General features: G+C 68.4%; 49 protein-coding genes and 1 pseudogene (2 of these 50 running past the window's edge). 20 read left to right on the forward strand and 30 right to left on the reverse strand.

The genetic code is table 11. The annotated features are described in order from the left end of the window. Together AC0IX4_RS02740 and AC0IX4_RS02745 are read left to right on the forward strand one after the other, a co-directional pair. On the forward strand, positions 1-133 hold the 3' portion of the coding sequence (locus AC0IX4_RS02740; RefSeq protein ID WP_471827944.1) for a DUF1839 family protein. Its footprint begins 872 nt before the window's first position; only the last 133 of its 1,005 coding nucleotides appear in the window; the start codon falls outside the window, past its left edge; the stop codon is at positions 131-133. Further along, positions 130-2,547 (forward strand): glycosyl hydrolase 2 galactose-binding domain-containing protein, encoded by a 2,418-nt coding sequence (locus AC0IX4_RS02745; protein ID WP_471827945.1) that lies wholly within the window; start codon positions 130-132, stop codon positions 2,545-2,547. Before AC0IX4_RS02740 ends, AC0IX4_RS02745 begins: the two co-directional genes overlap by 4 nt. On the opposite strand, the gene AC0IX4_RS02750 is transcribed toward AC0IX4_RS02745, so the two are convergent. The 11 genes from AC0IX4_RS02750 to AC0IX4_RS02800 form a co-directional block, all read right to left on the reverse strand. After that, on the reverse strand, positions 2,533-3,477 hold the full coding sequence (locus AC0IX4_RS02750; protein WP_471827946.1) for an amino acid--[acyl-carrier-protein] ligase: 945 nt from the start codon (positions 3,475-3,477) through the stop codon (positions 2,533-2,535). The two genes, AC0IX4_RS02745 and AC0IX4_RS02750, sit on opposite strands and share 15 nt — an antisense overlap. 2 nt (positions 3,478-3,479) lie before the next feature. Next, on the reverse strand, positions 3,480-4,658 hold the full coding sequence (locus AC0IX4_RS02755; RefSeq protein WP_471827947.1) for an acyl-CoA dehydrogenase family protein: 1,179 nt from the start codon (positions 4,656-4,658) through the stop codon (positions 3,480-3,482). 5 nt (positions 4,659-4,663) lie between these two features. Next, entirely contained in the window at positions 4,664-4,918 is a 255-nt protein-coding gene (locus AC0IX4_RS02760) for an acyl carrier protein (protein WP_056071379.1), read from the reverse strand. Between the two features lie 156 nt (positions 4,919-5,074). Further along, positions 5,075-6,337 (reverse strand): YibE/F family protein, encoded by a 1,263-nt coding sequence (locus tag AC0IX4_RS02765; RefSeq protein ID WP_471827948.1) that lies wholly within the window; start codon positions 6,335-6,337, stop codon positions 5,075-5,077. Between the two features lie 369 nt (positions 6,338-6,706). After that, positions 6,707-7,705: an adenosine deaminase gene (gene add, locus AC0IX4_RS02770; protein ID WP_471827949.1), complete on the reverse strand. Its 999-nt coding sequence runs from the start codon at positions 7,703-7,705 to the stop codon at positions 6,707-6,709. Then, positions 7,702-8,961 (reverse strand): pyridoxal phosphate-dependent aminotransferase, encoded by a 1,260-nt coding sequence (locus AC0IX4_RS02775; protein ID WP_042575873.1) that lies wholly within the window; start codon positions 8,959-8,961, stop codon positions 7,702-7,704. The genes add and AC0IX4_RS02775 overlap by 4 nt, the downstream gene beginning before the upstream one ends. Before the next feature lie 66 nt (positions 8,962-9,027). After that, the gene (locus AC0IX4_RS02780) at positions 9,028-9,675 is read right to left on the reverse strand and encodes a hypothetical protein (protein WP_471827950.1); all 648 of its coding nucleotides are present in this window, start codon (positions 9,673-9,675) and stop codon (positions 9,028-9,030) included. Then, positions 9,672-10,259: a hypothetical protein gene (locus AC0IX4_RS02785; protein ID WP_471827951.1), complete on the reverse strand. Its 588-nt coding sequence runs from the start codon at positions 10,257-10,259 to the stop codon at positions 9,672-9,674. The genes AC0IX4_RS02780 and AC0IX4_RS02785 overlap by 4 nt, the downstream gene beginning before the upstream one ends. A gap of 28 nt (positions 10,260-10,287) precedes the next feature. Then, complete coding sequence (locus AC0IX4_RS02790; protein WP_042575870.1) at positions 10,288-10,560, reverse strand: DUF4235 domain-containing protein; 273 nt, start codon at positions 10,558-10,560, stop codon at positions 10,288-10,290. Continuing rightward, positions 10,557-10,928: a DUF3618 domain-containing protein gene (locus tag AC0IX4_RS02795; RefSeq protein WP_042575869.1), complete on the reverse strand. Its 372-nt coding sequence runs from the start codon at positions 10,926-10,928 to the stop codon at positions 10,557-10,559. The genes AC0IX4_RS02790 and AC0IX4_RS02795 overlap by 4 nt, the downstream gene beginning before the upstream one ends. Next, positions 10,925-11,371 (reverse strand): phage holin family protein, encoded by a 447-nt coding sequence (locus tag AC0IX4_RS02800; protein ID WP_042575868.1) that lies wholly within the window; start codon positions 11,369-11,371, stop codon positions 10,925-10,927. The genes AC0IX4_RS02795 and AC0IX4_RS02800 overlap by 4 nt, the downstream gene beginning before the upstream one ends. 155 nt (positions 11,372-11,526) lie before the next feature. On the opposite strand from AC0IX4_RS02800, the gene AC0IX4_RS02805 reads away from it, so the two are divergent. Both AC0IX4_RS02805 and pgfA read left to right on the forward strand, forming a co-directional pair. Continuing rightward, positions 11,527-11,697: a DUF2613 domain-containing protein gene (locus tag AC0IX4_RS02805; RefSeq protein ID WP_162245366.1), complete on the forward strand. Its 171-nt coding sequence runs from the start codon at positions 11,527-11,529 to the stop codon at positions 11,695-11,697. 5 nt (positions 11,698-11,702) lie between these two features. After that, a complete protein-coding gene (gene pgfA / locus AC0IX4_RS02810) occupies positions 11,703-12,722 on the forward strand; it encodes a cell envelope lipid trafficking protein PgfA (protein WP_197074808.1) in 1,020 nt (339 codons plus the stop codon). Here the strand turns inward: pgfA and galK are convergent. Genes galK through AC0IX4_RS02825 form a run of 3 tightly spaced genes read right to left on the reverse strand, consistent with a single transcriptional unit; the run spans position 12,637 to position 15,781 of the window. Beyond that, on the reverse strand, positions 12,637-13,845 hold the full coding sequence (galK, locus tag AC0IX4_RS02815; RefSeq protein ID WP_471827952.1) for a galactokinase: 1,209 nt from the start codon (positions 13,843-13,845) through the stop codon (positions 12,637-12,639). The two genes, pgfA and galK, sit on opposite strands and share 86 nt — an antisense overlap. Continuing rightward, entirely contained in the window at positions 13,842-14,996 is a 1,155-nt protein-coding gene (gene galT / locus AC0IX4_RS02820) for a galactose-1-phosphate uridylyltransferase (RefSeq protein ID WP_471827953.1), read from the reverse strand. Before galT ends, galK begins: the two co-directional genes overlap by 4 nt. Beyond that, on the reverse strand, positions 14,993-15,781 hold the full coding sequence (locus AC0IX4_RS02825) for a DeoR/GlpR family DNA-binding transcription regulator (RefSeq protein ID WP_082043212.1): 789 nt from the start codon (positions 15,779-15,781) through the stop codon (positions 14,993-14,995). Before AC0IX4_RS02825 ends, galT begins: the two co-directional genes overlap by 4 nt. 130 nt (positions 15,782-15,911) lie before the next feature. Here AC0IX4_RS02825 and AC0IX4_RS02830 point away from each other — a divergent pair, with 130 nt between their 5' ends. The 4 genes from AC0IX4_RS02830 (at position 15,912) to AC0IX4_RS02845 (ending at position 18,810) form a co-directional block, all read left to right on the forward strand. Continuing rightward, positions 15,912-16,598, forward strand: a complete 687-nt coding sequence (locus AC0IX4_RS02830; protein ID WP_471827954.1) for an SOS response-associated peptidase — start codon at positions 15,912-15,914, stop codon at positions 16,596-16,598. Positions 16,599-16,667: 69 nt separating this feature from the next. Continuing rightward, positions 16,668-17,297, forward strand: a complete 630-nt coding sequence (gene pnuC / locus AC0IX4_RS02835) for a nicotinamide riboside transporter PnuC (protein ID WP_471827955.1) — start codon at positions 16,668-16,670, stop codon at positions 17,295-17,297. Next, positions 17,294-18,346 carry an AAA family ATPase gene (locus AC0IX4_RS02840; RefSeq protein ID WP_235579510.1) on the forward strand — a complete coding sequence of 351 codons (1,053 nt, stop codon included), beginning with the start codon at positions 17,294-17,296 and terminating at the stop codon, positions 18,344-18,346. Before pnuC ends, AC0IX4_RS02840 begins: the two co-directional genes overlap by 4 nt. Next, positions 18,343-18,810 (forward strand): SRPBCC family protein, encoded by a 468-nt coding sequence (locus tag AC0IX4_RS02845; RefSeq protein WP_471827956.1) that lies wholly within the window; start codon positions 18,343-18,345, stop codon positions 18,808-18,810. The genes AC0IX4_RS02840 and AC0IX4_RS02845 overlap by 4 nt, the downstream gene beginning before the upstream one ends. A gap of 190 nt (positions 18,811-19,000) precedes the next feature. Here AC0IX4_RS02845 and AC0IX4_RS02850 read toward each other — a convergent pair whose 3' ends face one another. The 3 genes and pseudogenes from AC0IX4_RS02850 to AC0IX4_RS02860 all read right to left on the reverse strand — a co-directional run bounded on the left by AC0IX4_RS02850 (position 19,001) and on the right by AC0IX4_RS02860 (position 23,636). Beyond that, a complete protein-coding gene (locus AC0IX4_RS02850; protein WP_471828352.1) occupies positions 19,001-19,318 on the reverse strand; it encodes a hypothetical protein in 318 nt (105 codons plus the stop codon). Positions 19,319-19,819: 501 nt separating this feature from the next. Beyond that, positions 19,820-19,921 (reverse strand): annotated as a pseudogene (locus AC0IX4_RS02855) (hypothetical protein); the annotation flags it as partial. Positions 19,922-20,360: 439 nt separating this feature from the next. Next, positions 20,361-23,636: a (Fe-S)-binding protein gene (locus AC0IX4_RS02860; protein ID WP_471827957.1), complete on the reverse strand. Its 3,276-nt coding sequence runs from the start codon at positions 23,634-23,636 to the stop codon at positions 20,361-20,363. Positions 23,637-24,127: 491 nt separating this feature from the next. On the opposite strand from AC0IX4_RS02860, the gene AC0IX4_RS02865 reads away from it, so the two are divergent. After that, a complete protein-coding gene (locus AC0IX4_RS02865; RefSeq protein WP_042575859.1) occupies positions 24,128-24,808 on the forward strand; it encodes a DUF8020 domain-containing protein in 681 nt (226 codons plus the stop codon). A 64-nt stretch (positions 24,809-24,872) separates the two neighbouring features. Here the strand turns inward: AC0IX4_RS02865 and AC0IX4_RS02870 are convergent, their stop codons facing one another. The 6 genes from AC0IX4_RS02870 to AC0IX4_RS02895 form a co-directional block, all read right to left on the reverse strand. Beyond that, a complete protein-coding gene (locus AC0IX4_RS02870) occupies positions 24,873-25,181 on the reverse strand; it encodes a hypothetical protein (protein WP_056071343.1) in 309 nt (102 codons plus the stop codon). 440 nt (positions 25,182-25,621) lie between these two features. Beyond that, positions 25,622-26,950, reverse strand: a complete 1,329-nt coding sequence (locus AC0IX4_RS02875; protein ID WP_471827958.1) for a S1 family peptidase — start codon at positions 26,948-26,950, stop codon at positions 25,622-25,624. Between the two features lie 155 nt (positions 26,951-27,105). Next, positions 27,106-28,185, reverse strand: a complete 1,080-nt coding sequence (locus AC0IX4_RS02880) for a hypothetical protein (protein WP_471827959.1) — start codon at positions 28,183-28,185, stop codon at positions 27,106-27,108. Positions 28,186-28,295: 110 nt separating this feature from the next. Then, on the reverse strand, positions 28,296-29,306 hold the full coding sequence (locus AC0IX4_RS02885; protein ID WP_471827960.1) for a hypothetical protein: 1,011 nt from the start codon (positions 29,304-29,306) through the stop codon (positions 28,296-28,298). Further along, the gene (locus AC0IX4_RS02890; protein WP_471827961.1) at positions 29,303-31,243 is read right to left on the reverse strand and encodes a LuxR C-terminal-related transcriptional regulator; all 1,941 of its coding nucleotides are present in this window, start codon (positions 31,241-31,243) and stop codon (positions 29,303-29,305) included. Before AC0IX4_RS02890 ends, AC0IX4_RS02885 begins: the two co-directional genes overlap by 4 nt. After that, the gene (locus AC0IX4_RS02895) at positions 31,240-33,051 is read right to left on the reverse strand and encodes an Hsp70 family protein (protein WP_471827962.1); all 1,812 of its coding nucleotides are present in this window, start codon (positions 33,049-33,051) and stop codon (positions 31,240-31,242) included. Before AC0IX4_RS02895 ends, AC0IX4_RS02890 begins: the two co-directional genes overlap by 4 nt. A gap of 308 nt (positions 33,052-33,359) precedes the next feature. Here AC0IX4_RS02895 and AC0IX4_RS02900 point away from each other — a divergent pair, with 308 nt between their 5' ends. The 3 genes from AC0IX4_RS02900 (at position 33,360) to AC0IX4_RS02910 (ending at position 42,441) form a co-directional block, all read left to right on the forward strand. Next, positions 33,360-38,918, forward strand: a complete 5,559-nt coding sequence (locus AC0IX4_RS02900; RefSeq protein WP_471827963.1) for an IniB N-terminal domain-containing protein — start codon at positions 33,360-33,362, stop codon at positions 38,916-38,918. A gap of 161 nt (positions 38,919-39,079) precedes the next feature. Beyond that, positions 39,080-40,975 carry a dynamin family protein gene (locus AC0IX4_RS02905; protein WP_471827964.1) on the forward strand — a complete coding sequence of 632 codons (1,896 nt, stop codon included), beginning with the start codon at positions 39,080-39,082 and terminating at the stop codon, positions 40,973-40,975. Next, positions 40,972-42,441 (forward strand): dynamin family protein, encoded by a 1,470-nt coding sequence (locus AC0IX4_RS02910; RefSeq protein WP_042574297.1) that lies wholly within the window; start codon positions 40,972-40,974, stop codon positions 42,439-42,441. Before AC0IX4_RS02905 ends, AC0IX4_RS02910 begins: the two co-directional genes overlap by 4 nt. A gap of 3 nt (positions 42,442-42,444) precedes the next feature. Here the strand turns inward: AC0IX4_RS02910 and AC0IX4_RS02915 are convergent, their stop codons facing one another. Next, on the reverse strand, positions 42,445-43,002 hold the full coding sequence (locus AC0IX4_RS02915; RefSeq protein ID WP_156388270.1) for a hypothetical protein: 558 nt from the start codon (positions 43,000-43,002) through the stop codon (positions 42,445-42,447). Between the two features lie 286 nt (positions 43,003-43,288). On the opposite strand from AC0IX4_RS02915, the gene AC0IX4_RS02920 reads away from it, so the two are divergent. Next, a complete protein-coding gene (locus tag AC0IX4_RS02920) occupies positions 43,289-44,503 on the forward strand; it encodes a lipase family protein (protein WP_082043030.1) in 1,215 nt (404 codons plus the stop codon). Between the two features lie 24 nt (positions 44,504-44,527). On the opposite strand, the gene AC0IX4_RS02925 is transcribed toward AC0IX4_RS02920, so the two are convergent. Further along, positions 44,528-45,349, reverse strand: coding sequence for a hypothetical protein (locus AC0IX4_RS02925; RefSeq protein ID WP_471827965.1), 822 nt, complete (start codon positions 45,347-45,349; stop codon positions 44,528-44,530). Between the two features lie 150 nt (positions 45,350-45,499). On the opposite strand from AC0IX4_RS02925, the gene AC0IX4_RS02930 reads away from it, so the two are divergent. Next, positions 45,500-46,216 (forward strand): SDR family oxidoreductase, encoded by a 717-nt coding sequence (locus AC0IX4_RS02930; RefSeq protein ID WP_471827966.1) that lies wholly within the window; start codon positions 45,500-45,502, stop codon positions 46,214-46,216. 5 nt (positions 46,217-46,221) lie between these two features. Here the strand turns inward: AC0IX4_RS02930 and AC0IX4_RS02935 are convergent, their stop codons facing one another. Both AC0IX4_RS02935 and AC0IX4_RS02940 read right to left on the reverse strand, forming a co-directional pair. Beyond that, positions 46,222-47,352 (reverse strand): ABC transporter permease, encoded by a 1,131-nt coding sequence (locus AC0IX4_RS02935; RefSeq protein ID WP_471827967.1) that lies wholly within the window; start codon positions 47,350-47,352, stop codon positions 46,222-46,224. A gap of 1 nt (position 47,353) precedes the next feature. Continuing rightward, entirely contained in the window at positions 47,354-48,193 is an 840-nt protein-coding gene (locus tag AC0IX4_RS02940) for an ABC transporter ATP-binding protein (protein ID WP_471827968.1), read from the reverse strand. A gap of 301 nt (positions 48,194-48,494) precedes the next feature. On the opposite strand from AC0IX4_RS02940, the gene dnaK reads away from it, so the two are divergent. Genes dnaK through AC0IX4_RS02960 form a run of 4 tightly spaced genes read left to right on the forward strand, consistent with a single transcriptional unit; the run spans position 48,495 to position 52,598 of the window. Continuing rightward, the gene (gene dnaK, locus AC0IX4_RS02945; protein WP_042574304.1) at positions 48,495-50,339 is read left to right on the forward strand and encodes a molecular chaperone DnaK; all 1,845 of its coding nucleotides are present in this window, start codon (positions 48,495-48,497) and stop codon (positions 50,337-50,339) included. A gap of 44 nt (positions 50,340-50,383) precedes the next feature. Next, positions 50,384-50,950, forward strand: a complete 567-nt coding sequence (gene grpE, locus AC0IX4_RS02950) for a nucleotide exchange factor GrpE (protein ID WP_442970491.1) — start codon at positions 50,384-50,386, stop codon at positions 50,948-50,950. Positions 50,951-50,988: 38 nt separating this feature from the next. Continuing rightward, positions 50,989-52,173 (forward strand): molecular chaperone DnaJ, encoded by a 1,185-nt coding sequence (dnaJ, locus tag AC0IX4_RS02955; RefSeq protein WP_042574306.1) that lies wholly within the window; start codon positions 50,989-50,991, stop codon positions 52,171-52,173. Continuing rightward, positions 52,173-52,598, forward strand: coding sequence for a heat shock protein transcriptional repressor HspR (locus AC0IX4_RS02960; protein WP_042574307.1), 426 nt, complete (start codon positions 52,173-52,175; stop codon positions 52,596-52,598). Before dnaJ ends, AC0IX4_RS02960 begins: the two co-directional genes overlap by 1 nt. Positions 52,599-52,601: 3 nt before the next feature. On the opposite strand, the gene AC0IX4_RS02965 is transcribed toward AC0IX4_RS02960, so the two are convergent. The 3 genes from AC0IX4_RS02965 to AC0IX4_RS02975 form a co-directional block, all read right to left on the reverse strand. After that, positions 52,602-53,351, reverse strand: a complete 750-nt coding sequence (locus tag AC0IX4_RS02965) for an FAD-binding oxidoreductase (RefSeq protein ID WP_471827969.1) — start codon at positions 53,349-53,351, stop codon at positions 52,602-52,604. 19 nt (positions 53,352-53,370) lie between these two features. Next, a complete protein-coding gene (locus AC0IX4_RS02970) occupies positions 53,371-54,864 on the reverse strand; it encodes an alpha,alpha-trehalose-phosphate synthase (UDP-forming) (protein ID WP_082518152.1) in 1,494 nt (497 codons plus the stop codon). A 72-nt stretch (positions 54,865-54,936) separates the two neighbouring features. After that, a complete protein-coding gene (locus AC0IX4_RS02975; RefSeq protein WP_197074725.1) occupies positions 54,937-55,110 on the reverse strand; it encodes a hypothetical protein in 174 nt (57 codons plus the stop codon). A gap of 147 nt (positions 55,111-55,257) precedes the next feature. On the opposite strand from AC0IX4_RS02975, the gene AC0IX4_RS02980 reads away from it, so the two are divergent. Together AC0IX4_RS02980 and AC0IX4_RS02985 are read left to right on the forward strand one after the other, a co-directional pair. Then, the gene (locus tag AC0IX4_RS02980; RefSeq protein WP_042574310.1) at positions 55,258-56,070 is read left to right on the forward strand and encodes an alpha/beta fold hydrolase; all 813 of its coding nucleotides are present in this window, start codon (positions 55,258-55,260) and stop codon (positions 56,068-56,070) included. A gap of 21 nt (positions 56,071-56,091) precedes the next feature. Next, positions 56,092-57,671, forward strand: the 5' end (the start) of a protein-coding gene (locus AC0IX4_RS02985; RefSeq protein ID WP_471827970.1) for an amino acid adenylation domain-containing protein. It continues 14,437 nt past the right edge of the window; 1,580 of the gene's 16,017 nt are visible here — the first part of the coding sequence; its start codon is at positions 56,092-56,094; the stop codon falls past the right edge of the window.

The raw sequence follows: 57,671 nt of genomic DNA on the forward strand, positions 1-57,671 counted from the left end.
GTCGGGTGCCAAGTCGGTGCAGTTCCGCATGGCACGCGCCGCCCGCGGACGCGAGGTCGACGTCAGCGAGTCGGTCGCAGCGATGGCAACGGCCTGGCAGACGGGGATGGACAAGGTACGTTCGGCGCTGTGACCGAGCCCCTCGATCTGCTGGCCGATGCTCGCTGGAACCTTCGAGGGACCGCACCGGGTGCAGTCGAGGGTCCTGATCAGCTGATCGACAGCGGTGAGGCTCGTGACGCTCCGGTGCCCGGGACCGTCGCGGGAGCTCTCCGAGCGGCGGGTGTCTCGTACGACGACCTCGATGACCAGGACTGGTGGTTCGACACCGTCGTGACCGTGCCCGACGGCGTCGAGTCGGTCCGTCTGCGCCTCGACGGTCTGGCCACGGTGTCGGAGGTGTGGGTCGACGGCCGACTGTCGGCCACCAGCGAGTCGATGTTCGTGCCCTTGGGTGTCTCCGCGCAGGTGTCGGGCACGATGTCGATCGCTCTCTGCTTCCGCTCGCTGAATCGTGCACTGAAGAAGCGGCGCCCGCGCGGGCGCTGGCGATCGTCGATGGTGTCGGCGCAAGGCCTGCGGTGGGTACGCACCTCCATGCTGGGACGAGCGCCGGTGTTCACGGGTGCGCCGGCACCGGTCGGTCCGTGGCGGGCGGTGCGGTGCCTTCCCGCCGACGACACGGTGCTCGCTGTCCGTGGTTCCGTCGTCGACGACACGTGCGTCGTGCACGTCGTGGGTTCGGGACCGCCGAACGAACCGGTGCGGATCACGCTGGGCGACAGTCGTTTCGACGTCCTCTCCGACGCCGACGGCCGGATCGACCACACGATCGACGTCGGACGCAGGCAGCGATGGTGGCCGCACACCCACGGCACCCCGGTCCTGCACCCCGTCACGGCCACTGTCGGAACTCGCGTCATCGAATCGCTCGTCGGCTTCCGCTCCGGTGAACTGCGGGGCACCACGCTGCTTGTCAACGGCGTACCGATCTTCTGCCGCGGCGGATGCTGGGTTCCGCTCGACCCGGTCTCCCTGCAGAACGATCCGCAGCAGCTGCGCGACACCCTGCAATCCGTCGTCGACGCCGGCCTCAACATGGTCCGCATCACGGGAACGATGGTCTACGAGAGCGCCGAATTCTTCTCCCTCTGTGCGGAACTGGGCATCATGGTGTGGCAGGACGTCATGCTGGCCACCGTCGACCCACCCGAGGACGAGGACTTCCACGCGTCCGTCGTGGCCGAGGTCCGTTCCCTCCTGGACACCGCCGTGGGACCGTCGCTGATGGTGCTCAGTGGTGGCAGCGAGACGTACCAGCAGCCCACGATGCTGGGCCTCGGCGCGGACGAGTCGCGGATGCTTCTGCTCGACAGCGTGATTCCCGAGTCGATACGCGACCGTCCCGACATCGCCTACGTTCCGTCGACGCCGTCCGGCGGCGACCTGGCGACCCACGTCGGATCGGGCTTCGCCCACTACTTCGGTGTCGGTGGCTATCTCAGGCCGCTCTCCGACGTGCGAACGGCGCGAGTGCGGTTCGCGGGGGAGTGCCTGGCGTTCTCGGTACCGCCGGAGCGACGCGTCGTCGACACGGTGTTCGGATCCGCGCATCCCTCCGGACACGACCCGCGGTGGAAGGCGACGGTGCCGCGCGATCGCGGATCCTCCTGGGACTTCGAAGACGTCCGAGATCACTACGTGCGCAACCTGTTCGGGGTGGAGCCGTCGCTGGTACGGCGCGACGATCCCGAGCGGTATCTCGATCTGGGGCGGGCAGCTGTGTGCGAGGCGGTGACGCACACCATGGGCTACTGGAGGCGGCCGGATTCGGAGTGCGGGGGAGCGCTGGTGCTCACGCTGCGCGACCTCGAACCGGGCGCCGGCTGGGGTTTTACCGACAGCGACGGTGGGCCCAAGGCTCCCTGGTTCGCGCTGGCGCGCGCCGCTGCGCCGACCACGGTTCTGGTCAGCGACGAGGGCATGGACGGACTGCGGCTCGACGTCCTGCACGACGGTGCGGAACCGTTCTCCGGCACGCTCACCGTGAGGGCCTACTTACGCACGGGAGTCGTTGCCGCCGAGGGAAGCAGAGCGATCGAACTGGACGCCCACTCGGCGGTGGCGACCACCGCCGACGGTGTGGTCGGGCGGTTCACCGACATGACGCACGCCCACCGATTCGGTGCCCGCACGTTCGACAGCGTCGGTGTCGAGCTCGCGGGCGACGACGGCGTCGTCACCGAGACCGTGGTTCTGACGGAGAGCGGTCTGTTGCCGCTGCAGAACTCGGTGGGTCTGTCCGCAGTGGCAACAGCGAACGACGACGGGCTGTGGACGCTGACGGTGTCCTGTACCGACACCGCGCAGTACGTGTGCGTCGACGTCGACGGTTTCAGACCGTCGGACTCGTGGTTCCACCTGGCCCCTGGAACGTCTCGCGCCCTGACGTTGCTGCCGCACGCGACCGCCACGACCCCGAGGGGCCATGTGCGAGCGGTGAACAGCATCGCCAGGGCGACGGTGACCGTGTCAGGACAGGCGTAGAGCGCCCGGCCAGCGAGAGGTGTCGAGTCCGTGTGTGCGAAGCATGGCCAGAGCGATGCGCTCCATACCGAAACCGACACAGGCGCTGTGCGCTTCCGATCCGTCGGCGGTCTCGATGTCGAAGGTGTGTCCGAAGTGGTCGCGGTGGCAGTTGCACGACACCACCGCGGTGCCTTCGTCCAGATCACCGTAAAGGCGGACGACGAGTTCGGTCTTGAGGTTCTCGTTGCGCTGGTTCGCGGCGAGCATGCGGCCGGCGCGGCCGAAGAACGGATCGTTGGCGATGACGGGCGACGAGTCGAGACCCAGTTCGGTCAGGACCGTCTGTCCGCGCTCGATCCACGACTCACGGTGCTCGACGGCCTGGTCGGGAGTACCGACCTGGACGAACTCGTGCATGCGGAACGCCTGCATGCGTGCGGGATCCACGGCGGGCTCGTGGCGGAAGCAGTATCCGTAGACGTCGAGCATGGTGCCCTCGGCGGGCAGCGCACCCGTCAACATCGAGTAGGCGGGGTGGCACGCGGCGGAGACCAGCATGGTTCCTGCCGACTCGAGCCAGTGATCCCAGTCCTGACCCTCGGACCGCGCGGCGAGAAGCTCCGCGTGCGCCTTGTTGTCACCGGAGAAGGTGTTGATCGCACCGGTCAGATTGGGGAACGACGCGATGTAGTCCGTCTTCTCGAACGCATCGCGGGGGAACACGGGCGGAAAGCGGAAGCGCTGCAACTTGTTTCCGTGCGCAGCCCGGCCGGCAGCTTTGACCCGCTCGTCGATCAGGTCGATGATGTCCTCGAACTCACCGGAGCGGCCGTACAGGCCGTCGAGGGAGCTGGGGACCAGGAGTCCGGCAGCGACGAGCTGGTCGCGGAAATCCGACCGGGCCTGGTCGAGGTCGGACACGGTCTTGCGGTCGAGTGTGTCGGTCATGATCACAGCCCCTTGTAGACGAGAGACAGCTGAGCATTGTGGTTCAGGATCCGCTCGTTGCTCACCATGATCGCGGAGCCGTGCGAATCGCGGAGGTGGCGGCTCATGCGGAGCTCGCTGTCCTCGCGGTAGCCGGCGATGCCGCAGATGAGCAGCGCCCGAGCGACGATGTCGATCAGCAGATCGGACGCCGTGACCTTCACGTTGTTGATGGACAGCGCGAAGCCGATGGCACCGAGCGCGGCCGGGTCGTCACTGATGGCGTCGAACTTGGCGCCGGCGGTGAAGACGGTGTCGGACAGCTGCTGGTGCACGACGAGGAGCTCGGCGAGACGAGCGGCCGACGGCGGGGTGACGCCGGGTGTCTTGCGTGCCAGCTTCTGCACGGACTTGCGTGCCTTGCGCACGGCGGCGTCGGCGATACCGAGCCACGCGCCTCCCCACAGGACGTGGGCGGTCGGCAGCATCGTCTGTGCCGAGATGTCGCTGTAGGTGGCGGGGACGACCCACTCCGCGGAACCGGATGCACGAAGCATGAATCCGGGGCTGCAGGTGCCGCGGAAGCCCATCGTGTCCCAGGTGCCGGTCTTCTGCAGCGTGACGTCCTCACGGAGACACGCGACGAGTACCTGGTCGCTGGGGGCGCTCTCGGGAGAACGACGCGCGGTCGCGAGGACCACGTCGGCGTACTCGCCGTAGGAGATGACGGGAGCGTTCTTGGTCAGCGTGTAGCGGTCGCCCTCGTACTCGACGGCGCAGCTGCTCGAGCGGACGTCGCCGCCGATGTTGATCTCCGTCGTGGCGGAGGCGACCAGCGGCTGGTCCGTCACCATCGACGCGAGGAAGTCGCGGATGACCGGCGACTCGAGGCCGTGACGCGACAGCGACATGACCTGGGTGTGGTGCATCGCGAAGATCATGGCGGTGGACGCGCATTCACCACCGAGGGCGCGGGAGACCGTCGCCAACTCGGTGAGGGTCATACCGGCACCACCGAGGGACTTGGGCACCGACGCCGACAACAGTCCGGCGGCCCGCAGAGCCTGGACCGACTCTGCGGGGAAGCGGCCTTCGCGGTCGACCAGTTCGGCATTGCTGCGAACCACGGCGAGCACTTCGTCCAGGGGCATCAGGTCGAGACCGACCTGGGGAGCTGTCGAGGGAGCTTCGAGTGTCGTCATCGCGATCACGCCAGCTCTGCGACAGCGTTGGCGATGGCGGTGACGCTGGCGAAGGTCGTCTTCTGGAGCAGACGGTCGGGGAACTCGACGTCGAATTCGTCTTCGAGAGCGATCATGACGTTCACACTCGCGTGTGACGTGAGCCCCGCGTCGTACAGATCGGCGTCGTCGCTGACGCTCGTGATCTCGACGGGAAGCTTTCCGTACTTGCCGAGTACCTCACGGATACGGTCGACGTCCTCTGCGGCCAGAGTGTTCATTTTGTGTGTCCTCACATAGTCGTCGCGTTCTGCGAATATGCATCAAACAAACGCGCAGGTTCCCGAACCCTCCAAAACAATACATGAGAATGTTTTGTAGCACCACCGCATACCTCATGGTGACTCGCTGTGATGTTTCCCGAACGCGAATCCTGCTCAGCGGGCGGAGTGCCGACCCGACCGCTCGGTCGCTGTCGAACGGCCACGAGGAGGCCTGGCCAGCATCACGGCGATGGCCGTTGTGAGAGGTACCGACAGCGCGAGTGCCGTGCCGCCGACGCAGGAGCGCACGATCTCGATGGCCACCGCGTCCCCGGTGAGCACGTTGCTGATCGAGCGCCCCGCGACGCTGAACAGCAGAAGCAGCGGCAGAGCGCCGCCGGCGTAGGCGAGGACCAGGGTGTAGACGGTGCTGGCGATGTGGTCGCGTCCCACCCGCATCGCGGAGGTGAAGATCGACCGCCGGGACGCGCCCGGATCGAGCTCGGCGAGTTCGAACGCGGCGGACGCCTGGGTGATGGTGACGTCGTTCAGCACGCCCAGTGAGCCGATGATGAAGCCCGCCAACAGGAGCCCGGTGATGCTCACGTGGTCCAGATACGCCTGGACATCGGTGTTCTGTTCCTCCGACAGTCCGGTCACCTTGGTCAGCCGGATCGCGGCCTCGGACAGTCCGGCAGCCACGCCCATCGACACGACGGTGCCCAGCAGCGCCGAGCTGGTGCGCAGGTTCAGGCCGTGCGCGAGATAGAGGACGCCGTAGAGGATGACGGTGCCGCCCACGACGGCCACCAGGATGGCGGACTTGCCGTCGAGGATCGCGGGGAGCACGAACGTCACCAGGACACCGAGCGCGAGGCCGAGGCCCAGCAGCGCGCGGAGTCCTCGCCAGCGGGCGACGACGCAGATCACGACGGCGAAGATCGCCACGACCAGCAGCAGCGGTGTGGTCCGCGAGTAGTCGTCGAATCCGTAGATCGCGGTGCCGCTGTCGTCGGTGCCTCGCACCAGGCGGATCTCCTCGCCGACACGCAGGTCGGGGGTGCCCGGCCCGGGCGTCACCTCCAGCAGTGTCCTGGTGCCCTCGTTCACGCCGCTGTCGATGGAGACGATGCTGCGATTGCAGTCGAAGCCGGACACGGTCGGGGGAGTCGGCGATCCGGTGAAGACGCGTCCGTTCGAGGAGCTGCCGCACGGTCCGATGTCCTGGGAGACCACGGTGCCGTACTCCGTGGCGACGACGCCGCCGGCAGCGCTCTGGAACGGGGCGGGCACCTCGACGGTGCGGTCACTCGGCCACAGCAGCACCACGCCGATGGCGGCCGCGATACCGACGACGACGAGGATTCCGACGACCAGACGCGCAGCGACCTTGCCGATCGGTGCGGGAGCGGAACTGTGTCCGTGGCCGTGACTCACGTGGCAACCCTAGTTGCCGGGGCGAGGTGAGAGCGCCTCGCGCGGCTCGACGAAAGCGGGTGGCGGGGAAGCAGGGGGGGTGTCCCCCGCCACCGACCGAGCGGCCCACCGGGGGGGTGGGGGGCCGATCGGCGCTTTCGGAACCCCGAAGGGCTCATGTACGAACATACCCGCCCGGAGGCGCCGAGATGGTCACGGGGTTGCAAATAGAGTCCGAAAAGTTGTGTGCCGTCACACATCGTGGTGTATGACACTGCGGGTCACACTATCGGCGGGCCCCGAAATCACCGCGGCGCTCCCGCTGACGTTCCGGGTTCTCGTAGGCGTTGCAGCATCCGCGGGAACCGGAAACGTCCGCGGGAACCGGGCCTACTCCTCCACCGCGGCGATCTCCGCCCGCAGCTGCCGCTTCAATTCCGCGTCCGCATACGACGCGTCGACCCCCGCGAGGGCGAGCGATCGCAAGCCCTCGGTATCCACGCCCATCGAATGCGCAGCGAGGTACTCACCGGTCAGATCGGTGCCGAACATCGACGGGTCGTCACTGTTGAGGGTCACGACGAGGCCCGCGTCGATCATGGCCGGCAGCGGGTGCATATCTAGCGACTCGACCACTCGCGTGCGGATGTTGGAGGTGGGGGAGACGTCCAGCGGAATCCGGTGCTCGACCAGATGCGCCACCAACCTCTCGTCCTGCATCGCGGCGATGCCGTGGCCGATTCGCGCCGCACCCAGATCGTTCAGCGCAGACCACATGTGGTCCGGTCCGCCGGTCTCACCCGCGTGGGGCAACGACGTCAGGCCCGCGGACCGCGCCCGGGAGAAGACGTCGGCGAACTCGCCGCGGGGCACCTCGATGCCGCCGATGCCGAACCCGACGATCGACTCGGTCCGGTGGGCGAGCACCGCGTCGAGCGTCCGCTCCGCGGCATCGACGCCGAAGTCTCCGGGGAAGTCGGGGATCCACGCCGCGACGATGCCGCTGTCGGCCTCCGCGCGGCGGCGACCCTCCTCGATGCCCTCGAAGACCACGGCGGCGTCGACTCCGCGCATGAGGTGGCCGAACAGGCTGACGTGCATCTCGGTGTACCGGACGTTGTGCGCTGCGAGTGCCGTCAGGCTGTCGTACGCGAGGCGGGCGAAGTCCTCGGGATCACGCAGCACGCCGATCGACGTCAGATACACCTCGATGAAATGCGCGAAGTCCCGGAACTCGAACCACTCCCGCAGCGCGTCCTCGGTGCGGGGGATCGCCTCGACGTCGTGCTTGTCCGCCAACGCCTTCAGCGTGCTCGGCCACATGGATCCCTCGAGGTGAACGTGCAATTCAACCTTTGGCAACGCCTCGACGAACGCCCTGACGGTCACTGCCGGTACGACGACAGGAAGTTGCCGAACCGCTCGATCGCCGTACGGAGATCGCGGGCCCACGGCAGCGTGACGATGCGTAGATGGTCGTGGTCGGGCCAGTTGAAGCCCGTTCCCTGCACCACCAGGATCTTCTCCTGCAGCAGCAAGTCCTGGACCAGCTTCTCGTCGCTGTGGATCTCGTGGACCTCGGGGTCCAGTCGCGGGAACGCGTAGAGCGCCCCGCGCGGCTTCACGCAGCTGACACCGGGAATGGCGTTGAGCCCGTTCCACGCGACATCGCGCTGCTCGAGCAGGCGTCCGCCGGGGAGGATGAGGTCGTTGATGCTCTGGTGTCCGCCGAGTGCGACCTGAATGGCATGCTGCGCAGGCACATTCGGGCACAGGCGTGTCGACGCCAGCAGGTTGATGCCCTCGAGGAATCCGGCGGCGTGGTCCTTCGGTCCCGTGATGGCGAGCCATCCGGCGCGGTACCCGGCCACGCGGTAAGCCTTGGACAGGCCGTTGAAGGTCAGGCACAGCAGGTCGGGAGCCATCGTCGCCATCGAGACGTGCTGCGCGCCGTCGTACAGGATCTTGTCGTAGATCTCGTCGGCCAGCAGCAGCAGACTGTGCTTGCGCGCCAGCGCGGCGATGCCGCGGAGCACCTCTTTCGAGTACACCGCGCCCGTCGGGTTGTTCGGGTTGATCACCAACAGCGCCTTGGTGCGGTCGGTGATCTTCGATTCGATGTCGGCGAGGTCGGGGTTCCAGTCGTTCTCCTCGTCGCAGCGGTAATGCACCGCCTTGCCGCCGGAGAGCGTGGTCATCGCCGTCCACAGTGGGTAGTCGGGCGCCGGGATCAGCACCTCGTCGCCGTCGTCGAGGAGAGCTTGCATCGTCATCGTGATCAGCTCGGACACGCCGTTGCCGAGGTAGATGTCGTCGACATCGAGGAACGGGAAGCCGTCGACCAGCTCGTACCGGGTGGCGATGGCGCGCCTGGCCGACATGATGCCCTTGGACTCGGAGTACCCCTGCGCCGTGGGAAGCGCGGCGATCATGTCGCGCACGATCACGTCGGGAGCTTCGAAGCCGAACGGCGCCGGGTTGCCGATGTTGAGCTTCAGAATGCGGTGGCCCTCGGCCTCGAGGCGCGCGGCATGGGCGTGGACCGGCCCACGGATCTCGTAGAGAACGTTCTGCAGCTTGACGGACTGCTCGAGACGCCGGTGCACGCGAGGAGGAGACGCTTCTGATGTGCTCACGTCTGCCATCGTCTCACTGCGCGGCGGATCCAGTGGTCTGCCCCCGAGCAGTCCACTGGATCCTGGCGGTCTTTCTCAGGTGTCCTTCGACGCTTCCACGACGTCGGCGAGCCGCTCGGCGTCGTCTCGCGCCTCGTCCGCGGACTCCAACTTCTCGGTGGCGTCCTCGATCTCGTCGGTGCGAGGCGCCTTCGCCTCTTCTTCGCGACGCTCGACCTCGGACAGCTTCGCCTGGCGCTCGGCTTCGGCGGCGGAGATGCGCTTGTCGGCGATGTCGTCGGCGCGCGACTTGCGATCTTCGAGGCGTGCGGTCGCCTGCTTGCCTGCCTGCACCTTCGCGTCGATCTCGGTCTCGGCCGCGTCGTCGATCTTCTCCTCGGCGGTGCTGCGTGCCTTCTTCGCACGTGCCGACGCCTCGTCGACCTTGCGCTGCGATTCCCTCGTGGCCTCGGCGCGCTTCTCACGGGCCTGAGCCTCGAGACGCGCGGCCTTCTCCAGATCGGCTGCCGCGCTGCGCATCTTCTGTCCGCGCTTGGCCAATTCCTCGTCACCGAGGAGTGCGCCGACCGTTCCGTCGACACCGCCCATGATCTGCTGGTACGTCGCGCGGATGGGGCCCTCGGCGTCGAGTCGGCTGATCACGGTCGCCTCCAGCGCCTGCAACGGGAGGCGGGCGATGGAGTACTGCAGTCGCAGGACGCGACGGGGTAGGGACAAGCTCACGAGTTCTCCTCCGTGTCGGTAGCGGCGTCGGCGCGGACTTCCTGCTCGGCCTCCGCGGCGCGGCGCCGGGCTTCGGCGGCTTCCTGCTCGAGTCGATCGGCGTCGTCGAGCGACTCCTGGTAGTCGTCGCGTGCGGCGGAGATCTCGTCGGCGGCCTTCGCCTCTTCGTCACGACGCTCTGCGGTCGCCTCGGCGATGCGGCGCTCGGACTGCGCCTCGGCGGACACCCGTCCCTGCTCCGCGTCCTTCATGGCGTCGGCCTGCGCGGTCTGGTGGGCGCGCAGACGGTCGTTCTGCGCTGCTGCCTCGGCGGCGTCGGTCCTGTCCTCGACGGACTGACGTGCGATCTCGGCCTCTGCTTCGGTTTCCGCGATGTCCTGCTGCGCTTCCTCGATCTCGAGTGCTGCGGCGGTCTCGGTGGCCTCGGCGTCGCGTCGACGCTCGACCTCGGCCTGCTCGAGTCGCCCGCGGTCGGCGAGTTCGTCGTTGTTGGTCACCGCGCCGGCTACTTCCTTGGCACGGCCCTTGATCTTGTCGACGAAGTCACTGCGCGCCTCGGAGGCGGCACCCTGGTTCTCGGTCACGTACGGCTCCTGTTCGTCGTCATCTGGGTCACTTGGGGTTCTCGTTGGCCAGCGCCCGGAAGCCCTTGGCGCCTGCGCGGTCCACGCCGGCCTTGACCAGCCCGTACACCACACCGTGCAGGGCGGCGGCGATCAAGACCTCACGGTTGCTGCGCGAGAGATCCTTCGGATCGGGCATCTCGGCGTCGTTCTTGCCGACGCGCTTGTAGATCTGGTTGAAGATCTGCCCGGCGACCAGGCCGCCGACGATGCTCGTGGCCAGGGAGAGCGGCTTGTAGAAGGCCTTCGACGTGCTGGTCATCGGCCGGCCAGGATGTCGATGACGCTCTGCTGCGCGACGGCCTTGCGGGCGCGACGACGGCGGACGAGCGCGACCAGCACGACGGCGAGTACGGCACCGGCGAGCGACGCGCCGGCGGTCTGCGGGTTCTGCTTCACCTTCGTGGCGCCGTCCTGGGCCACGGCCTGCACCTTCGCGGTGGTCTCCTGAGCGACTTCCTGGACCTTGGCCGTCGTGTCCTGCGCAGCCGCGGACACGCGGGCGGGGACGTCGACCTTGGCGGCGAGAGCCTCGACGGTCTCGGCGAGTTCCTCACGCTGCTGCTCGACGGGTGTGTCGACGTCGGCCTCGGTGCGCAAGAGGTGTTTGGGTTCGTGCTGCTCTGTCATGAGTGTGCCTTCCTGGCGTTCTGAACGGTCTGGACGTCGCGCTGCACGCTCGCCACCGTCGCCTCGGGTGCCGGCGGCACCGCTTTCTTGGCCTTCGTCGCACCGGTCTTGGCCAGGACTGCGCCGACCAGGAGCAGCACGGCCGCCACGATCAGAGCCGACAGCCACGGCGCGAGCACCGTGGCGAGTCCGAGGACCGCGGTGGCCACGAGAGTGGCGAGCCCGAGGAACAGCAGCAGCGCTCCTGCGCCCGAGATGCCGATTCCGACGCCGAGCTTGGTTCCCTTCGACTTCACCTCGTCGAGTGCGTTACCTACTTCGGTACGGACCAGGGTGCTGACCTGCTGCGTCAACCGCTCGACCAACTGCACCGTCGAGAGATCGGACGCGGCCGGGGACGGCGCGCGGTCCGTGGCCGGGGGATGTCCCGTGGATTCGTTCATGCCGCGGGAGTTACCCGCCGCCCACCCTGCTGAAACTGTGCGGTCCAGGCCGACGACCCGTACTCGCTGACCGTTCACAACAGTCAACGGTCGGGATGGGCCTGTCCGAAATGGGACAGTTGGGCTCTACAAGATCCTCGGGGGGACTGAAGCAGATGAACAACGTCGTAGTACCGGCGCTGGCCAGTGTGGTCGTGGGCGGTGTCCTGTCCTTCGCGGCGGTCGTGGGCATCACGATGTCGGCCGAGCAGAACGCCAGGCCCGACACGGTGTCCGCGGACATCGCCACCACGGTGCAGAACGACGTCCAGTACGGGACCAGGTGACCGGCGTGCGGAAGTTCCTGGTCGCCGGGTGCGCGTTCCTGGCTGTCGCCGCCGCGGGATCGGTCGCCGCGGTCATGATCCCGACCTACGTGCAGGACAAGTTGGCTGTCACGCCTCTCGATATCCGCAGCAGCATCGTGGCCTCCACCCCGGACGGGCAGGGCGGCGACGTGCTGGACACGTCGACGATCGCCAGCGCCGGCCCGCTCGAGGTGTCGACGGGCGTTCCGCTCGAACTGCGTCGCCTCATCACGGTCGAGGAACCCAGTGACGCCGACAAGATGACGTTCCAGGCATCGGTGACGGTGAGCCGCGGTGATCGCGATCCCGGCCTGTTGACGGCGTCGGTGGACCGGGTGACCATCGACCGACGGACCGCCGTGCCGGTCGAACCTGCAGGGTCGATCCAGACCGCGGCGAATGCGCCGGCCGTGCCGTTGCCGCGCACCGGCTTCCAACACCGCTTCCCGTTCGGGACCGAGCAGAAGACCTACCCGGTGTACGACGCGACGGCATGGACCACGTTCCCCGCGGAGTTCGTCGAAGCGATCGACATCGACGGGGTCGAGATCTACCACTTCCGGTCGACCGTCGTGAACCAGGATCTGTCCCTGACGACGCAGTCGCCGATCAACACGGTCACCCTCCCCGCGTCGAAGTGGGGTCTCGAGGGCGACGCGCCGATCACGATGAAGCGGTACTACTCCAACACCCGCGAGATCTACGTCGAGCCTCGCAGCGGTGGCCTGGTCGGTGGCCAGGAGCAGCCGTTCCAGTACTTCGCCCGCGACGCCGCGGTGCCCGAGGTGACCATCCTGAAGGCGTCGTTGTCGCTGAGCGAGGAGAGCCAGGCCGAGCAGATCGCGCGTGCCGGGGACTCGGTCGACAAGCTCGAGTGGATCGACCGCGGGCCGATCATCCTGTGGACGGTGGCTGGAGTCAGTCTCGTGGTGGGACTGATTCTGCTGGTGGCGGCGTCGCGCCGCCCTCGTGGCGACGCGCCGAATCCGACGGGTCAGCGGTAAGGAACGACGGTGTGGGCAGGCCGGATCGTGCTGCCGCATCGGTGATCGCAGCAGCAACCGCGTCCACCTGATCAAGAGATACCAGCGCGATGGCGGACCCCCCGAACCCGCCCCCGATCATGCGCGACCCGAAGGCGCCCGCGTCGAGCGCGGCGTCGACGGCACTGTCGAGTTCCGGGGAACTGACCTCGTAGTCGTCGCGCAGAGATCGGTGCGACGCGGTCAGCAGGGTGCCCAGTGCTGCGAGGTCGACGGTGCCGTCGAGCAGGTCCACCGCCTGCTCGACGCGTCGGATCTCGCTGGTGACATGTCGAACTCGTGCCGCGGTGGTGGGATCGGTCATGGCTGCGGACGCGGTGTCGGGGTCGAGTCCACGCAGCGTCGTCACGCCGAGGTCGGCGCATGCCTTCTCGATGGATGCGCGGCGGGCACCGTACTGACCGTCGACGAGGCGGTGGGGGGCGTTGGTGTCGACGACGAGGACCTGTGCGTCCACTGCCGCGAGATCCAGGGGGATCTGTCGGGTGCTCCCGTCGAGACAATCCAGCAGTAGAGCGTGGCCGGCTCGGGCGAACATCGCCACCGCCTGATCCATGCCCCCGGTGGACGCCCCGGCGATCTCGTTCTCGGCGCGAATGCTGGCCTGCACCAATGCCTGTCGGTCCACGTCCAGGTCGAACAGGTCGTGCAGGGCCAGCGCGACCGAACATTCCAGTGCGGCCGAGCTGGACAGGCCGGAGCCCAGCGGGACCGACGAGTGCACGGCGATGTCCGCCCCGTCGGTGATGCCGAGCGCCCACGCGACACCCGCGACGTACGCAGCCCATCCGGCCGGAGATCCGGGGGCGACAGATGACAGCCTCACCCCCCAGTGTTCGTTCGACGCGGTGGAGGCGCCGCGGAGGATTCCGTCGTCGCGGCGACGCACCGCCACCGCGGTGACGTACGGAAGTGCGAAGGGCAGAACGAGTCCGCCGGCGTAGTCGACGTGCTCGCCGATCAGATTGACACGTCCGGGTGCTATCCAGACGCCGTCGGGCTCCGTGCCGAACGTCGTGCGGAACTGCGCAACGGCTCCGTCGGCGAGGTCGTTCTCGGCCACCACCGGCACCCACGCGGTCACGGGTGCACCTCGCGGAGTCGGTCCGCGATCTTCTCCGGTGTCGTGTCGTTGATCCACGCGCCCATCGCCGATTCCGATCCGGCGAGGAACTTCATCCGGCCCGGCGAGCGCATCATCGAGAACAACTGCAGGTGAAGGCGTCCGAGGTCGCGGTCCTCGCCGACAGGAGCCTGATGCCACGCCGCGATGTACGGCACCTCGTCCACGCCGTCGAAGAAGTTGTCCACCGAGCGCAGAAGGTCGCGGTAGACGTGCGCCAACGAGTCCCGCTCGGCGACGGTGAGTGCGGAGAGGTCGGGGACGTCGCGCCGTGGTGCCAGGTGGATCTCGAGCGGCCAGCGCGACGCCGCCGGAACGTAGGCCACCCAGTGCTCGGTGTCGACGACGATCCTTCTGCCCGAACGCAGTTCGGCGTCCAGGACGTCGGTCAACAGCTTGCGGCCCGTGCGCTCGGCGTGCAGACGGGACTGGCGCATCATGGCGTCGGTACGCGGGGGGAGGTAGGGGTACGCGTAGATCTGGCCGTGCGGGTGGGTCAGCGTCACGCCGATCTCCTTGCCACGGTTCTCGAAGCAGAACACCTGGCGCACACCCGGGAGCGCCGACAAGGCCTCGGTGCGATCCGCCCACACGTCGACGATGGTCCGCACCCGATGCAGGTCCAGCGAGGCGAAGGACGCGTCGGGATCACTGGCGAAGCACACGACTTCGCAGCGTCCGGTTCCTGCGGCCAGCGGCCACAGCTCCTCACCGTCCACCGATGTCGGAAGGTGTTGCGCGGCAGCGGACTGTGCGAGCGAGGGGAATCTGTTCTCGAACACCACGACGTCGTAGTCCGATGCGGGAATCTCAGTGGGAGGATAGCCCGGCCGGCTGGGTGCGAGAGGGGATTCGTCGGGCGGGGGTAGGAACGTCCGGTCCATCCGTTGCGCGGCGATGACAACCCAGTCGCCGGTCAGGACGTCGAAACGCATCTGCGACAACGACTCCGAGGTCGGCAGGGGGCGGGTGTCCACCAGATCCCTGGTCAACTCGCCGGAGACGTACGGTTCCGAGTCGTCGAAATAGAGCAGTTCGCGGCCGTCGGACAGGATGGTGCTGGTCTTGCGCACCGCGTGGCGTGGGGGTGCCGACGGGTCGTGCGTGGTCATCGGACGCTCTTTTCTTCGACGGTGGATCCGGCGACGACGACGTCGTCGACGACATCGTTCAGGGCCTCGCGTGCACCCTGATCGAGGCCGGCGTCGGTGACGAAGACGTCGACACGGGAGAGGGGAACGGTGTTAGCGAGTGCGCGCACGCCCCATTTGGTGTGGTCGGCGACGACGATCACGCGCCGGGACGACGCGACCAGTGCCCGATTCGTCTGTGCCTCCATCAGATTGGGGCTCGTGAGCCCCGACTCGACGTCCACCCCGTGAGTGCCGAGGAACAGCACATCGAGATGGATCCCGGCGAGTGCGTCGACGGTCAGGGGGCCGACCAGTGACTGCGACGGTGTGCGTTCGCCCCCGGTGAGCAGGACCGTGCGACCGGCAGCATGGAACAGATCGGCCACGGGGAGCGAGTTGGTGACGATCGTCAGGTCGGCGACGTCCAGCAGCTCCTGCGCGACGGCGTGAGTGGTGGTGCCCCCCGAGATGCCGACGGATGTACCCGGCCGGACGTAGCGAGCGGCAGCGCGGGCGATCGCCGTCTTGGCGTCACGATCGAGCTCGGACTTGGCGGAGAACCCTGGCTCGTAGACGCTGGCGGTTCGGGGGAGCGTCACCCCGCCGTGTACTCGCTCGACGAGGCCGCGGGTCACGAGTTCGTTCACGTCGCGACGGATGGTCATGTCCGACACCGACAGTTCGACGCCCAGGTCGGCCACCTTGACGGCGCCGCGCCGCGTCACCTCGTCGAGGATGCTCTGCTGACGTTGGTGGGCGAGCATCACGACGTCCGCGCTGTACTCATGGACACAGCATCTCACATGAATCAACATTTTCGAACAGAAATGGACTCGTGTGGGTCCGCCTCGGTCGAAGCGCCGAGATGTCGGTGGCCCGGGGCAGAATCGGACCATGTGCGGTAGATACGCGAGTACCCGGTCCGACGACGACCTCTCGTCCATCTTCGACGCTGCTGTGGCGCTCGGCGAGGCCCCGGAACCGTCCTACAACGTGGCGCCCACCGATCCGGTGCGCATCGTCCTCGAGCGAGGGGAGGAGGCGCGGCAACTCCGGACCGTGCGCTGGGGACTGATCCCGTCGTGGGCCAAGGATCGCAAGATCGCGAGCCGGCTGATCAACGCGCGATCCGAGACCATCACCGAGAAGCCCGCTTTCCGGAAGGCCGCGGCGAAGCGGCGCTGCCTCGTGCCGGCCGACGGGTACTACGAGTGGGAGAAGCGGGAAGGCAAGAAGGTGCCGCACTTCCTCCACACCGATGGCGTTCTTGCAATGGCCGGTCTGTACGAGCTGTGGCCCGACCCCGAACTCGCGGACGACGATCCCGGCAAGTGGGTGTGGACCACGACCGTGCTCACCACGACGGCCACCGACGAGCTGGGGCACATCCACGACCGGTCGCCCGTCGTGGTCCCTGCAGACATGCGTGATGCGTGGTTGGACCCGACGCTGACCGATCTGGGCGCGGTCGCGGACCTGGTCCAGTCGATTCCCGAGCCGCATCTGTCCCCGTACGAGGTGAGCACGGCCGTCAACAGCGTGCGCAACAACGGGCCGCAGTTGCTCGAGCCGGTGGCCTGAGCGGGCCGCGTGTTGCACTTGGAGCATTTCTGCGCCATGCTTAGCGCAAATCGTAGCTAAGGAGGCGTCATGTCGTTGATCGAGTGGCTCGGATCCACCGCGTTCGTGTCGTTCGGGGCACCGACGTCCTGGGTCGAGGTCGTCGGATTCGTCACCGGCGCAACCTGCGTCGTCCTGGTCGCACGGCAGTCGGTGTGGAACTGGCCCATCGGCATCGCCAACAACCTCGCCTTCGTCCTGCTCTTCTTCGGCGCCGGGCTGTTCGCCGACGCGGCGCTGCAGTTCGTCTACATCGCTCTCGCACTCTTCGGCTGGGTTCTGTGGGTCGGCGGCGGAACGCGGGGGCCGCTGGTGGTCACCTCCACCAGCCGTCGGGAATGGTGGTGGCTCGGCGTCGTCGGAGTGATCGCGACGGTGGCCATGACGTGGTTCCTCGACACCGCGACGACGTCGGTCGTGCCGTTCTGGGATGCGGTGACCACCGTGCTGTCACTGCTGGCGACGTGGGGGCAGGTGACCAAGCGCCGCGAATCCTGGTGGCTGTGGATCGCGGCGGACGTCGTCTACGTGCCGCTCTACCTCTACAAGGATCTGATCCTGACCGGCGTTCTGTACCTCGGCTTCATCGGACTGTGCGTTGCCGGACTGTCGGCGTGGACGCGGTCGATGACCGACGACCGGGTCGAGGTGGCGGCGTGACGCACGCTCTGATCATCGGCAAGTTCTACCCGCCGCACGCCGGCCACCACGCGATGGTCCGCTTCGCCGCCACGCTGGCGGAGCGCGTGACCGTCGTGGTGATGTCCGCGTCGGTGGAGTCGGTGTCTTTGCAGAACCGCGTCGCCTGGATGACCGAATCGCATGCGTGCGACGAGTCGGTCACCATCACCGGCATCGTGTGCGACGCACCGATCGACCACACGTCCCGCGCCGTGTGGGCGGCGCAGGTGGCGTGCATGCGTGCAGCTGTCGGGAACGAGCCCGTCGATGTGGTGGTCACCAGCGAGCCGTACGGCGAAGAACTGGCGCGGTGGTTCGACGCTCGACACGTGCCGTTCGATCTGCCGCGCACCGGCTTTCCCGTGTCCGGGACGTCGTGTCGTGCCGATCTCGCTGCTTCGTGGAGGTGCCTCGATGCGCCCGCCAGAGCGGGTCTCACGACGCGCATCGTCGTGGTGGGTTCCGAATCGACGGGCACCACCACTGTTGCCGGTGCCTTGACTACACACTTTCGGCAGCGATGGCCGGACACCGAGTGCGTCGACGAGTTCGGGCGGAAGGACACCGTCGACAAGTGTGCGGAGGTCGGTTCCGTCGACGACATCGTCTGGACCGGTGACGACTTCGCCCGCATCGCCCGCACCCAGGCTGCTCACGAGGAGGCGGCAGCGCGGCGTGGATCGCCCGTATTGATCTGCGACACCGACGCCTTCGCGACGACGGTGTGGGAGCGCCGCTACCTCGGCGTCGACTCGCATCGGGCCGTTGCCGACGACCGACACGCCCTGTACTTGGTGACCGATCACCACGGAGTTCCGTTCGTGCAGGACGGCATTCGTGACGGCGAGCATGTCCGCGCCGAGATGACCGGGTGGTTCCTGGACGCGCTCACCCGATCCCGACGCTCGTGGGTGCTGCTCACCGGCAGCCACGAGGAGCGTCTCGAGCTGGGCACTCGGGCGGCGGAGCAGGAACTTCGGCGGCGCACTACTTTCGCTGCACCGCTCGGCGGCATACTCGAGGCATGACAGCACTCGAGCATTCCGACTCCACCGTGATCGCCGCATCGGCCGACGCCGTGTACGCCCTCGTCTCCGACGTCACACGGACCGGCGAGTGGAGCCCGATCTGCCAGGAGTGCTGGTGGAACGACGGCGGCAGCGCCGACGTGGTCGGGTCCACCTTCACCGGGCGCAACGTCACTGCCGACCGAACGTGGGAGACGGTCTCCACCGTTGCCGTCGCCATCCCGGGCACCGAGTTCGCCTGGCTCGTCGGAGATTCGTTCGTGCGGTGGGGATACACGCTCGAGGCGATCGACGAGGATTCGACCAAGCTCACCGAATCGTGGCTCTTCACCGAGCAGGGGATCGACTACTTCCACACGAAGTTCGGTGATCGCGCGCAGGAGGAGATCGAGATCCGCCGCACCGCCGCGCTCGACGGGATCCCCCGTACCCTCGCCGCGCTCAAGGCGATCGCGGAGTCGTAGGGGGTGTGCGCACCTGTTGTCGTGAGCGCACACCCTTCGCTGCCGGCTGCAGGGGGTGTGCGGTTCATGCAGGGGGTGTGCGCTCTGTCGGTGTGCGGCTTGGGTGTCTCGGCTCGGGGCCTGTAGGGGGTGTGCACACGTGTTGTGGTGAGCGCACACCCTTCGCTGCAGGCTGTAGAGGGTGTGCGCTTCATGCAGGAGGTGTGTGGTTGCGGTCGAGTGCCCGCTGCATGCGCTCGATGACGACGTTCGGCGTCGCCAAGTCCTGCCACGTCCAGCGCACTACCTCGTAGCCCGCGCCGCGCAGTGCATCTTCGCGGAGCTTCTCACGCCAGAGCACGTCGGCCGGAGTCTCGCCGGTCGGGACGAGTCGGCCATACTTCACGCGGCCGTCGAATTCGCCGATCACGTTCGTGCCATCCACCGAGAAATCGACACGATAGGAAGTGTTGTCGCAGTGAATGACTCGCTGCGTAGAGATCGCGAAACCTGCAGTGCGTAGCAGCACGCGACTGCGTGACTCGCCGACACTCTCGGACCCGGCGTCCATGAACAGCGCGACGCGGTGGGCTCTCGCATGGCCGCTACGGGTGGGGCGTCGAGCGAGTATCTCCTCGACCTGCGTACCCGTCACTCCGAGTCGACGTGCTGCATCGTCCGCAGCACAGACTGCTTCGTCGAACGGCAAGCAACAGGCTAGATCGGCGATGGTGCGGCTCACGGTAGTAGAGCGAAACCCCGCCGCATCGGTGACCTCGTCCGCGTCATAGGGCGACGCGTGAACGTGGCGCATGAGTCCCGTACGACCACCTGTCCGCCGGTTGCGTGTCATGTGAACTGCGGAGAGCGGCACGTTCCACAGGTCGATACCGTGAGCGATCGCCGCCGACACGTGGCTCAGCACTGTGTCGGGCGCCGGGTTGCCTGTCGTCAGCATCGCGCGGGCCAAGAGGAGGTGGCGTTCCTGTTCTGAGAGGTTAGCGATGTCGTCCGAGCTGGCGTAGGCCCCGCGTCGCAAACGTGTGAGATCTCCGGTTCGGCACATGCGCCGCAGTTCGGAATCCGTGTAGCCCTGAGCCAATGCCTCCGAGCGAGAGGTTATGCGCGCCATCGGTCGATCGTTGCCGACGTGGACCTGGCCGAACGGTGCTCGAGCGGCAGCTGTGGATGGCCAGCACCCCTGTGGATGAGTGGTGCGCACACCCCTTACGTGAAGCGAACACCTGTTGCAGCGTGCTGGAGAGGGTGTGCGGTTGATGCAAGGGGTGTTTGGTGGGGGCCGCACGCATCGGCCGGCGTCCGTTCACGTGCACATGGTCGCCGCGTGCATCGACCGGCTGCAGAGTGTGTGCACACCTCTGCCGTGAAGCGAACACCTGTTGCAGCGTGCTGGAGGGAGTGTGCGGTTTATGGAGGGGGTGTCCGGTGGGGATGTCGTGATCGCCGCACGCGTCGGCCAGCGGCAGGGTGGTGCGCACACCTCTGCCATAAAGCGAGCACCCCCTCCAGCGTGCTGAAGGGGGTGCTCGGTTGGTGCAGGGGGTGTTCGGTCAGGACTTCTTGCCCGGTGCCTTCGCTCCCGACTTGAATCCCAGTCCGCCGGCCTTAGGGGCGGGCGGGGCCGGGGCGTCCTTGGGCTCCGCTGCACCGTTTGACTCGGCCGCACCGTTCGACTCGGCCGCACCGTTGGACTCGGCCGCACCGTTCGACTCGGCTGCGGGAGCTGCGGGCTCCGGTGCCTTCTCGACGGCCGGTTCAGCTGCCGCCGGTGCGGGTGCTGCCGAACCCGGTGCCTTGGCGCCCGGCTTCTTGAAGCCGGACTTCACCGCGAGTCCCTTGGCCTTGACGGTCGGCATGGACTCCGACGCCTGGGCTGGAGCCTCCGACGCCGGGGCCTCCGACGCGGCGGGTGCCGGAGTTTCGGCGACGGGCTCAGCAGCTGCCGGTGCCTCGGCGGCAGGCGCAGCAGCCGGAGCTGCCGAACCCGGAGCCTTGGCGCCCGGCTTCTTGAAGCCCGACTTCACCGCGAGTCCCTTGGCCTTGACGGTCGGCTTGACCTCCGATGCCGTGTCACCAGTGGCGGGAGCCTGTGCCGGGGCCTCAGAAGCCGGGGCCTCAGCTGCAGGAGCCTCAGCTGCCGGAGCAGACTGCGCAGCAGGCTTGCCGGGTGCCTTGGCGCCGCCGGCCATGCCGAGCCCCTTGCCGGGTGCCTTGGCCCCACCGGCCATACCGAGGCCCTTGCCGGGTGCCTTGGCCTTGCCGGCCAGTCCGAGGCCCTTGGGCTTGGAGGCATCTGCTGCGTCGTCGCCGTCTGCGTTGGGGGACTCGACGGGCTTGGCAGGTGCCTTCGCTCCGGGCGCCTTCGCTCCCGGTGCCTTGGCGAGGCCCTTCATCTTCAGGCCCTTGCCGGGTGCCGGGGCGGTGGGATCGCCGCCGGCAGCTGCGGTCTCGATCTCCTCGACGCGGCCCTTCTCTTCCTCGGCAGCGACGTCCTCGGTCGCGATGGACTCGGCCTTGGGCTTGCCGACGGGCTCTTCCGCGGGCACGACCTTCGGCTTCTCGCGGGGGATGACCGCGATGTTCTTGCCGAGCTGTGCGGAGTCGAGGCGAGTGATGGAGCTGAGCAGCATCTGCGAGACGTCGATGACCTCGACGTTCTCGTTGCTGCCGCCCTCCTGACGAGCGGTGACACCGTCGTTGAGCATGACGCGGCAGAAGGGGCAGCCGGTCGCGATCTTCTGCGTCGCCGTGCCGCTGCCACTGAGCGTGTCCAGTGCTTCGTCGACGCGGTCGATGTTGATCCGCTTGCCGATCTTCTCTTCCATCCACATGCGAGCACCACCGGCGCCACAGCACATGGAGCGCTCGCCGTGGCGGGGCATCTCCTTGAGCGTGGAACCCGACGCGGCCATGAGCTCACGCGGTGCGTCGTAGACCTTGTTGTGGCGTCCGAGGAAGCACGGGTCGTGGTAGGTGACGTCTTCCTGCACCGACGCCACGGGAACCAGCTTCTTGGCCCGCACGAGGCGGTTCAGCAGCTGGGTGTGGTGGACCACCTCGTACTTGCCGCCGACCTGCGGGTACTCGTTGCCCAGTGCGTTGAAGCAGTGCGCACACGTGACGACGATCTTGCGACGGCTCTCGTCGACGCCCTCGAACACGGAGTTCAGGGTCTCGATGTTCTGCATCGCGAGTTGCTGGAACAGGAACTCGTTGCCCGCGCGGCGAGCGGAGTCACCGGTGCAGGTCTCCTCTGCGCCGAGCACCATGAACTTCACGCCCGCGGTGGCGAGGAGTTCCGCGACGGCCTTGGTGGTCTTCTTCGCGCGGTCCTCGTAGGCGCCGGCGCAGCCGACCCAGAAGAGGTACTCGAAGTCCTCGAAGCTGTCGGCGTCCTGTCCGAAGACGGGGACGTCGAAGTCGAGCTCGGTGATCCAGTTGGTGCGGTCCTTGGCGTTCTGGCCCCACGGGTTGCCCTTGTTCTCCAGGTTCTTGAACAACCCGGCGAGCTCGGTGGGGAACTCCGACTCGATGAGCACCTGGTAGCGACGCATGTCGAGGATGTGGTCGACGTGCTCGATGTCGACGGGGCACTGCTCGACGCACGCACCGCAGTTGGTGCAGCTCCACAGCACCTCGGGATCGATGATGCCGCCGAGGCCGCCGTCGTCCAGCGTGGTCTCGCCGACCAGCTTGCGCTCGGCCTCGTCGCGGGCAGCCTGTGGGATCTTGGCGAGCTTGGCCTCGTCGGGCTTGCCGTCGGCGTCGACCAGACCGACCTCGTCGCCGGCCATGTCCTTGCGGCCACCGGCGAGGAGGTACGGCGCCTTCGCGTTGCCGTGATCGCGGAGCGAGGTGATGAGGAGCTTGGGGGAGAGCGGCTTGCCGGTGTTCCAGGCGGGGCACTGCGACTGGCAGCGACCGCACTCGGTGCAGGTGGTGAAGTCCAGCCAGCCCTTCCAGGTGAAGTCCTCGATCTTGCCGGCACCGAACGCGTCGACGTCGGGATCGGCTTCCTCCATTTCGAGGACCTTGCCGCCGGACATCATCGGCTTGGCTGCGCCGAGGGCTACTCCGCCGTCGTCCTCACGCTTGAAGTAGATGTTGAAGAACGCGCTGAAGCGGTGCCATGCGACGCCCCAGGTGATGTTGCGACCGACGATCAGCAGCCACACCATGCCCGACATGAGCTTGACGAACGCGAAGATCGACACCATGACCGCGCTGGCGGGAAGCAGCTTCGCCAGGTTCATGGTGAAGAAGTCGGTGTACGGGTTCGCGTGTCCGTAGGTGGCGATCTTGCCGGCCTTGACCAGGATCATGCCCAGACCCTCGAGCAGCACGACGAACTCGACGAAGTACGCGGCGCGGAAGTTCGAGCCGGAGAAGCGCGAGAGGCGCTCGGGGGAGCGCGGGTGGTTGCGCTGGCGGATGATCATCAGCGTGACGATGCCGATCACCGTGCCGAGTCCCAGGATCTCGTCCATCAGGTGGTAGATCGCCAGGTCGCCGATCAGCGGCCAGTGGAACTCGGGGTTGAAGGTCTGCCCGTACGCCTCGAACCACAGGATCGAACCGATCAGGAAGCCCACCATCACCAGCCAGTGAGCCCAGCCGACGCTGCGGAACTTGTTCATGCGGGTGTGCGCGGCGAACTCGACGCACATCTGCTTGAACCGCGGGATGAACGGACGCAGGCGCGTTCTGTCCGGCTGACCCAACGCGATGGATCGCACCATCAGCGCGGCACCGCGGAAGAAGTAGGCCCAACACACGATGCTGAGCAGGGCACCGACGGCGCCGAGGGTGATCGTCAGGGCATTCATGACGTTGCCTTTCTCGGGCGACAGAGCTACGTCCGTCGCCGTGTGCTTCCGGCCGGCCCGTGGGCAGTCCGATGGTCAGCCCGATACATCTGTCGACCACTAAGTTACCAGCCGGTAACCGGTGGGTCACTACTTGCCGGTAACTTAGCACCGGAAGTGGCATCTCCGCAGGTCGGACCGAGGGCTGGTCGGTCCGATCCACGCGATGCGCCCTACCGTATTACGGCACAGCGACACGCCTGCCGCACAGGTATTCCTAACTTGCCTTGTCGGTAACTTCTCGACGCCCGTCAAGAAGCACTGCCGGGGCGTCTGTTTTGTTACTCTTCACCCGCGCCACCGTCCGTGCGTCGTCCACGTCGTGGCAGTTCACACGGGCAAATCCTGACTCGTACCGGAAACGAACCCATGATTCGGTTCTGTCGCCCACAACGGTTACAGTTCACCGGTCGGGGTCCGAAGCCTTGAACCTGAACGAACGGAACAACTAGATGAATCTGCGTCGACTCGTCGCTACCTCTGCGATCGCGATCGCCTCCTTGGGCGTCTGGACCGGCACTGCGTACGCGCAGCCGACCACCACCACTCCCGCTGTGCCCACCACCGAGCAGAACAGCGAGGTGAACTGGGCATCGCGCGTCGAAGGCGGCAAGGTCGTCACCACTGTCGACGCCGGTCTGTTCCGCGCATCTGATGACGGCAAGTCCGTCGTGCTCGAGGACAACGAGGGCAACCAGGTCGTCAGCCTGCCGCTGTCGTTCAACCTCAACGGCATCGAGTTCCCCTACGGTGTCGAGTACACCGACGAGGGCCGCACCGTCACCCTCATCCCGAACCTCGCAGCACCGATGGGCCTCACGCCTGCCGCGCTCGAGCAGAACGCTGCATCGCCCGCCGAGAACACCGCGGCCGAGCAGTCCTTCAACTCTCAGCTCGGCCTCGCAACCTCCATCGGTGGACTGACCGGCACCATCATCGGTGCAGGCGTCGGTTGCATCCTCGGTGGCGGACCTGTCGTTCTCCCGACCTGCCTGACGGGCGCCGTTACCGGCGCCGGAATCGGTGGAGTCATCGGAACCATCGCTGCCGGTGGCCCGACTCTCGTCGTCGCCGGAATCGATCTGCTCAACACGTACAACGCTGCTCCGGGAACCTCCAAGTTCGCCGAGTAATCTCTCCAGACACCGAAGGCCGCCACCCTGCTGGGTGGCGGCCTTCGTCGTGTTCGGACTTTTCCTAGGTCGCGGCGAGGAAGAGTGCGCCCACCGCGATTCCCACTGCACCGGTGAGGATTCCGATGATCGTGTCGGACCGGTCGGCGTCGGGAACGCGCGTGGCCAGCCCGCCGGCAACGACGGCGCCGAGGCCCAGAAGGATACCGACACCGAAGCTCCAGAACGTCACCACCGACAGCGCGCCCAGTAGGACGGACGCATCGGCGAGGCGGGCGTCGAGTATGCGGGCGGTCGTGGTGTCGGCCGGGGTGTAGACGGCCGCACCGGCCCGGTTGTCGTAGGGGACAGAGGAATCGGCGAAGTCGGTCACAGTGACACCTCCATCGGCGCGAAGCCGACGATCAGGGGGTATCGAACACAGCGCAGCACAGCAGAACACCTTCTCGGGACGTGGGTCGGAACGACAGTCGGTGCGTCACGTCGACATCGACGGAGCGACTGCGTACTACCACGGTACCACTGTGACTGGAGTGCTTTCTGCGACAGAATCCGAAACGTGATGCGGCCGTGGCCTTCACGGTGACACAGCAACGGCCCCACCGTCGGTGACGATGGGGCCGCTGCTGAGATGTCAGCTGAGTGCGTTCGCGTTCAGAGCGATCTTGACGATGTATCCGAAGACGGTGAGAGCGAGTTGAAGCAGGTCCACGGCTGGCCTCCTGTGGGTCCGACGCGCACGGACTCTGCGCGGAGGCGCCTCGCCTCGGTCGGTGACATTACCGCATCAACGAGACCGAACGTTGTGCTTCGTCACGACGTTCGGACGGTAGTTCCCGTGGCCGCTGCGACAGCGTCGATCGGAATGCCCAGGCTGGCAGTTCCGCCGTACTGAGCGAGTGCGAGGTTGGCCTCGCCGCAGCTGGGTGCGCCGCCGCTGTTGGAGCCGCTGGTGATGCCCAGGGCGAGCGTGCCGGTGACGATCGCGCCGCCGCTGTCGCCCGCGAGTGTGCATGCAGTGCTGGCGAATCCGCGGATGGTCCGGCTCTCTCCGTCACCCAGGAACAACTGCGTTTCGACGCGATCGGCAGCGACCAGCCCGCAGGTGAAGGAGCTTGCCTGGCCGGACTTGCAGACGGGTGCACCGACGACGGGTGAGGCCGTTCCAGTGATCGTCAGGGCGGTGCCGTTGGCGCCGCGGACGGTGGGTTCGCTCAGTCCTGCGGCCACGCCGGCGTCGTCCAGTGCGATCACCGAGTAGTCGAGGCCGTCGCCTGCGCCCACGCTGGACTGCGCGAACTTCCCTACCGGGGTGCTCGCTCGGATGTCGCCGCGATCGGGCAGGTAGACGGAGGCCGAGTTGCCCGGGTCGCAGTGTCCGGCAGAGAGATTGACCGGGTTTCCCGCGCCGTCGGTGGCGCTGAAGCCGAACGAGCAGATCTCGATGTTCTCGAGCGGCGCCGTCGTGATGTCACCGGCTGCGGTGACGTAGTCGTCGCCGCCGGTGACGGCGGGCGGCGGGGTGGGGGCCAGTGCGGGAGGGGACAGCACGACCTGGAGGTTCGCGATGGCCGTCGGCAAGTTCAGGGCTCGGCCGATCGGACTGTTCGCGATGTCGACGACGATGCGACCACCGAGGACGTCGACGGCCGCGGAATTGACCTGGGACGAGACTTCCCGAGGCAGAGCCGACACCCACCGACCGAACTCGTCGAGCGAGCGTTCGAGGTTGTCCGCCGACACGGGGGACTGGCGGCTGCGGTAGCCGTCCTGCGCCACCTGACTGGCTGCCTCGGTGGTCGTGACAGCGACGACCGGAACGCCGTCGTCACCCATCCACGCGCCGGCGTAGTCGTAGGGGCGCTGCTTGCGGAAGTCGTCGGCGTACGAGCGGAGCCGCTGCGCATCGGACGCGCGGTCGAGGTATTCCTGCGGTGACATCCCGAGGTCTCGCTGCACCGCGTCGACAAGCTCGGTGGGCAACGCGTCCGCAGGAAGCTGAGCCTGTGCGGGCGCTGCGCCGGCGGTGGCCGTGCCCGCTCCGAGACCGATCAGCGTGGCGCCCAGCACGGCCGCCACCCGAATCCTGCCCGACGTGGGGTGAATCATGCCCGTGGCTCCGATGGCCGCCGAGATACGCAAGAAAATCCTTCCGGGCGACGACGCGCATGGTCCTGCGCGCAGTCGATGGTCGTTATGAACGTCTGGAAAAGGGGCGCCGGCCGTGGCCGCGCCAGCGACCGAGCATAGGCCATCACGACCGACGGACCGCCGGAGTGGAAGCTCCCGGCGTCAGGTCAGGGACGGCTCACAGGGAGGAACGGAATCACTCGGGGCGCCGCTACCGACGGGACGACGACCGAGGTGGTGGTGCTCGTATCGGCGGTGGTGCCGGGCGCCGTGGTGGTGGCGGTCGGCGCTGTCGGAACGGTGACCTGCGGCAGCGTCGGGAAGTCGGGGAAGTCGATGTCGGGAGCGCCGAACGGGAAGCGATCGGAGAACAAGCCCTGATCGGGAACGGTGGTCTCCACGACGGGAGGTGCGACGGGCTGTTCGACGGGGTCGGGCGTGTCGACGTACACCGGTTCCGGCTCCACCGGCGGCGCGTCCTGCACCGGTGCGGGAGCGTCCGTGGTGGTCGGTTCGAGGGTCGACGTCACGACGGGTGCTGCGGGGGTGATGGCCTGCTGGGAGTTGAGCGGCTCGACGGTATTCGACTGCCTGTCGACGCTGCCCACGGCGCCACCGACAGCGAGGACGACGAGTGCGACGGCCGCGACGGCGATACCCGCTCGGGTCGGCGTCCCCGCACGGACGCGTCGGCGACGGGTGGATGCGGAATCGGCCACCATCGCGGCGAAAGCCTTGTCCGACGTGCGCGACGTCGATGCCGCGGATGCGTCGGGCGACAGGGCGCGCGCAGCCACGGCGACATCGTCGTCGGTCGCCGCAGACAGCACGCACTGTGACAGTCCGACGTAGTCGAGTGCGTCCCGCAGGGCCTCGACTGCCTCGGTGGGCAGGACACTCGGGTAGGCGACGGTGCACCGCGCGTCGGCCGGCAGCGAGTACAGCTCGGACATCGTGCGCATCAGCGTGTGGGCGAAGCCGGCGACGAGATCCTCGGCCCGGACCACGCGGCCGTCGTGAAGCCTGATTCCGTACGGATTGCCGATCTGCGACACGAACCCGCGGATACCCGCAGGTGCCTGCGCGAGTTCGACGCGGCCGTCGTCGGTCAGGATCACGGAGGTCGGGCACTCGAAGAGTTCGACCCCACCGTCGATGTCGACAGCGACTGCCGTGGCGGAGTCCCCGACAGCCATGGCCAGGTGAATGGTCGGCGACGAGTCGGTGCCGCGCGCTCGTTCGGTCACGGTTCCGCCCCCTCTCGACCTCCACCGGGCATGGTGCAACGACTCGATCACGAGCGCCCCGGTAGCCCAACCGTACCGTCCGTGACGCTTGGTCGCCGACGAACCGTCGTCTACGAGGGAGGAGGCAGGGGAGAGGAGCTGGCGCTCGACGCCGTCGCGGAGGGCGTCGCGTCGGGGGTCGTGGTGGGGAGTTCCTCGGTCACGGTGGGCTCGGTGGTGACCGGTGCCGGTTCGGGCGCAGGGGCAGGTGCGGGGGCCGGCGGCGCAGGTGGGGGAGGCGCCGCGGCGGTCGTCCGCGGCACCACGGCGGGGGCGCGGGTGGGTACGGCGGGCGCCGGTGCACCCGGCACCACCGTCGGGAATCCGATGCTCGACGACGGGGCCGCCCGCGTCGTCGTGGTGGTCTGCGTCGTGGTGGCGTTTTCCACGACGGGCACCGCCGTCGTGGTCGTGCGACCCGACATCAGATACGTCACACCCGCTGCCAGGACGAGGATCGCAGCCAGGATGCCCATGCCGGCGATCGCGAAGGCCAGTCGTCGATCTTTCCGGACGGGCACACCGGCGTCCGTCGGCGCGGCCGGCGCCCCTGTCGCAGCACGCGCGGCCACGACGGCGGAGGCGAGGCGGGAGTCGGCATGTCCGAGCGTCGCGGATGCGCTGGTCGACTCGGGGTGCAGCGACACCTGCTGCAATCCGAGGAAGTCGAGAGATTCCCGCAGCGCGTCGATACGGTCCGAGGACCAGTCGCGGGGGTGGGTGGCGCCGGCGGTGATGCCGGTGACGTCCTCACCGGCGTCGGACACTTCCGTGAGCAGCAGGAACATCGCGGTGGCCATCAGATCCTCGGCACGCATCGGTACGCCGCGGGCCGAGACGACGCCGGCCGGATCGCCGACATGGGTGACGAACCTGTCGACGACGTCGATATCGGTGCTCATGGTCTCCGGCCGACGCAGCGTCGACGTGCCGTCGGGGCGCAGGTACAGGACGGTGTCGTGGACGACCGGAACCCGCACCAGTTCTCCCGAGCCGATCGCGACGACGACAGCGGTGGAATGCAGATCGGTCACGTGCAGACCGACGGATCGGTCCGACTGCGGCCGGTTCTCGGTACTCATGATCGGTCCTGGCGTTCCTTGCTCTCCGCGTATCCGGCTGCACGGAGCATCGACAACATCTGTGAACGTGACTGCGCACCCAGGCGCCGCCGGATGCGCGCGACGTGGTGTTCGACCGTCTTGGCCGAAATGTACATCTGCGCGCCGATCTCCCGGTACGTCAGTCCCAGGACGAGGTGATGCGCGACCTCCGCCTCGCGGTCGGTCAGCGCGCCCGCCACGGTTGCGCCCTGATCGGCAGGCTCGGACGCGGCCGCCGTGCTGCCCATGTCACGGGCGATCTGGAGCAGCGAGGTCGCGTCCTTGGTGTCCGCGACGCGGAGGGCGGCATCGCTGGCCAGGCGTGCGGCATCCCAGGAGTGTCCGAACTTGGCGATGGTCCGCGCACACGATTCGACTTCGGTCATGTCCGGCTCGCCCTGCAGGACGCGGAGCCACGCCTTGCCCGCCGCCGCCAGCGCCGCGGCGTAGGGACTGCGGTCGGAGAACGACCCGAGGGAGCGGGCGTGGGGGAGCAGGTCGGCCGGGGTGCCGCCGAGAATGGCGGCCTGGATGCCGTACCAGTGCCAGGTCGCCGCCCACGTCGGCGGCTCCCCGAGCGATGCAACGAGTGCGGTGGCCGACGCGACGGAATGGGAGATGCGATCTGTGTCCCCCAGACGCACTGCAGCAAGCCACAGTTCGCCGAGCGGAATCAACGAGAACAGGTCGGGTTCCGCTTCGGCGACGGTACGTCGCGCGTCCTGCCATGCCGTCATCAGCGCGCCCGTATCGCCGCGGCGGCGTGCCGTCGCGACACGAAGAGCGTAGTAGGACAGGGCATCTCGCTGGGACAGGTAGGCCGGATCCAGATCGCTCGTGTGGTCCGTGGCGGTATCGCCCGACGCCAGGGCCGTCCACGCCATCAGTAGCCGGCTGCGTGTCGACTCCCCGCACGCGGAGATCATCTCGGACAGAACAGCTCTCGCGGTGCCCGGATCGCCCGTGTGCAAGGCGAGCAGTGCAGCGATCGCCGACGGGTGCTCCGGCTCGGCGCGTGAGCCCATGGCCGTGTCCGACATCGACGACGCCCGGAGCAACGACCCCATGGCGGCGGTGGACGAGTCGCGCACCGAATCCAACAGTCCGCGGGCGACGAGACCCGACCGGGCATTTGCGGTGGTCGGCGGGGCAGAACTCACCGCGGTGGGCCTCGTGCCGGCCGACAGGGCGACGGCGCAGGACACGTCACCGACGGCGAGAAGCGAGGTGACGGCGTGGGACGCGTCCGGCCCGACGCGTTCGGGGCCGAGCCACCGGTAGAGGTCCGCGGCGTGAGAGGCGGTGCCGCGCATCATCGCGACGGTCGCCGCGATCCTCACCGCGGCGCGCAGATCGCGCGCCGACGCCGTCTCCGAACTCAACACCGAATCCACGGCGAGCGCGGCGGCATCGAGGTCTCCGTCGGCGACGCACGCCTCGGCCGATGCGACGGCCACGGCGTCGCCCTGTGCGCCGGCCGAGACGGCTGCATCCCAGAGTGCGCGCGCCGCGGCATGATCCGCCGTCGACGCAGCCGAGACCAGATGCTCCGCCAGCAGTGGATCGCGGATACCGGCCGCGGCGACGGCCACCGCCAGCTCCGCCGTCGGGCCGCCCTGCTCGACTTGGACGCGAATCAATCGACGCAGCACACCGAACATGCCGTGCTCGCCCATCACGGCACGCAAGGCCTCACGAGAGGAGTCCGACAGGACGCCGGTCTCGCTCAAAATGCCGCAGCCCCATGCTCGTTCGACCGCGGCGGACGCGTCGGGAAGCGGGGTGGAGGCGACATCCGCGACGAGGTACGGATCCGGTGACAGCCCTACCGACGCGAGAGTCAGAACCGCCAGAGCGGTGTGATCACGCGAGGACAGCAGTGTCTCCAGGGCAGTCCGCTCGTCGAGCGAGGTCACTGGCCGGTGAGTCCGCCGAGAGCCCCGCCGAGTCCGTTCCCGACACCTCCGACGACGCCGCCGGCCGTGTTCCCGAGACCGCCGACGACGTTACCGAGGCCGTCGGTGACTCCACCGACGACGCCCGGCAGCGGATTCGCGGGGAGAGGAGGCGGCGTGTAGGCCGGTGGGGTGTACGCGGGAGGCGTGTAGGCGGGCACGGACGGCGCCTGCACACTCGGCACCTGGGCGTTCGGAACGCTCGGAACGTTCGCATTCGGAGCGGCACCGGGGACGGTGGCTGCTCCGGGTGCAGGGGCTCCGGCAGTGGGGGACGCCGCGCCGGGAGCACCGGGAACGGCGGCGGCACCGGTCGTGGAGGCTCCGGCCGCACCGGTGGTGAGCGGGCGACCGGTGACCGGATCGACGCCCGCGACCGCGGTGGTCGTCGGGGCTACCGAGCCGTCGGAGGCGGCAGGCTGCACGGCGCTGGTCCCGGCCGGGGTGGTGTCCTCGGACGAGCCCCCGACCAGTCCGGTGCCGGCGGCGAGACCGCCCGCCGCAAGAAGAGCGATCGCCGCGGCGACACCGCCGATGACGGCCATGCGCTTGCCACGGGACGGGCCCGCCTTGGCGTGCGACGACGTGCGGGACACGGGTGCCGGCGTGCTGGTCCGTGCCGACGCGGGGCGCTCGGTGACCGGCGGGATGAGCTCGGTGTCATCGTCGTCGTCCAGTGCTGCGGCGCCGACGACAGCGGCGCCCGCTCCCACCCGGTCCAGTTCGGCGGATGTCGAGGCGACCTCGGCGGCGAGCAGAGCCGCACCGGACGCGGACGTCGCCGACGGGTTCGCCCCGACGGTGACGGGCTTGCGCAGTGCGGAGGAGACGGTCTCGGTCAGCATCGGGATGGCGGCACCGCCGCCGACGAGCAGGACGCGGTCCACCGACTCGGGATCGACACCCGCCGTGCGCAGCGCATCACCGACCACGCGGGTGACGTCGTCGAACGTCTCGCGCAGCAGTTCCTCGATCTCGGAGCGGACCAGCCGGACGTCGGTGTCGATGCCGGGCAGGTGAACCGGGACCACGGTCTCGGTGTCGGAGGACAACGCTTCCTTGGCGATCGCGCACTGCGCCCGCAACGCGGTGAGTGCATCGACCGTGGCGGGGTCGAAGGGGTCCATCGACGAGGAGTCGATGTTGTCGAGGACGTGCGCCAGCACGATCTGGTCGATGTGGGCGCCGCTGACGTCCTCGGTGCGTGCGCCGCGTCCGAGGATCGCCGATTCGGCACCGGTGCGGACGACCGACACGGTGAGGGCACTGCCGCCCAGGTCCGCGACCAGGACGATGCCGTCGTCGACGGCGTCGGAGGTCTGCTGCATCCAGGCCGTGGCTGCGAGGGCGTCGGGAACGAAGGTGACGTCGGTCAGTCCGTGGCGCGCGGCGGCGTTGCGCAGACGGTCGACCGTGTACTCGGGCCACGCCGTCGGATAGGTGACGACAATGGCGGAGTTCTCTGCCGCACCCGCAGCGCGGGCCTCGTCCACGAGGCATTCGAGCGTCGTCGCGTACAGCTCGTCGCCGGTGTAACTGCGGCCGTCGTCGGTCACCAACGCGACCGGATCGCCGACGCGTCCGGCGTATCCGGTGAGAAGCGAACTGTCGACCGTTCCCGGGGCGGCGAGCGCGGGTGCACGGTCGGGCGCGACGGACAGTGCGGTCGATCGCACGACGGTGATCGCGTCGTCCAGCCGTCCCGGCCCGTCGACGGCCACGGCGGTCGAACTACTCGACCCGACTTCGATTCCCAGACCTGCAGCCATGACGCCGACTCCGTTTCCACTGCTTCTACCGGTGTGTCGGACCGCATTCTCCCGGGTGCGAGAGTGCCGTCCACGCATGACGTCGTCGCGAGGGGCCGATTCGTTACTCCTCACAACTCTAGAGCGGGACGATCCCCTATGCCCCCTAGTTCCCCCGAAATGTCCGGGTGCGAACCCCGGGGTGGAGGAAGGGGGCTCTGCCCCGTTGGGAGAAGTCACGGATCGCCCTAGTTTTGGTGACAACGAGCCGCACCCGTCGGCTTGATCGCCGGCTCACCAGCTAACCCCGAACACACAGGAGATTCACGATGGCCACCAACGCCGTTCTCGACTTCATCCTCAGCCTTCTCCGCGACGACAAAGCCGCCGCTGCCTACTGCGCCAACCCGCAGGCATCCCTGAACGCTGCCGGCCTGCCGGACGTGTGCCACTCCGACATCGTCGCCGTCGCACCGATGGTCGCCGAGTCCGGACTGTTCGCGGGTGGATCGCGCCTGGCCTCCATCGTGAACGCCGGCAACAACTACAGCACCGTCACCGTGGGCGGCGTGAACAACAGCACCGTGTTCGGCGGGAACAACGCGACCTTCGGCGGCAACAACGTCACGTTCGGCGGCGTCGACAACGTCGGGAACAACAACAACAACGGCAATTTCAGCAACAACAACTTCGGTGGCAACACATTCGGTGGGTTCAACGTCGGTGGCTTCAACTTCAGCCCGACCCTGATCGGTGGCGGACTGGCCATCGGGAGCATCGGCAACATCGGCAACCTGAACCTCGGTGATCTGGACCTGAGCGGCCTGAACCTGGCCTCGCTCGATCTCAGCGGTCTGAACCTCGCTTCCCTCGACCTCGGCGGCATCGGCGACATCGATCTGCTCGGCGGACTCGACCTGAGCCTCATCGACCTGGGCGATCTCGACATCGCAGGCCAGTTCACCACCGTCCTCGCGCTCGTCCTGGCCAACGGCCTGTCGATCGGCGGCGACCTCGCAGCAGAGTTCGGCGCGGCACTGGGTGCGGCACTCGACGCAGTCCTCGCACTCGGCGGCGTCCTCGACCTCGACGCCATCGTCGAGCTCGGTGCCACCATCGCCGGTGCCCTCACCGCGGCGCTGGGCCTGAGCGCCGGTGTCGGTGCACAGCTCGCCGCAGCGCTCGACGCCGTGCTCGGTGTCGCCGGCGGCCTCGATCTCGACGCCGTCGTCGGACTGTCCGGCGTTCTCTCCAACGCACTCGCTGTCGGCGGCGTTCTCGGCGCCAACGTCGGCGCGACACTGGGCGGCGTTCTCGGTGCCGCCATCACCACGGGTGGTTCCATCGGTGCCGACCTCGCCGCAGCCCTCACCGCAGGACTCGGTGTCGCAGGCTCGATCAGCACGGTTCTGACCGGCGCACTCGGCGCGACCGCCGACGTCACGGCAGCACTCAGCGGCGCTCTCGGCGCCGTCGTCGACGTGGCCGGCGGCCTCGGTGCGACCCTCACCGCTCTGCTGGACACCAGCGTCGTCGCCGCTCTGGCGGGCACGTTGACCGGCGAACTCTCCGCAGCGCTCGGTGCCGCTCTCGCAGCCGGCGGCGACATCGCCGGTGAGTTCGGTGCATCCCTCGGACTGCTCCTCGGAGCTGTCACCGGCGCGACCGGCGCCCTCGATCTCGACGCCCTGCTCGGCGTCGGCGGAACCCTCGGTGCCTCTCTCGCGGGAGCCCTCGGCCTCGGAGCGGGCCTCGGCGCTCAGCTCGGCGCTGCACTCGACGGAGTTCTCGCACTGGCCGGTGACCTGGACCTCGCCGCGCTCCTCGCGGGCAACGCGGACATCGCAGCAGCTCTCGGAGCAACCCTGTCCGCCGCCCTCAGCGGCGTTCTCGTCGCCGGCGGCACCGTCGCGGGCACCCTCGGCGCAGCCTTCGGCGCTGTGCTCGGTGGAGTGCTGGGAGCCGATCTCGGCGCACAGCTCATCGGTCTGCTCGCAGGAGAGATCGACCTCGGCGCCGCTCTGGCCACCATCTTCGACGGCGCACTCGGCCTCGGCGGCCTGCTCGACGTCGCCGCTCTGCTGGATGTGGACGGCGCGCTGGGCCTCGGCGCCGGCGTCCTCGCCACCCTCGGTGGATCACTCGAAGCACTCCTCGGCGCGGGCGGCCTGCTCGGCGCCGATCTGACCGCACTCCTGGGCGCAGGCCTCGGCGCCCAGCTCGCCGCGGCACTGTCCGGAGCGATCGCAGCAGGCGGCGACCTCGCCGGTGACCTCGGCCTCGCCCTCGGCGGCGTGCTCGCCGGACTCGTCGACGTCGCGGGCGGCCTGGACATCGACGCCGTCGCCGGCCTCGGAGCCACTCTCGCCGCTGCGCTCACCGGTGCACTCGGTGTCGGCGCCGGTCTCACGGGCGGACTCGCCGCCGGCCTGACCGCACAGCTCGGCGCTGCACTCCAGGGCGTCCTCGGACTGGCGGGCGATCTGGATCTGCTCGGCGAGCTCGACATCCTCGGTGGCGCGAACCTGGCCGCGACCCTCGGCGCCGCACTGTCCGGCGCACTCGCAGCCGGCGGAGCAGTCGCCGCCAACCTCGGCGCCACCCTCGGTGCGGTCCTGGGCGGCGTCCTGGCAGCCGGCGGAGCAGTCGGAGCAAACCTGGGCGCACAGCTCGTCGGCCTGCTCGCCGGTGGCCTGGACCTCGGTGCCGGCCTGACCACCATCCTCGGCGGTGCACTCGACCTGACCGGCGTCCTCGGACTCGACGGAGTCGTCGGCCTCGGAGCCGACCTCGTCGCCACGCTGGGAACCTCGCTCGCCGCCGTCCTCGGAGCCGGCGGACTCCTCGACGCCGACCTCGCGGGTCTGCTGACCGGCGGCCTCGCCTCACAGCTGTCCGCGGCGCTCGCCACCGCCCTCGCAGCAGGCGGCGACGTGGCCGCGAACCTCGGTCTCGCCCTCGGCGGCGTCCTCGGCACCATCACCGGCGGTCTCGACCTGAACGGTGTCCTCGGCGCCGACCTGGCCGCAGCCCTCACGGCCGCACTCGGCCTCGACGGTGACCTGACCGGCGGAATCACCGCTCAGCTCGCTGCTGCCCTGGACGCCGTACTCGGTGTCGCAGGCGGCGCGGACGTCACGGCTGCACTGTCCGCGGCACTCGGACTCGGCGGAGAACTTGCCGCCGGACTCGGCGCCACTCTCGGAACCACCCTGGCCGCGGTGCTGGGCGCCGATCTCGGTGCACAGCTGACCGGCCTGCTGGCAGGAGGCGCAGACCTCGGCGCCGCACTGACGGCAGTCCTGGGCGGTGCGCTCGATCTCGACGGTGTGTTCGGCATCGGTGCCGACGTCGCCGCCGGCCTGGTCGGCACGCTCGGAACCACCCTCGCTGCCGCTCTGGGCGTCGGCGGTCTCGCGGACGTCGACCTCACCGCTCTCCTCGGCGGCGACCTGACGGCCGTGCTGTCCACCGCGCTCGCCGGGGCCCTGGGCCTCGGCGGGGAGCTGGGCGGCAACCTCGGACTGGCCCTCGGTGGGCTCGTCGGAGCTGTCACCGACCTGTCCGCGGGCGCCGACCTCGGTGCCGTCCTCGCCGCAGCACTCGGTGTCAGCGGCGGCGCGGCAGCGACTCTGTCCGGTGCTCTCGACGCACTGCTCGGAGCAGCCGGAGGCCTCGACCTGACCGCGATCCTCGGTGCCGACGCCGATGTCGCCGCCACTCTCGGAGCAGCGCTCAGCGCCGCACTCTCGGCCGGTGGCCCGCTGGCCGCCAACGTCGGCGCTGCCCTGGGCGGCGTCTTCGGAACCGTCCTCTCGGGTGACCTCGGCGCACAGTTGGCCGGGCTGCTCGGCGGCGGAATCGACCTCGACGCCGCTTTGACGACAGTTCTCGGCGGCGCCCTCGGCCTCGGTGGCCTCGTCGACCTGGGCGGTGTGGCGGACCTCGGTGGTCTGCTCGATCTCGATATCGTGGGCGGGCTCGCCGGTTCACTCGGCGCCGTTCTCGGCGCCGGCGGACTGCTCACCGGTGACCTGCAGGCTCTGCTGGGCGGCGACATCGCAGCTCAGCTGTCCACCGCACTCGGTGTGGCCCTGGGACTCGGCGGCGAGGCTGCCGGCAACCTGGGTCTCGCCCTCGGCGGTGTCCTCTCCGGAGTCACCGATCTGACGGCGGGCGCCGATCTCGGTGCCGCCATCGCCGGCGCACTCGGCATCACCGGTGAGGGTGCAGCAACTCTGGCCGGAGCGCTCAACACGGCCCTCGGTCTGGGCGGCGCGCTCGACCTCGACGGACTCCTCGCCGCCGACATCGCCGGCACCGTCGGCGCAGCTCTGGGTGGCGCACTCGCCGCAGGCGGCGACGTCGCTGCGACCATCGGTGCCACCCTCGGTGCCGCTCTGGGTGGTTCGTTGACGGCCGACCTGCAGGCTCAGCTGGGCGCACTGCTGGCCGGCGGGCTCGACGTCGACGCTGCACTCGCCGCAGTGCTCGGCGCAGCACCCGATCTGGATCTGGACGCCGACCTCGCGGGCCTGCTCGGTGGCGCCCTGTCGACCGGCCTCGGACTCGTCACCGGCGTCGGCCTGCCCGACACGGATCTCGACCTCGGCACCGGCCTGGCGGCGGCACTCGGACTGGGCGGCGCAGCCGCAGCCGGCCTGGGTGGCGCTCTCGGAACCGTCCTGGGCGGAACCGTCCTCGCCGATCTCGACGCGGACGGTCTGCTGGCCGGCGACCTGGGCGGCATCGTCTCCGCCGCCCTGGGTGATGCCCTGAACGTCGGCGGAGTCCTCGACCTCGACACCGACCTGGTCGGCGGATTCGGCACCGCGCTGAACACGGCGCTGGGCCTGACCGGCGGCCTCGACACCGCAGCACTGGGCGACCTGCCCGCCACTCTGAGTGCCGCGTTCGGAGTCGGCGGCACCGCGGGAGCCGAGCTGGGTACCGCACTCGGTGCACTGCTCGACGTGACCGGCGGAGCCGATCCGGTGGCCGGACTGGGCACCGCACTCGGCGCCACGGGTGACCTGACCACGATGCTCGACGCGGCCTTCGACACCGCACTGGCGGCCGGCGGGGAACTGTCCGCCGACGGCCTGCCGATCAGCGGACTGCTCGACGCGAACACCGGCCTCGAGGGTGGACTCAGCGCCCTGACCACCCTGACCGGCGGACTCGGTGCGGCCGGTGCCGTGGCCGGTGGCCTCGACGGCACGCTCACCGGAGTCGGCGGAGCGGTCACCGACCCCGACGCCGTCGCGGGTGCTGTCGCCAACTTGGGCGGTGGCCTGGCCACCGGGCTGGGACTGGGCCTGTCGAACGTCGCACAGGGCGGCGCTCAGCTCGGATCCGAGCTCTCCGGCGGCCTGACCGGCATGGCAGAGGGCACCGGCGGAGTCTTCGGTGGCTTCGAGATCTCGCCCGACGGTGAGTTCACCGGCGGACTGGACAACACCTCCGAGTTCACCGGCGCACTCGAGGGCGGCGTCGACGCCACCGCCGACGCGGTCGGCCAGTTCCAGAACTCGACCGACGCCGTTCTGGGCGGTGTCGCCGGAGCGTCCGACGGCCTCGGCCTCGGTGCCGTCGCCGACGTCACCGGAGACGCACTGGGAGCTGTCACGACGGACGGTGGACTCGGCGGAGACATCGCCGGCGAGGCCACCTCGTGGCAGGACGTCGACGCCGAGAGTGCGTTCGACGGCCCGGCCGCCGCGGCGGGCGACGTCTCCGACGGCCTCACCGGCACGGTGTCCGGTGTGACCGACGGACTCACCGGCGGTCTGACCGACACGCTCGGTGGCGGACTGGGTGGCGCGGACGAGGCCCCCGAGGCCGACTCCGCCGTCGACAACGTGCTGGACTTCGGCCAGGACAACTGATCGACACGACCCGCTGCCTCGACGCAGCGGTGTGATGTAACACCGACGACCCCGTACGCGCTTATGCGTACGGGGTCGTCGGCGCTTACCGTGTTGGTGATCTCTCACTACTGTTCGCGTCATTCGCTCGACCGCTTCTACCGCACACAGATCGGGACCACATGCAGAACACCGCTCAGCCTGCGTCACAGGCCGCACCGTCGCCCTCGCTCGCGACACAGGCAGGACAACTGGCGGAACTGCTCTCGCGCATGGGCGAGATCGCGAGTACGTCGGGGCGTCGGGACCTGGTGGATCGACTGTCCGCGGCCCGTGAGCGCGTGCTCGATCCCCGTCTGCGCATCGTCGTCGTGGGACCGCTGAAACAGGGCAAGAGCCAATTCGTGAATTCGCTGCTGGGGCTCGACGTCTGCTCCGTCGGCGACGACGAGACGACGGCCGTCCCCACGATGGTCGCCTACGCGGAGACCGAGCGCGCCGAACTGGTGATCGCCGAGATCGGCTCGGACCCCGTCCGGATCGAGGTACCGATGGCCGACATCCACGCCGTCACGCCTGCCGATCCCCGCGCCGAGGGACGCGAGATCCTCCGCCTCGAGATCTCGGTTCCGAGTCCGCTGCTGAAGGACGGGCTCGTCGTCATCGACACACCCGGCGTCGGCGGACACGGCAATCCCCACGCCAACAGCACTCTCGGACTGGTCACGTCGGCTGACGCCGTTCTGGTCCTGTCCGATTCGAGTCAGGAATTCACCGAACCCGAGGTCGCCTTCCTGCGCCAGGTGGTGAGCCTGTGCCCCGCGGTCGCGTGCCTGATCACCAAGACCGACCTCTACCCGCATTGGCGACGCATCGTCGACGCCGACCGGGGACACCTCGCCCGCGAAGGTGTCGACGTTCCGCTGATGCCGATCTCGTCGATGCTCCGCTCGCACGCTCTGCGGTTGAAGGACGAGTCGCTGGACAAGGAAGCCGGGTTCCCGGCGTTGTACGACTTCCTGCGCGGCGTCGTCCAGCGTGCGGACGTGTTGACGCGCAAGGCGGTCGCGCTCGACGTCCGCTCCGTCTCCGAGCATCTGGCCCTCTCGCTCGGTAGTGAACTGGCCGCGTTGCGCGACCCGGAGGCCGCCGCTGCGGCCGTCGCGGGTCTGCAGCGCGCGCGGGCGAGCGCCGAGGAGATGCAGAAGCGCAGCAGCAAGTGGCAGCAGACGCTGAACGACGGCATCACCGACCTCGCGTCCGACATCGACCACGATCTGCGTGATCGCCTGCGCGTCATCACCCGCGAGGCCGAGGAGGCCGTCGACGGGGGAGACCCCGGCAAGGACTGGCCGCAGATCGGTGAGTGGCTCGAGGACCAGATCGCCTCGGCTGTCGGGGACAATTTCGTGTGGGCGCACGAGCGGTCACTGTGGTTGGCCGAGACGGTGGCCCGATACTTCGCCGAGACCGCCGACGCCCATCTGCCCGCCGTGAACATCTCCGACATCGACGGTGTCATGGACCCGGTGACGTCGCTGGGCGACCTCGAATCAGGCCGCATGGGCATCACGTCCAAGGTGCTGGTCGGCATGCGCGGCTCCTACGGCGGTGTGCTGATGTTCGGCCTCATCACCACGATGATGGGCCTGGCCCTGCTCAACCCGATCTCCCTCGGTGCCGGAGTCCTGTTGGGCAGCAAGGCATACAAGGACGACAAGGAGTCCCGCGTCCTGAAACGGCGTGCCGACGCCAAGGTGGCCATCCGCAAGTTCACCGACGACGTCAGCTTCCAGGTGGGCAAGGAATCGAAGGACCGGTTGCGGCAGGTGCAGCGACTTCTGCGTGACCACTTCACCGAGATGGCGGACCAGACGATGCGCTCGGTGAGCGATTCGTTGCGCGCCGCCCAGGAGTCGGCGAGCGTCGCGACTTCCGAACGCAGCACGCGCACAGCGGAATTGGAGCAGACGTTGAAGAAGATCGCCTCACTGCGGTCGGTGGCCCAGCGGCTCGATCCCGAAGCGGTGGAGGCGGCAGCGCAGGACAAGACGGCCGAGATCGGACCGGCGTCGTGAGTGTCACTCTCGATCGCGCCCGCGAACTCGTCGTCGCCGCCCAGGCGGAGTACGCGCACTCGCCGGATGTCCGGGATGCGTTGCGCGTCTGCGCCGATCGGCTGGACGAGCCACTGCGCGTCGCTCTAGCCGGATCCCTGAAAGCGGGAAAGTCGACGTTGCTCAACGCTCTGGTGGGCCAGGACATCGCACCCACCGACGCGACCGAGTGCACCCGCGTCGTCACGTGGTACCGGCGGGGGAACTCGCCGTCGGTGACCGCCCGGTACGACGGTGAGCACTCCATGAGCATTCCCGTGTTGCGCCGCGGAGGACGGTTGTCGTTCGATTTCGGCGACCTGACAGCGGACCGCGTCGACCGGCTCGACGTGGAGTGGCCGGCGCGAACGTTGGCGCGCAACACCATCATCGACACGCCGGGTACGTCGTCGCTGTCGCGCGACGTCTCCGAGCGGACGCTGGCGATGCTGACTCCCGACGACGCCGCGTCCGGTGCGGATGCCGTCGTGTACCTCCTGCGCACGTTGAGTTCGTCGGATACCTCGTTCCTCACGCGCATCAACGACGCGGTCGGTGGCGACTCCGGTCCTCTCGGCGTCGTCGGTGTCGTCTCCCGTGCCGACGAGGTCGGTGCCGGCCGGATGGACGCGATGATGTCGGCCAAGGAAGTGGCCTCGCGCTTCGCGGTGGAGCTGGAGAAGACGGGGCTCTGCCAGGCCGTCGTGCCGGTCGCGGGACTGCTCGCGCTGGGGGCACGGACGTTGCGGCAGAGCGAGTTCGCCGCTCTCGTCGCCCTCGCGGACGCACCACCGGACGATCTGCAGCTCGCGATGCTGTCCGCGGACAGGTTCGCCCGCCCGGACATGCCCCTTCCCGTCGACGCCGAGACGCGCGCCGGTCTGGTCGACCGCTTCGGTCTGTTCGGCATCCGGATGGCCGTCACGCTGATCCGGATGGGAACCCGCGACTCGCCCTCGCTGGCTCGGGAACTGGTGGAGCGCAGCGGACTCGACGAACTCCGGCACATCATCGATGTGCAGTTCGGGGAACGCGCCGATCAGCTCAAGGCGCACTCGGCACTGGTGGCGCTCGAGCGTGTGCTGCGGGCGTCGCCGGCCTCGGGATCGCGGGCGATCATCGACGAGGTCGGCTACACCCTGTCCGACGTGCACGGATTCCGCGAACTGCGGCTGCTGGGTCAACTGCGTGCCCGCGAGGTCCGGCTGCCCGAGCAGGAGAAGGCGGAGCTGGGTCGGTTGATCGGCTCCGGTGGCATCGACACGGCCACGCGCCTCGGCCTCGATCCGGACGACTCCGTCGAACTGCAACGCAAGACGGCCTTCGACGCGGTCCGCACCTGGCGCTCACGTGCCGCTCATCCGTTGCTGGACAGGTTCACCGTGCGCGCATGCGAGATCGCCGCGCGCAGCGCCGAGGGGATTCTCGCGGAGCTCGACAGGATGTGACGCTCAGCGTCGCGCAGGTGCGGCGGACAACCACTTTCCGACGGCCGGCGCGTACAGCGGCGCGGTAGCCAGCACGGCCAGTCCCGCGACGACGAACGGTGCCCAGGTGGTCGGCTGAACCAGGGCGTCGGACACGGCGATCCAGAACGCGACGGCTCCCGCTGCGGTGACGACCCCGGTGACGGTGAGGGTGGAGCGCCCCGACGGGCGTCGTCCGCGAATCTGCAGGATTCCCGACAGTCCGACCAGCAGCACCACGACCGCGACGGCGGCTCCCGCGATCAGCGTGATCATGACGGTGGAGTCGATGTCCTCGGCTGACGTTCCGGGCGTCTCGGCCGTGAGCACGTCGGTCAGGCGGTCGCGGAGGCCGCGGTAGTCGAGCGCGAGCAGGGCGGCCGTCGCGACAAGGGCGACGAGGCACAGGGACCACAGCGCCACCGCGAGGTCGACGGCACGGGGGCGCTCGTCGGGAACGGGGTCACGCAACGGGGTGACCCGTACGGACGGCCTGGGCGGCTTGGGTGGAGTCGGTACGCCCGCATCTTCCGGATCACTCATACGCCAAGGCTAGTGCGTCCGATTGGTCCGTTGCCGACCGTGCTCGACCACAAGTGTCCGGGTGTGTCGGAGGGATGCGGTCCAGAATGCTGTGACGACCCCGGACGCGGTTTCGTTCAGTGGTGCGCATCACTTACGGTCACACCTATCTGTTCCGCCGGGTGGGCGCTCTCATTGCCGTCGACCCCGTTCTCGATGGGATGCAACGTCAGTGCGTAAGTCACGTATCGCGGGCCTCGGCCTCGCCCTGTGTGTCGGACTCCTCGGAGCCGGCACGCCCACCGCCATGGCGGAGCCTCCGGGCCCCGCCTCCGGTTTCTACACCCCGCCGAGCCCCCTCCCGGCCGGCAATGACGGCGACCTCATCCGTACCGGGCCGTCCAACCTGGCGTTGTCGCTGCCCCTGCCGCAGGGCGGGATTCCCGGCAGTGCGACGCGGCTGATGTACCGCTCGCAGGACGCGAACGATGCTCCGGTCGCGGTGACCGGCACCTACATCGATCCGTTCGCCGAGTGGACGGGCCCGGGACCCCGGCCCGTGGTCGTCATCGCACCCGGCACGCACGGTCAGGGCGACCAGTGCGCGCCGTCGCACCAGCTGAACAACGTCCTCACCTACACCCCGGTGCTCGGACTCATGGTCGAGTACGAGCTGCTCTCGACCTACGCGTTGCTGGCCCGCGGTTACGGCGTCGTCATCACCGACTACGACGGACTGGGCACGCCGGGCGCGCACACCTACGTCAACCGCGCCGCCGAAGCGCACGCGGTGCTCGACGCGGCCCGCGCCGCGCAGCAGCTGGGCAACACCAAGGTCGGACCCGATTCCCCCGTGGGCCTCTGGGGTTACTCCCAGGGCGGCGGAGCCGTGGCAGCAGCCGTAGAGCTCGCTCCCGAGTACGCCCCGGAGCTCGACATCAAGGGCACCTACGCCGGTGCCCCCGTCGCCGATCTGGCCGCGACGCTGGCACAGGTCGACGGAACCATCCTCACCGGTGTCATCGGCTACACCCTGAACGGTCTGCGCCGGTCCAACCCCGAGTTGGGCCCGATCATCGACGCGTCGACCAACCCGGCCGGCAAGGCTGCGCTGGCGGCACTCGAGAATCAGTGCGTCGTGGAAAGCGCACTCACCGTGGGCTTCCACCGCACCAACGAGTGGATCACCACCGGCGAGTCACTGTCGGACTACCTGAAGCGGATCCCCGAGGCGCAGACAGTTCTCGCCGAGAACAAGATCGGTAACCGCACGCCCACCACACCGGTCTACATCGACACCGGCACCGGCGACGACATCGTTCCGCACGGCCAGGCCGTCGACCTCGCCGCGACCTGGTGTGGGAAGGGCTCGAACGTTCAGCTGAACACCCAGCAGCTGCCGTTCTTCCTCCCCGGCCTCGCGCTCGGCCACGTCCTGCCCGACTTCATCGGACTCGGCGCCGGCACCAACTGGCTCGACGCACGGTTCCGCGACGTCCCCACAGCGGGCAACTGCGCCTGACCCGTCACCGCCGAAGCGCCTCGATCACAGTCGATCGAGGCGCTTCGTCGCGTTCCGGACCCTCGCGGTCGAGGCGTCCTTCTCCGACGCCGCCTCGGAACGCGCGTCCTGCGCCGCCTTCAGGTCCTCCCGTGCCTTCTCGAGTTGCTCGGTGAGGGCGTCGACCGACTCCTGCAGCTCGTCGACGCGATGGTCGGCCTTGTCCAGGGCGTCGGTCGCGTCCTGCAGCGCAGCCTCGGCGTCGTCGAGCTCCGCCTGTGCGCGGGCGCGCTGCTCGTCCTTCTCCCGTTCGGCGGTGTCGTCGGGTTCGGGTTCCGGTTCTTGCGCGGGTTTGTCCTCTTCGGTTGGTTCTGGGTCGACGGACACCAGCCCCATCGGACCGAACCCGCTGTACTCGGCGGCCCCCAACATCCGGCCGCGCCGCACCTCGTCGGCGATGTCCGCATCGGACAGCGCCGCATTCAAGCTCTGGGTCACCTCGCGCACGACGTCCTCGCCGATCTGGTGACCGCGATCCTCCGCGATCTCCGCGGCCCGGTTCGCCAGCGCACGCACGGCCCGTTGCCGCTGCTTCGTCAGCGTGCGGAGGGTGGCGCCCGAAAGATGTTGCTGCGCTTCCCGTAACGCTTCACCGAGGTCGAGCAGATCTGCGACATCGTCGTCCGCGTCGCGCACCGTCACATTGAGCACCCACCCGACGATCGTCGGTTTGCGCAGCGCACCGATCTGCTTGGCCAGGGCCTTGTCGCCATCGGAACGCGCCTGCTTCTGCCGGTCGGTGCGCGCGGCGACGAAATCGGACGGGTCCAGCCCGTGCAGCTCGTCGGCCACCTCGTCGAACGTCATGCTGGTCGATTATGCCGCCTTGCTCCTGCCATAGCTTTCGTTGATGGCAAGGCGCAGAACAATCGATAGAGCGACGGGATGATGCTGCGGGCCCGGTGCGCTGAACCTTCCGTGGCCGCGAGAGACGGGGCTGCGGAAGGGACACACGACATGAGCACCTTGCAGAACACCCGGATCTTGCTCGTCGGCGGCTCGTCGGGCATCGCGCGTCGCATCGCCGAGGACGCCCTCGCGGCCGGCGCCGAGGTCGTGCTCGGGGGACGGCGGCCCGAAACGCTCGCCGACACGATTGCCGAACTAGGCCCGGGAGCCTCGGCGGTGCACCTCGACCTCGACGACGAGTCCTCCATCGCCGGCGCCGCCACGACGCTCGGACCTCTCGATCACGTCGTGTCGCTCGCGGCGAACCACGCCAACGGCCCGATCACGGGTCTCGATCGCGCCGACGTCGAGGGCGCCTTCGCCGCCAAGGTGATCGGCCCGATCCTGCTGGCCAAGCACTTCGCGCCCATGCTGCGTGTGGGCGGCTCGTTCGTCTTCTTCTCCGGTGTCGCCGCATGGAAGCCGGCGCCGGGCCTCGCCGTCATGGCCACGACCAACGGTGCTGTCGCATTCCTCGCGGAGGCCCTCGCCGTGGAGCTCGCGCCGCTGCGCGTGAACGCCGTCTCGCCCGGCATCGTCGACTCGGGCGCCTGGGACGGGATGGGCGACGACAAGCAGGCCATGTTCGATGCCACCGCGGCCAAGAACCCCGCTCGGCGAGTGGGTCGACCCGACGACGTCTCGGCCGCAGTACTTCTCGCGCTCACCAACGGCTTCGTCACCGGAACCACTCTCCACGTCGACGGGGGTGGACGGCTGAGCTGAGCGCCTCAGGCGATCCGCACGCCCCTCGGCAGGGTGCGGGCAGGAACGCGGAGTCTGCGAGCGGCGACGGTGAGTCCGAAAGCCCCCAGGATTACGTTGACGGCCAGCCCGAGGTACCAACTCCGCCCCACGTCCGCAGACTCGAAGGCGACCTGCTTCTGGTAGAAGCCGGTGATCGATCCGTCCGAGCTGTAGGTAGACACGGACTCCGCGCAGGTCGGCTCCGCGATATAAGGCCCGGTTCTCGCCGTCGACAACAGTTCCGCGACTGGCCTCGCCACACTGGGGTCGGGTGGACGCTGGTCCGTCGGCCAGACTCGGACGCTCGGGTTGTCGTGCGCCGCCACTACATCCGGGAGCATGAGGAACGGGTTCGGTGCCAGCAACCACCAGATCCGCTCGGTGTGGTTGTAGCTGCGGACGGCGGTCACGTCGCGACACTCCGGGAAAGAGTCGTACGTGGCGTCGTCGGCGTACATGTACTCGGCTTCGACCACGACGTGATCCTCGGCAGTCGTCGTATAGAGCAGGCCGAACAGCGCCGGGAGGCCCAGGACGAGGAAGAACACCGTGGCCTGCGTCAGGACGGCCGAACCTGCCGGCCGAGCGGTCAGCGCGGAGTACCCCAGCCCGATCCCGCAGTAGCACAGGAAGATCAGGCAGAGAACGATCACGCCCAGCACTGATATGCCGACGCCGTACGGAGCGGCGACGATCCCCCACACCAGGTATGGCGACGCCACGGCGACGAGCGCGAGGCAGGACACCCACGACCCGAGAAGTTTGCCGACGGCCAACTGCCAGTGGCTGATCGGTGTCGCCTGCACCACGGCGAGCGTCGCGTCCTTGCGGTCACCGTTGATCGAGGTCGCCGTGAGGGTGGGGGCGAGTACCACGCCGAGGAACAGCTCGACTCCGAGCACGACCGCGTACAGATTGCGCGCCCAGCCGTCGTAGTTCGCATCGGCCTCGTCCACAGACAGAGCCAGGTACATAGACCCGAACACGGCCAGCGAGATGACCGTGAACGTGACGGCGAGGGTGATGCGCCACCGGGTGGTGCGCAGTCGCTGCCGCAGTTCGAGGCCGATCAGCACGCCGACCACCGACCACCAGCTACTCATCCGTGCCGCCATGTCAGGTCCTGTCCGCGTCGAGTGCGAGGTAGGTGTCCTCGAGCTGCGAGTCCACCCGAGCGAACTCGGCGACCTGCGCGCCCGACTCCACAAGGGTGCGCAGATGCTGCGCAGCGGCCTCCTCGTCGGGGAAGTGCAGGATCCTCGCCGAGGACGCGGGACAACCGGCTTCCCGCACACGCCACGAACGCTCGACCGACGGCGCGGAGTCCCGCGTGCGGCCGTCGGTCATGACGATCACGTCGTCGACCATCTCCGACAACTCGGTGAGAATGTGGGACGACACCAGCACGGCGCATCCCCCGTCGGCGAGGCGGCGGATCTCGTCACGCAGTTCGACTCGCGAGCGCGGATCCATGCCGGACGCTGGCTCGTCGAGCAGAAGTAGTCGTGGACTGTGCACCAGTGCGCGTGCGAAGCCGAGCCTCTGCTTCTGACCGCGAGACAACTCGTGGGCAGGTCGGTCGGCGCGGTCGTCGAGATGGACCTGCTGCAGCAGTTCGGCGGCGCGGGCACGAGCGTCCTGCGACGACAGTCCGTGCAACCGTCCGAACGTCGACAGGATCTCCGACGCGGTCAGGCTGTCCCAGGTGCCGAACACGTCCGGCATCCACCCCACGGCCCGCCGAAGTGCGACCGTCTCGACCGGCGACCCGTCCAGCTCGAGGGTCCCGGAGTCGGGAGCCAGGAGGCCGGCGAGCATGAGCAGCAGCGTCGTCTTGCCGGCGCCGTTGGGTCCGACCAGCCCGGTCACCCTGCCAGGGGTCAGCGTGACGTCGGCGTGGGCGACTGCTGTGTGGCGTCCGAACGTGCGGGTGAGACCTCGGGCCGTCAGGGACATGCCGTGGACCCTAACTGCCGGGCACTCGGGCGAAGTGCACGTGTCAGGCCGTGCCCGAGTGTCCACAACTGGCTGTCATCGACGGGATCCCGTCGATCCGGTCGACTTCTGGACGCTCGAGCACGCCCGGACGCCACGGGAACAAACTCGCGCACCCCTCCGTTGAGCCGTACGACTGCCATTGAGCGTGAGTCACTCAAGTACAACTTGACGGGTCGAGGATCCGGAAGGCAAACTTGAGTCCAGTTCGCTCAGGCAGACGCCTTTCGAAACATCTGCAGCATCTATCAGGAGGTTACAAATGGCTCGTGCCGTCGGAATCGACCTCGGGACCACCAACTCGGTCGTGTCAGTCCTCGAGGGCGGCGAACCGGTCGTGGTGGCCAACTCCGAGGGTGCACGCACCACCCCGTCCATCGTCGCGTTCGCCAAGAACGGTGAGGTCCTCGTCGGTCAGTCCGCGAAGAACCAGGCCGTCACGAACGTCGACCGGACGATTCGCTCGGTCAAGCGCCACATCGGTACGGACTGGACTGTCGCCATCGACGACAAGAAGTACACGTCGCAGGAGATCAGCGCCCGCACTCTGATGAAGCTCAAGCGTGACGCCGAGGCGTACCTGGGCGAGGAGATCACGGACGCCGTCATCACCGTTCCCGCGTACTTCGAGGACGCACAGCGTCAGGCCACGAAGGAAGCCGGCCAGATCGCCGGCCTCAACGTCCTGCGCATCGTCAACGAGCCCACCGCGGCTGCGCTGGCGTACGGCCTGGACAAGGGCGAGAAGGAACAGACCATCCTCGTGTTCGACCTCGGTGGCGGCACGTTCGACGTGTCCCTGCTCGAGATCGGCGACGGTGTCGTCGAGGTCCGCGCCACGTCCGGTGACAACCACCTCGGTGGCGACGACTGGGACGAGCGCATCGTCACCTGGCTCGTCGACAAGTTCAAGGCTCAGAACGGTATCGATCTGACCAAGGACAAGATGGCTCTCCAGCGCCTGCGCGAGGCTGCGGAGAAGGCAAAGATCGAACTGTCCTCGAGCCAGAGCACCTCGATCAACCTGCCGTACATCACCGTGGACGGCGACAAGAACCCGCTGTTCCTCGACGAGCAGCTCAGCCGTTCCGAGTTCCAGAAGATCACCTCCGACCTGCTCGACCGCACTCGTGCGCCGTTCCAGGCCGTGGTCAAGGACTCGGGCATCGCGGTCAAGGACATCGACCACGTCGTGCTCGTCGGTGGCTCCACCCGTATGCCGGCAGTGTCCGAGCTGGTCAAGGAGCTCTCCGGTGGACGCGAGCCCAACAAGGGCGTCAACCCGGACGAGGTCGTGGCCGTCGGCGCCGCACTGCAGGCCGGTGTGCTCAAGGGTGAGGTCAAGGACGTTCTGCTCCTCGACGTCACGCCGCTGTCCCTCGGTATCGAGACCAAGGGTGGCGTGATGACCAAGCTCATCGAGCGCAACACCACCATCCCGACCAAGCGGTCCGAGACCTTCACCACGGCGGACGACAATCAGCCGTCGGTGCAGATCCAGGTCTTCCAGGGTGAGCGCGAGATCGCCTCGCACAACAAGCTTCTCGGCTCGTTCGAGCTGACGGAGCTGCCGCCCGCACCGCGCGGTGTTCCCCAGATCGAGGTCACGTTCGACATCGACGCCAACGGCATCGTGCACGTGACGGCGAAGGACAAGGGCACCGGCAAGGAGAACACGATCAAGATCCAGGAGGGCTCCGGCCTCTCCAAGGAGGAGATCGAGCGCATGGTCAAGGACGCCGAGGCTCACGCCGAGGAGGACAAGACCCGTCGCGAGGAGGCCGAGACCCGCAACCAGGCCGAGTCGCTCGTGTACCAGACGGAGAAGTTCGTCAAGGACAACGAGGACAAGGTTCCTGCGGAGACCAAGGAGAAGGTCGAGTCGGCCATCGCCGAGGCTCGCACCGCTCTGAACGGCACGGACATCGCCGCCATCAAGGCAGCGGTGGAGAAGCTGAGCACGGAGTCGCAGGCTCTGGGTCAGGCACTGTACGAGTCGGCAGCAGCCGACGGAGCAGGTGCCGACGGCGCCGCCCCGACCGACGGTAGCGACGATGTCGTCGACGCCGAGGTCGTGGACGAGCCGGTCGACACGGACAAGAAGTGAGTGCTGACGACACCGGGAACGGCGTTCCGGACGTGGATCCCGCCGTGGAGGAATCCCTCGCGGGTTCCGCCACGGCGCCCCAGCCCGGCGGAGATTCGGACCCGGTAGACGCAGAGTCCGGCGAGCCTGAGGTTCTCGAGGCCGAGAGCCCCGAGGCCGACGCCGCGCCGGAGAAGGACGAGAAGGCGGAGCTCACGGCCGACCTGCAACGTCTGAGTGCGGAGTTCGCCAATTATCGGCGACGCGTCGCACGGGACAAGCAGGTGGACATCGACAATGCCAAGGCGTCGGTGTTGGCCGAGTTGCTCGGTGTGCTCGACGATCTGGACCGGGCGCGTCAGCACGGTGACCTCGAGAAGGGGCCGCTGAAGTCGGTGGCGGACAAGCTCGAATCCGTCATCACCGCTCAGGGCGTCGTCGGTTTCGGCGCCGAGGGCGACGCGTTCGACCCCGCTCTGCACGAGGCTGTGCAGCACGAGGGTGATGGTTCGAATCCTGTGGTCGGCAGTGTCTTCCGCAGGGGTTACACGGCGCGCGACCGAGTGTTGCGCACCGCCATGGTTGCCGTCGTCGACGGATCAGGCGCCGATGCGGCGTCCGACCAGGCATAGTTCTCGGCAGTGAGTGACGTGGAAGGAGGAGGCAACCGGTGAGCCAACGGGAGTGGATCGAGAAGGACTTCTACAAGGAGCTGGGTGTCTCCTCCTCCGCGACGCAGGACGAGATCAAGAAGGCGTACCGCAAGCTCGCGCGCGACAACCATCCGGACTCCAATCCGGGGGATGCGAAGGCGGAGGAGCGCTTCAAGGCGGTCAGTGAGGCCAACGCGGTTCTCTCCGACACTGCGAAGCGCAAGGAGTACGACGAAGCTCGATCGCTGTTCGCCAGTGGTGGTTTCGGCCGGGGTGGGTTCTCGCCCGGCGGCGGAACCAACTTCGGTGGCGGCGGAACGTCCGGTGGTTTCGACGTGGGTGACCTCTTCGGAGGCGCCAACGGAGGAGCGGATCTGGGCGACCTCTTCGGAGGACTGTTCAACCGCGGCGGCGGCGGCCCCGGCCGCACGCAGGCATCGTCGTCGCGACCGCGTCGGGGCAGCGACCTCGCTGCGGAGGTGACGCTCGACTTCCGCGATGCGGCAGTGGGAACCTCTGTGCCCCTGTCGATCACGAGCCCATCGTCGTGCACCACGTGCCACGGCAGTGGAGCCAAGCCGGGCACCAGCCCGCGGGTCTGCCCGCGGTGCAACGGTGCCGGTGTGGTCAGCCGCAACCAGGGTGCGTTCGGCTTCAGCGAGCCGTGCGACGACTGCCGCGGTACCGGCTCGATCATCGACGATCCCTGCGCGGACTGCCGCGGCACGGGTGTGCAGAACCGCACCCGCTCGGTGACGGTGCGGGTGCCGGCCGGTGTGACCGACGGGCAGCGGGTGCGCGTCGCGGGTCGCGGCGAGGCGGGACTTCGCGGCGCTGCCGCGGGAGACCTGCTGGTCACGATCCACGTTCGGCCCGACGCGGTGTTCGGCCGCACGGCGGACGATCTGACGCTGACCGTCCCCGTCGCCTACAGCGAACTGGTGCTGGGAACGACGTTGTCCGTCCCGACCCTCGACGGCCGTGTGGGACTGAAGGTTCCGGCCGGCACGGTCGACGGGCGCACGTTCCGGGTCAAGGGGCGCGGCGTACCGAAGAAGACGGCGACGGGTGACCTGCTGGTCACCGTCAAGGTCGCGGTGCCGTCCGAGCTGGACGACGCTGCACGGGAGGCGTTGGAGACGTACGCCGCGGCGGAGAAGGCGAGCGGTTTCGATCCTCGATCCGGTTGGCCCGGTGCGTGATGGCCGGGGAGAAGGATCGTCCCACGGATCAGCAGCCGCGTGATGCGGGCGCCGACCCGGATGCACGGATCTTCGTCATCTCGGTCGCGGCCGAACTCGCCGGCATGCACGCCCAGACGCTGCGCACGTACGACCGCCTGGGGCTGGTGACACCGTTCCGTACGACGGGCGGAGGTCGCCGGTACTCGCCGCGCGATGTCGCGCTTCTGCGTGAGGTGCAACGACTCTCGCAGGACGAGGGTGTCAACCTCGCCGGCATCAAGCGCATCATCGAGCTGACCAACCAGGTGGAGGCGCTGCAGGCGCGGATCACCGAGATGGCGTCGGAACTCGCGCAGGTTCACGCCGGGTATCGACGCGATCTGGTCCCGGTGCGGAGCAACGCGCTGGTGGTCTGGAAGCCCAGAAACCCACGACAGCAATGACGGTCACCCGTGGCGGATGTTCACCACGGGTGTTCCTGTCGTTGTCAGAGCACGCAGCGTGAACGCGGACATGGCGGGGGACCCGCACACCAGGACCCGCTGCGACAGGTACGGCCCTCGTCGCGCGACCACTTCGCCGATGCGCCCCTGCAGATAGTCCCCTGCGGCGAAGCCGGTGTCGGGCGCCGTCTGCAGGCGACGGGTCTCGGCGGCATCGAAGTATTCGTCCCGGTACATCGGGTCCGTCATCTTCTCGACGACGGGAATCACGGTGAGCCAGTCCGCGGTTCGCGCCATCAGCGACAGCATGTCGGCGGCGTAGAGGTCACGGGGCGAGCGCCCCCCGACGTACAGGTTGACCCGGGGAGGTCGGGGCCGGCGAGCCAGATCGAGCAGCAGTGCCCGCATCGGCGCCAGACCCGTTCCGCCGGCGACCATGACGATGTCGTCGTCCGTGTCGTCCACCCGTAGATCACCTGCGGGGTCGTCGATCGTCCAGATGTCGCCTTCGCGCGTGTCGTTGACGATGACGCCGCTGACCCAGCCGGCCGGAATGGCCCGGATGTGGAACTCGTACTTGCCGTCTCGTGACGGGGGCAATGCGGGGGAGTAGCGCCGCGGCAGATGAGGCGACGACGGCACCGTCACGGCCACCGACTGCCCCGGTTCGAAATCCACGACGTCGCCGACGAGTCGCACCACCAGCAGATCGCGCCGAAGCCGATGGCATTGCACCACTTGGGCTTCGGCCACTAGCGCAAGTTCCCGTGCATCACATGTCCCGGTTGGTGATCATCTGGCTCGTGTCGTCCTCGCCGGTGCGGCCGAGTGCGGCGAGGAAGGATCGAGCCCACCGGTCCACGTCGTGGGCAAGGACCTGTCGACGCATCGCCCGGATGTTGCGTCGGCCCGCCTCGGCATCCTGCTCGATGGCGGCGATCATGGCGTCCTTGACGCTGTTCAGATCGTGCGGATTGCACTGGTAGGCCTGCCGCAATTCTGCCGCGGCGCCGGTGAACTCACTGAGGACCAGTGATCCGCCGAGGTCGCTGCGGCACGCCACGTACTCCTTGGCGACGAGGTTCATGCCGTCGCGGATCGGCGTGACCAGCATGACGTCGGCCGCCACGTAGTAGGCGATCAGTTCGTCGCGGGGGATGGGCCGGTGCATGTAGTGCACGACGGGGTGCCCGACGCGGCTGAACTCGCCGTTGATGCGCCCCACCATGCTCTCGATCTCGCCGCGCATCTGCTTGTAGCTCTCGACGCGCTCGCGGCTCGGTGTGGCCACCTGGATCATCACGACATCCTCGGGATCGACGCGCTCCTCGGCCAACAGTTCGAGGAACGCTTCGAGGCGTACGTCGATGCCCTTGGTGTAGTCGAGCCTGTCGACGCCGAGCATGATCGTCTTCGGATTGCCGAGCTCCTTGCGCATCTCCTTGGCGCGGTCCCGGACCGGCTTTCGACGCGACTTCTCGTCCAGGTCACCGGAATCGATGGAGATGGGGAACGCGCCGACCCGTACGGAGCGGAAGCCCACCTGCACGAGACCGAGCTTGGAGCGCACTCCGACGGTGCCGCGCGAGGTGGGTTGCCCGGCCAGGCGGCGGGAGAGGTACAGGAAGTTCTGGGCTCCACCCGGCAGGTGGAACCCGATGAGGTCCGCGCCCAGGAGGCCTTCGACGATCTCTGTGCGCCACGGCATCTGCATGAACAGCTCGACCGGGGGGAACGGGATGTGCAGGAAGAAGCCGATGGTCAGATCGGGCCGCAGCATCCGCAGCATCTTGGGAACTAGCTGGAGCTGATAGTCCTGGATCCACACCGTGGCGTTCTCCGCGGCGGCCTTCGACGTGGCTTCGGCGAACCGGCGATTGACCTCGACGTAGGCGTCCCACCAGGCCCGGTCGTAGACCGGACGCACGATGACGTCGTGGTAAAGCGGCCACAGGGTGGCGTTGGAGAAGCCTTCGTAATAGTCGGCGACCTCCTGGGCCGACAGCGGAACGGGAACCAGTTCCAGGCCGTCGTCTTCGAAGGGTTCGACGTCGACGTCCGGGACGCCCGGCCATCCCACCCATGCACCGTTGTTGCTGCGCAGGATGGGCTCCAGCGCGGTCACCAGACCGCCGGGGCTGCGCTTCCATCGACGGGACCCGTCGGGCGCGGTATCGAGGTCGACGGGCAACCTGTTGGCGACGACGACGAAATCCGAACCTGCACCGGTCACTGATGATCCTCTGTCTGGGCGAGACGCTGTCACTCGTGGGCGTACCCCGCTCGGAGATCGCCAACCTGATGACGATGCCGGCGGGGTGAACACCCGCCGGCGGACCTACTCGGTGAGTGCGGGGGGTGCGACGCCCAGCATGGAGAGCAGCATGCGACATTCGTCGGCGTCGGTCGCGTAGGCGGCGACGACGCGACGCGCCATGCGTGCGGTCTCCTCGGTGAGGGTTTCGATCTCTTCGTCGGCGATGTCTGTCGTCTCGGTGGTATCCGCGGCCATGTGCTTCTCCGTCGTGTTCGTGGTTCGGCTCGTCGGCGATCCCGGTCGGGCCGCACGTCAAGACTAGGAGAAGTGGCGCATCCCCTGCAAAGTCACGCCCGGTAGCGTCCACCGGAACACTGTCTGCATCACCGGAAGGACCCCGTCATGCCCATCGGCACCATCAACGGCATCCGCCTCAACTACACCGTGACGGGCAAGGGTCCGCTCGTCGTCATGGTGATGGGGACCGGCAGCCCGGGCCGCGTGTGGCAACTCCACCAGGTCCCAGCGCTGACGGCCGCGGGATACCGGGTCTGCACGTTCGACAATCGCGGTATCGCACCGACCGACGAGAGCGCGGGCGGCATGGTGATCGAGGATCTGGTCGCGGACACCGCGGCGCTCATCGAGTACCTGCGGTCCGACGCCTCGGAGAAAGCCGTCGTCGTCGGTACCTCGATGGGTGCGCGGGTGGCCCAGGAACTGGCATTGACCAGGCCCGACCTGGTCTCGAAGGCCATCTTCGCGGCCGGTCACGCCCGGCTCGACGCGTTCCAGAAGGTGCTCGGTGCCGGCGAGAGGGAACTGGCGGACAGCGGCGTGAAGCTCCCCGCGAAGTACGCCGCGGCGGTCACGGCCGCGCTGAACCTGTCCCCGGCATCGTTGTCCGACGACGCGAAGGCGCGCGACTGGCTGGACCTGTTCGAATTCTCGGTGCAGCCGCTCACTCCCGGCCAGCGCGCTCAGATTTCCCTCGACGAGACGTTCGACCGCCGCGAGGCGTACCGCGCGGTGACAGTTCCGTGCCTGTCGCTGGGGTTCGCGGACGACCGGATGATCCCGGCGTACCTGTCGCGGGAGGTCGCCGACCTGATTCCCGGAGCCCGGTACGTGGAGATCGCCGACGCCGGGCACTACGGCTATCTCGAGAAGCCCGACGAGGTCAATGCGGCCATCCTGTCTTTCCTGCAGGAGTAAGTCTTAGGTTAGCCTACGTTCATGCAACGGGTCACGGTCGGCGAAGCGCTGCCACGAATCTCCACGCTTCCGCTCACCACCGCGCAGGCCGAGGTCTGGACCGCGCAGCACTTCCTGGGTGAGCGCACCGACTTCGTGATCTCGCTGCAGGTCGAGATCACCGGCCCGCTGGACGTCGACCACGCACGCGAGGTGATCCGCTCGGTCATCGCCGAGGCGGACGCCGTCCACGTCCGCTTCGACTTCAGCGGCGAGCAGCCCGTCCAACACCGCGTGCACGACGACGAGTGGTCGGTAGCGCTCGTCGATCTGCGTTCGGCGGCCGATCCGATGGCCGAGGCGCAGGCGTGGATCGCCGCGGACATCGCGTCGGCGGACACGACCGGCGCGGGAGACCTGTTCGGAACCGCGTTGCTCCGGCTGGCCGACGACCACGTTCTCTGGCATCAGCGCTACCACCACGCCGTCGTCGACGGCTTCGGAATGTCGCTGATCTTCAACGAGGTCCGCGCGCGCTACGCCGATCCGAGTCGCCGGACAGCCCCCGGTGCGTGGGCCCTCGAACCGCTTGTCGACGCCGATGCCGAGTACCGCCGGTCGGATGCTTTCCGACGCGACCGCGAGTACTGGATCGGCCGGTTGGCCGATGCCCCCGAGCCGCCGTTGCTGCTGCCCGACGTCCCGGACACCGGCTCCGCCGTCACCGAACGTGTCTCGGCACCCTCCGGCCGCCTGGCGCCGCTGTACGCGTACGGCGAGGAGCACGACATCCGCCGCACCCGGCTGGCCCCCGCCGTGTGGGTGGCGTACCTGGCCGCCGTGACGGGCACCTACGACCTGATGGTGTCCCTGCCGTCGACTGCCCGTGTGGGCAGGCGTGCGCGGACGACGCCGTACATGGCGTCGACCATCCTTCCGTTGCGGTTGCAGCTGACCCCGGCGATGACCGTCGCGGACGTCGCCAGGGAACTCGAACGCGCGTCGATCGGCGCGGTGCGTCACGGCCGGTTCCGCGGTGAGGACATCGTGCGTGCACTGCGCGAGGACGATCCTCACCGTCTGGTTCACGGTCCGGGCATCAACGTCCTGATGGTGCAGCACGGCATCGACGTCGGCGGGTTCCCGGCGCACATGCGCAGCCTGGAGACCGGCCCGGTGCGCGATCTCGACGTCACGGTCACCGGTGGCCGCGACGACGAGTCGCTGGTCTTCGACCTGCGGTCACGGCCCGGTGCGCACGACGCGCTGATCGGGCATCGCGACCGGTTCGGCCTGGTTCTCGATCAGGTTCTGGCGCATCCCGACACGACGTTGTCGTCCCTGCAGCTCATATCGGCCGCGGACCGCACCCGTGTCGTGCACGAGTGGAACGACACGGCAGAGCCGTCGGTCTCGGTGTCCGTGCCCGAGCTGTTCGCCGCGCAGATCGCAGCCACTCCCGATGCGCTCGCCGTCGTGCTGGGCGAGAAGGAGCTGACGTACTCGAAGCTGGGCGCGAAGGTGAACCAGCTCGCGAACGCGCTCCTGGCCGCCGGTCTGGAACCCGAAGGCGTGGTTGCCATCTCGATGCCACGTTCCCTCGAGATGGTCGTCGGAGTGCT

Source organism: Rhodococcus sp. AC861 (assembly GCF_979256035.1).

Bases quoted from the DNA above. Each gene is read 5' to 3' on its own strand.
- AC0IX4_RS02750 (WP_471827946.1), bottom strand. From the start codon at position 3,477: ATGACCGACACACTCGACCGCAAGACCGTGTCCGACCTCGACCAGGCC.
- AC0IX4_RS02755 (WP_471827947.1), bottom strand. From the start codon at position 4,658: ATGACGACACTCGAAGCTCCCTCGACAGCTCCCCAGGTCGGTCTCGAC.
- AC0IX4_RS02760 (WP_056071379.1), bottom strand. From the start codon at position 4,918: ATGAACACTCTGGCCGCAGAGGACGTCGACCGTATCCGTGAGGTACTC.
- AC0IX4_RS02775 (WP_042575873.1), bottom strand. From the start codon at position 8,961: ATGGCAGACGTGAGCACATCAGAAGCGTCTCCTCCTCGCGTGCACCGG.
- AC0IX4_RS02790 (WP_042575870.1), bottom strand. From the start codon at position 10,560: ATGACCAGCACGTCGAAGGCCTTCTACAAGCCGCTCTCCCTGGCCACG.
- AC0IX4_RS02795 (WP_042575869.1), bottom strand. From the start codon at position 10,928: ATGACAGAGCAGCACGAACCCAAACACCTCTTGCGCACCGAGGCCGAC.
- AC0IX4_RS02800 (WP_042575868.1), bottom strand. From the start codon at position 11,371: ATGAACGAATCCACGGGACATCCCCCGGCCACGGACCGCGCGCCGTCC.
- AC0IX4_RS02805 (WP_162245366.1), top strand. From the start codon at position 11,527: ATGAACAACGTCGTAGTACCGGCGCTGGCCAGTGTGGTCGTGGGCGGT.
- galT (WP_471827953.1), bottom strand. From the start codon at position 14,996: ATGACCACGCACGACCCGTCGGCACCCCCACGCCACGCGGTGCGCAAG.
- AC0IX4_RS02825 (WP_082043212.1), bottom strand. From the start codon at position 15,781: ATGCTCGCCCACCAACGTCAGCAGAGCATCCTCGACGAGGTGACGCGG.
- AC0IX4_RS02830 (WP_471827954.1), top strand. From the start codon at position 15,912: ATGTGCGGTAGATACGCGAGTACCCGGTCCGACGACGACCTCTCGTCC.
- pnuC (WP_471827955.1), top strand. From the start codon at position 16,668: ATGTCGTTGATCGAGTGGCTCGGATCCACCGCGTTCGTGTCGTTCGGG.
- AC0IX4_RS02845 (WP_471827956.1), top strand. From the start codon at position 18,343: ATGACAGCACTCGAGCATTCCGACTCCACCGTGATCGCCGCATCGGCC.
- AC0IX4_RS02860 (WP_471827957.1), bottom strand. From the start codon at position 23,636: ATGAATGCCCTGACGATCACCCTCGGCGCCGTCGGTGCCCTGCTCAGC.
- AC0IX4_RS02865 (WP_042575859.1), top strand. From the start codon at position 24,128: ATGAATCTGCGTCGACTCGTCGCTACCTCTGCGATCGCGATCGCCTCC.
- AC0IX4_RS02885 (WP_471827960.1), bottom strand. From the start codon at position 29,306: ATGAGTACCGAGAACCGGCCGCAGTCGGACCGATCCGTCGGTCTGCAC.
- AC0IX4_RS02895 (WP_471827962.1), bottom strand. From the start codon at position 33,051: ATGGCTGCAGGTCTGGGAATCGAAGTCGGGTCGAGTAGTTCGACCGCC.
- AC0IX4_RS02900 (WP_471827963.1), top strand. From the start codon at position 33,360: ATGGCCACCAACGCCGTTCTCGACTTCATCCTCAGCCTTCTCCGCGAC.
- AC0IX4_RS02905 (WP_471827964.1), top strand. From the start codon at position 39,080: ATGCAGAACACCGCTCAGCCTGCGTCACAGGCCGCACCGTCGCCCTCG.
- AC0IX4_RS02915 (WP_156388270.1), bottom strand. From the start codon at position 43,002: ATGAGTGATCCGGAAGATGCGGGCGTACCGACTCCACCCAAGCCGCCC.
- AC0IX4_RS02920 (WP_082043030.1), top strand. From the start codon at position 43,289: ATGGCGGAGCCTCCGGGCCCCGCCTCCGGTTTCTACACCCCGCCGAGC.
- AC0IX4_RS02925 (WP_471827965.1), bottom strand. From the start codon at position 45,349: ATGACGTTCGACGAGGTGGCCGACGAGCTGCACGGGCTGGACCCGTCC.
- AC0IX4_RS02930 (WP_471827966.1), top strand. From the start codon at position 45,500: ATGAGCACCTTGCAGAACACCCGGATCTTGCTCGTCGGCGGCTCGTCG.
- AC0IX4_RS02935 (WP_471827967.1), bottom strand. From the start codon at position 47,352: ATGGCGGCACGGATGAGTAGCTGGTGGTCGGTGGTCGGCGTGCTGATC.
- AC0IX4_RS02940 (WP_471827968.1), bottom strand. From the start codon at position 48,193: ATGTCCCTGACGGCCCGAGGTCTCACCCGCACGTTCGGACGCCACACA.
- dnaK (WP_042574304.1), top strand. From the start codon at position 48,495: ATGGCTCGTGCCGTCGGAATCGACCTCGGGACCACCAACTCGGTCGTG.
- AC0IX4_RS02960 (WP_042574307.1), top strand. From the start codon at position 52,173: ATGGCCGGGGAGAAGGATCGTCCCACGGATCAGCAGCCGCGTGATGCG.
- AC0IX4_RS02975 (WP_197074725.1), bottom strand. From the start codon at position 55,110: ATGGCCGCGGATACCACCGAGACGACAGACATCGCCGACGAAGAGATC.
- AC0IX4_RS02980 (WP_042574310.1), top strand. From the start codon at position 55,258: ATGCCCATCGGCACCATCAACGGCATCCGCCTCAACTACACCGTGACG.